The sequence below is a fragment of the Staphylococcus microti genome (assembly GCF_000934465.1).
GTDB lineage: Bacteria > Bacillota > Bacilli > Staphylococcales > Staphylococcaceae > Staphylococcus > Staphylococcus microti.
In genome coordinates this window covers 1-57671 of sequence record NZ_JXWY01000107.1, presented here as the reverse complement: position 1 = coordinate 57671, position 57671 = coordinate 1, and the positions used below count along the sequence as shown (strand labels likewise).

Annotated in this window: 54 protein-coding genes, 2 tRNA genes, 1 pseudogene and 1 riboswitch (1 of these 58 running past the window's edge); of the genes and pseudogenes, 21 read left to right on the top strand and 36 right to left on the bottom strand. The window is 38.6% G+C overall.

What is annotated here, in order from left to right; translation table 11 throughout:
* Positions 1-1518: the 3' portion of a ribonuclease J1 gene (gene rnjA / locus TP70_RS09990; protein WP_044361379.1), read on the top strand. Its footprint begins 165 nt before the window's first position; 1518 of the gene's 1683 nt are visible here — the last part of the coding sequence; the start codon falls outside the window, past its left edge; it ends in the stop codon at positions 1516-1518.
* A gap of 180 nt (positions 1519-1698) precedes the next feature.
* On the opposite strand, the gene TP70_RS09985 is transcribed toward rnjA, so the two are convergent.
* Positions 1699-2358, bottom strand: a complete 660-nt coding sequence (locus TP70_RS09985; protein WP_044361377.1) for a potassium channel family protein — start codon at positions 2356-2358, stop codon at positions 1699-1701.
* Positions 2359-2916: 558 nt separating this feature from the next.
* Here TP70_RS09985 and TP70_RS09980 point away from each other — a divergent pair.
* The gene (locus TP70_RS09980) at positions 2917-3144 is read left to right on the top strand and encodes a glutaredoxin family protein (RefSeq protein WP_044361376.1); all 228 of its coding nucleotides are present in this window, start codon (positions 2917-2919) and stop codon (positions 3142-3144) included.
* 38 nt (positions 3145-3182) lie between these two features.
* Here the strand turns inward: TP70_RS09980 and ptsP are convergent, their stop codons facing one another.
* The 5 genes from ptsP to auxA form a co-directional block, all read right to left on the bottom strand.
* Positions 3183-4907 (bottom strand): phosphoenolpyruvate--protein phosphotransferase, encoded by a 1725-nt coding sequence (gene ptsP, locus TP70_RS09975; RefSeq protein WP_044361374.1) that lies wholly within the window; start codon positions 4905-4907, stop codon positions 3183-3185.
* Positions 4907-5173 carry a phosphocarrier protein HPr gene (locus tag TP70_RS09970; protein WP_044361372.1) on the bottom strand — a complete coding sequence of 89 codons (267 nt, stop codon included), beginning with the start codon at positions 5171-5173 and terminating at the stop codon, positions 4907-4909. The genes ptsP and TP70_RS09970 overlap by 1 nt, the downstream gene beginning before the upstream one ends.
* Positions 5174-5325: 152 nt before the next feature.
* Positions 5326-5856: a hypothetical protein gene (locus tag TP70_RS09965; protein ID WP_044361371.1), complete on the bottom strand. Its 531-nt coding sequence runs from the start codon at positions 5854-5856 to the stop codon at positions 5326-5328.
* Positions 5857-5910: 54 nt separating this feature from the next.
* Positions 5911-7083, bottom strand: coding sequence for a class I SAM-dependent rRNA methyltransferase (locus tag TP70_RS09960; RefSeq protein ID WP_044361369.1), 1173 nt, complete (start codon positions 7081-7083; stop codon positions 5911-5913).
* Between the two features lie 119 nt (positions 7084-7202).
* Positions 7203-8522, bottom strand: a complete 1320-nt coding sequence (gene auxA, locus TP70_RS09955) for a lipoteichoic acid stability factor AuxA (protein ID WP_044361368.1) — start codon at positions 8520-8522, stop codon at positions 7203-7205.
* Positions 8523-8810: 288 nt separating this feature from the next.
* On the opposite strand from auxA, the gene graF reads away from it, so the two are divergent.
* From graF to TP70_RS09940, 4 genes are all read left to right on the top strand, one after another.
* Complete coding sequence (graF, locus tag TP70_RS12605) at positions 8811-8942, top strand: glycopeptide resistance-associated protein GraF (protein WP_206168186.1); 132 nt, start codon at positions 8811-8813, stop codon at positions 8940-8942.
* A gap of 83 nt (positions 8943-9025) precedes the next feature.
* Positions 9026-9125: riboswitch (TPP riboswitch) on the top strand.
* A gap of 137 nt (positions 9126-9262) precedes the next feature.
* Positions 9263-9838 carry an ECF transporter S component gene (locus TP70_RS09950; RefSeq protein ID WP_044361367.1) on the top strand — a complete coding sequence of 192 codons (576 nt, stop codon included), beginning with the start codon at positions 9263-9265 and terminating at the stop codon, positions 9836-9838.
* Between the two features lie 14 nt (positions 9839-9852).
* Complete coding sequence (locus TP70_RS09945; RefSeq protein WP_044361366.1) at positions 9853-11259, top strand: ABC transporter ATP-binding protein; 1407 nt, start codon at positions 9853-9855, stop codon at positions 11257-11259.
* Positions 11252-12043 (top strand): energy-coupling factor transporter transmembrane component T family protein, encoded by a 792-nt coding sequence (locus TP70_RS09940; RefSeq protein ID WP_044361364.1) that lies wholly within the window; start codon positions 11252-11254, stop codon positions 12041-12043. Before TP70_RS09945 ends, TP70_RS09940 begins: the two co-directional genes overlap by 8 nt.
* A gap of 141 nt (positions 12044-12184) precedes the next feature.
* Here the strand turns inward: TP70_RS09940 and purD are convergent, their stop codons facing one another.
* Genes purD through purE form a run of 11 tightly spaced genes read right to left on the bottom strand, consistent with a single transcriptional unit; the run spans position 12185 to position 23359 of the window.
* Positions 12185-13429, bottom strand: coding sequence for a phosphoribosylamine--glycine ligase (gene purD, locus TP70_RS09935; protein WP_044361362.1), 1245 nt, complete (start codon positions 13427-13429; stop codon positions 12185-12187).
* 16 nt (positions 13430-13445) lie between these two features.
* Positions 13446-14924, bottom strand: coding sequence for a bifunctional phosphoribosylaminoimidazolecarboxamide formyltransferase/IMP cyclohydrolase (gene purH / locus TP70_RS09930; protein ID WP_044361361.1), 1479 nt, complete (start codon positions 14922-14924; stop codon positions 13446-13448).
* Between the two features lie 15 nt (positions 14925-14939).
* Positions 14940-15506 (bottom strand): phosphoribosylglycinamide formyltransferase, encoded by a 567-nt coding sequence (purN, locus tag TP70_RS09925; RefSeq protein WP_044361360.1) that lies wholly within the window; start codon positions 15504-15506, stop codon positions 14940-14942.
* A gap of 2 nt (positions 15507-15508) precedes the next feature.
* Positions 15509-16537 (bottom strand): phosphoribosylformylglycinamidine cyclo-ligase, encoded by a 1029-nt coding sequence (gene purM / locus TP70_RS09920; protein WP_044361358.1) that lies wholly within the window; start codon positions 16535-16537, stop codon positions 15509-15511.
* Positions 16538-16540: 3 nt separating this feature from the next.
* On the bottom strand, positions 16541-17962 hold the full coding sequence (gene purF, locus TP70_RS09915) for an amidophosphoribosyltransferase (protein ID WP_044361357.1): 1422 nt from the start codon (positions 17960-17962) through the stop codon (positions 16541-16543).
* Positions 17941-20130, bottom strand: coding sequence for a phosphoribosylformylglycinamidine synthase subunit PurL (purL, locus tag TP70_RS09910; RefSeq protein ID WP_044361356.1), 2190 nt, complete (start codon positions 20128-20130; stop codon positions 17941-17943). Before purL ends, purF begins: the two co-directional genes overlap by 22 nt.
* Positions 20123-20794 carry a phosphoribosylformylglycinamidine synthase subunit PurQ gene (purQ, locus tag TP70_RS09905; protein WP_044361355.1) on the bottom strand — a complete coding sequence of 224 codons (672 nt, stop codon included), beginning with the start codon at positions 20792-20794 and terminating at the stop codon, positions 20123-20125. The genes purL and purQ overlap by 8 nt, the downstream gene beginning before the upstream one ends.
* A gap of 1 nt (position 20795) precedes the next feature.
* Positions 20796-21056 carry a phosphoribosylformylglycinamidine synthase subunit PurS gene (gene purS, locus TP70_RS09900; RefSeq protein WP_044361354.1) on the bottom strand — a complete coding sequence of 87 codons (261 nt, stop codon included), beginning with the start codon at positions 21054-21056 and terminating at the stop codon, positions 20796-20798.
* 3 nt (positions 21057-21059) lie between these two features.
* A complete protein-coding gene (purC, locus tag TP70_RS09895) occupies positions 21060-21761 on the bottom strand; it encodes a phosphoribosylaminoimidazolesuccinocarboxamide synthase (RefSeq protein ID WP_044361353.1) in 702 nt (233 codons plus the stop codon).
* A gap of 1 nt (position 21762) precedes the next feature.
* Positions 21763-22890: a 5-(carboxyamino)imidazole ribonucleotide synthase gene (gene purK / locus TP70_RS09890; protein ID WP_044361352.1), complete on the bottom strand. Its 1128-nt coding sequence runs from the start codon at positions 22888-22890 to the stop codon at positions 21763-21765.
* The gene (purE, locus tag TP70_RS09885) at positions 22877-23359 is read right to left on the bottom strand and encodes a 5-(carboxyamino)imidazole ribonucleotide mutase (RefSeq protein ID WP_044361351.1); all 483 of its coding nucleotides are present in this window, start codon (positions 23357-23359) and stop codon (positions 22877-22879) included. The genes purK and purE overlap by 14 nt, the downstream gene beginning before the upstream one ends.
* A 210-nt stretch (positions 23360-23569) precedes the next feature.
* Here purE and folD point away from each other — a divergent pair, with 210 nt between their 5' ends.
* Both folD and TP70_RS09870 read left to right on the top strand, forming a co-directional pair.
* Positions 23570-24427, top strand: a complete 858-nt coding sequence (gene folD, locus TP70_RS09880) for a bifunctional methylenetetrahydrofolate dehydrogenase/methenyltetrahydrofolate cyclohydrolase FolD (protein WP_044361350.1) — start codon at positions 23570-23572, stop codon at positions 24425-24427.
* Between the two features lie 550 nt (positions 24428-24977).
* Positions 24978-25457 (top strand): hypothetical protein, encoded by a 480-nt coding sequence (locus tag TP70_RS09870; RefSeq protein ID WP_044361348.1) that lies wholly within the window; start codon positions 24978-24980, stop codon positions 25455-25457.
* 130 nt (positions 25458-25587) lie between these two features.
* Here TP70_RS09870 and qoxD read toward each other — a convergent pair whose 3' ends face one another.
* From qoxD to TP70_RS09845, 5 genes are all read right to left on the bottom strand, one after another.
* Positions 25588-25878, bottom strand: a complete 291-nt coding sequence (gene qoxD, locus TP70_RS09865) for a cytochrome aa3 quinol oxidase subunit IV (protein ID WP_044361347.1) — start codon at positions 25876-25878, stop codon at positions 25588-25590.
* Positions 25875-26483, bottom strand: coding sequence for a cytochrome aa3 quinol oxidase subunit III (qoxC, locus tag TP70_RS09860; RefSeq protein WP_044361346.1), 609 nt, complete (start codon positions 26481-26483; stop codon positions 25875-25877). The genes qoxD and qoxC overlap by 4 nt, the downstream gene beginning before the upstream one ends.
* Positions 26476-28461: a cytochrome aa3 quinol oxidase subunit I gene (gene qoxB, locus TP70_RS09855; RefSeq protein ID WP_044361413.1), complete on the bottom strand. Its 1986-nt coding sequence runs from the start codon at positions 28459-28461 to the stop codon at positions 26476-26478. The genes qoxC and qoxB overlap by 8 nt, the downstream gene beginning before the upstream one ends.
* A gap of 2 nt (positions 28462-28463) precedes the next feature.
* On the bottom strand, positions 28464-29567 hold the full coding sequence (gene qoxA / locus TP70_RS09850; protein ID WP_044361345.1) for a cytochrome aa3 quinol oxidase subunit II: 1104 nt from the start codon (positions 29565-29567) through the stop codon (positions 28464-28466).
* Between the two features lie 437 nt (positions 29568-30004).
* Complete coding sequence (locus TP70_RS09845; protein ID WP_044361344.1) at positions 30005-30334, bottom strand: immunoglobulin-like domain-containing protein; 330 nt, start codon at positions 30332-30334, stop codon at positions 30005-30007.
* 204 nt (positions 30335-30538) lie between these two features.
* Here TP70_RS09845 and TP70_RS09840 point away from each other — a divergent pair, with 204 nt between their 5' ends.
* Positions 30539-31684, top strand: a complete 1146-nt coding sequence (locus tag TP70_RS09840) for a globin domain-containing protein (protein WP_044361343.1) — start codon at positions 30539-30541, stop codon at positions 31682-31684.
* Positions 31685-31790: 106 nt separating this feature from the next.
* On the opposite strand, the gene TP70_RS09835 is transcribed toward TP70_RS09840, so the two are convergent.
* Positions 31791-32426: a PepSY domain-containing protein gene (locus TP70_RS09835; RefSeq protein WP_044361342.1), complete on the bottom strand. Its 636-nt coding sequence runs from the start codon at positions 32424-32426 to the stop codon at positions 31791-31793.
* A 332-nt stretch (positions 32427-32758) separates the two neighbouring features.
* On the opposite strand from TP70_RS09835, the gene TP70_RS09830 reads away from it, so the two are divergent.
* The 4 genes from TP70_RS09830 to TP70_RS09815 all read left to right on the top strand — a co-directional run bounded on the left by TP70_RS09830 (position 32759) and on the right by TP70_RS09815 (position 39066).
* Positions 32759-33937 carry an LCP family protein gene (locus TP70_RS09830; RefSeq protein ID WP_084207697.1) on the top strand — a complete coding sequence of 393 codons (1179 nt, stop codon included), beginning with the start codon at positions 32759-32761 and terminating at the stop codon, positions 33935-33937.
* 24 nt (positions 33938-33961) lie between these two features.
* On the top strand, positions 33962-34432 hold the full coding sequence (locus TP70_RS09825) for a DUF2538 family protein (protein ID WP_044361341.1): 471 nt from the start codon (positions 33962-33964) through the stop codon (positions 34430-34432).
* 152 nt (positions 34433-34584) lie between these two features.
* Positions 34585-35016 carry a GNAT family N-acetyltransferase gene (locus TP70_RS09820; RefSeq protein ID WP_044361340.1) on the top strand — a complete coding sequence of 144 codons (432 nt, stop codon included), beginning with the start codon at positions 34585-34587 and terminating at the stop codon, positions 35014-35016.
* A gap of 204 nt (positions 35017-35220) precedes the next feature.
* Entirely contained in the window at positions 35221-39066 is a 3846-nt protein-coding gene (locus TP70_RS09815; RefSeq protein ID WP_044361339.1) for a GW dipeptide domain-containing protein, read from the top strand.
* A gap of 348 nt (positions 39067-39414) precedes the next feature.
* On the opposite strand, the gene TP70_RS09810 is transcribed toward TP70_RS09815, so the two are convergent.
* Positions 39415-41217, bottom strand: coding sequence for an acyltransferase family protein (locus TP70_RS09810; protein WP_044361338.1), 1803 nt, complete (start codon positions 41215-41217; stop codon positions 39415-39417).
* 222 nt (positions 41218-41439) lie between these two features.
* Here TP70_RS09810 and TP70_RS09805 point away from each other — a divergent pair, with 222 nt between their 5' ends.
* Together TP70_RS09805 and TP70_RS09800 are read left to right on the top strand one after the other, a co-directional pair.
* Positions 41440-42453 carry an acyltransferase family protein gene (locus TP70_RS09805; RefSeq protein ID WP_044361337.1) on the top strand — a complete coding sequence of 338 codons (1014 nt, stop codon included), beginning with the start codon at positions 41440-41442 and terminating at the stop codon, positions 42451-42453.
* Between the two features lie 129 nt (positions 42454-42582).
* The gene (locus TP70_RS09800) at positions 42583-43749 is read left to right on the top strand and encodes an aminotransferase class I/II-fold pyridoxal phosphate-dependent enzyme (protein ID WP_044361410.1); all 1167 of its coding nucleotides are present in this window, start codon (positions 42583-42585) and stop codon (positions 43747-43749) included.
* A 60-nt stretch (positions 43750-43809) separates the two neighbouring features.
* On the opposite strand, the gene menB is transcribed toward TP70_RS09800, so the two are convergent.
* From menB to TP70_RS12795, 6 genes and pseudogenes are all read right to left on the bottom strand, one after another.
* Positions 43810-44625, bottom strand: coding sequence for a 1,4-dihydroxy-2-naphthoyl-CoA synthase (gene menB, locus TP70_RS09795; protein WP_411914117.1), 816 nt, complete (start codon positions 44623-44625; stop codon positions 43810-43812).
* A 19-nt stretch (positions 44626-44644) separates the two neighbouring features.
* Complete coding sequence (gene menH / locus TP70_RS09790) at positions 44645-45436, bottom strand: 2-succinyl-6-hydroxy-2,4-cyclohexadiene-1-carboxylate synthase (RefSeq protein ID WP_044361335.1); 792 nt, start codon at positions 45434-45436, stop codon at positions 44645-44647.
* Positions 45423-47096: a 2-succinyl-5-enolpyruvyl-6-hydroxy-3-cyclohexene-1-carboxylic-acid synthase gene (gene menD / locus TP70_RS09785; protein ID WP_044361334.1), complete on the bottom strand. Its 1674-nt coding sequence runs from the start codon at positions 47094-47096 to the stop codon at positions 45423-45425. Before menD ends, menH begins: the two co-directional genes overlap by 14 nt.
* Positions 47089-48444, bottom strand: a complete 1356-nt coding sequence (locus TP70_RS09780; RefSeq protein ID WP_044361332.1) for an isochorismate synthase — start codon at positions 48442-48444, stop codon at positions 47089-47091. Before TP70_RS09780 ends, menD begins: the two co-directional genes overlap by 8 nt.
* 269 nt (positions 48445-48713) lie before the next feature.
* Complete coding sequence (gene tnpB, locus TP70_RS09775) at positions 48714-49856, bottom strand: IS200/IS605 family element RNA-guided endonuclease TnpB (protein WP_044361330.1); 1143 nt, start codon at positions 49854-49856, stop codon at positions 48714-48716.
* 40 nt (positions 49857-49896) lie between these two features.
* Positions 49897-50059, bottom strand: a pseudogene (locus TP70_RS12795) (transposase); the annotation flags it as partial.
* Positions 50060-50283: 224 nt separating this feature from the next.
* Here TP70_RS12795 and TP70_RS09770 point away from each other — a divergent pair.
* A complete protein-coding gene (locus tag TP70_RS09770; RefSeq protein ID WP_044361329.1) occupies positions 50284-51222 on the top strand; it encodes a 1,4-dihydroxy-2-naphthoate polyprenyltransferase in 939 nt (312 codons plus the stop codon).
* A 50-nt stretch (positions 51223-51272) separates the two neighbouring features.
* On the opposite strand, the gene TP70_RS09765 is transcribed toward TP70_RS09770, so the two are convergent.
* Genes TP70_RS09765 through TP70_RS09755 form a run of 3 tightly spaced genes read right to left on the bottom strand, consistent with a single transcriptional unit; the run spans position 51273 to position 53252 of the window.
* Positions 51273-52037 carry an ABC transporter permease gene (locus tag TP70_RS09765; protein ID WP_084207696.1) on the bottom strand — a complete coding sequence of 255 codons (765 nt, stop codon included), beginning with the start codon at positions 52035-52037 and terminating at the stop codon, positions 51273-51275.
* 2 nt (positions 52038-52039) lie between these two features.
* The gene (locus TP70_RS09760) at positions 52040-52684 is read right to left on the bottom strand and encodes an ABC transporter ATP-binding protein (protein ID WP_044361328.1); all 645 of its coding nucleotides are present in this window, start codon (positions 52682-52684) and stop codon (positions 52040-52042) included.
* Positions 52671-53252 (bottom strand): GNAT family N-acetyltransferase, encoded by a 582-nt coding sequence (locus tag TP70_RS09755; RefSeq protein WP_044361326.1) that lies wholly within the window; start codon positions 53250-53252, stop codon positions 52671-52673. Before TP70_RS09755 ends, TP70_RS09760 begins: the two co-directional genes overlap by 14 nt.
* Before the next feature lie 153 nt (positions 53253-53405).
* On the opposite strand from TP70_RS09755, the gene TP70_RS09750 reads away from it, so the two are divergent.
* Positions 53406-53816: a YolD-like family protein gene (locus tag TP70_RS09750; RefSeq protein ID WP_044361324.1), complete on the top strand. Its 411-nt coding sequence runs from the start codon at positions 53406-53408 to the stop codon at positions 53814-53816.
* Positions 53817-53961: 145 nt separating this feature from the next.
* Here the strand turns inward: TP70_RS09750 and TP70_RS09745 are convergent, their stop codons facing one another.
* Positions 53962-54564, bottom strand: coding sequence for a CPBP family glutamic-type intramembrane protease (locus TP70_RS09745; RefSeq protein WP_044361323.1), 603 nt, complete (start codon positions 54562-54564; stop codon positions 53962-53964).
* 6 nt (positions 54565-54570) lie between these two features.
* A complete protein-coding gene (locus TP70_RS09740) occupies positions 54571-54756 on the bottom strand; it encodes a YkvS family protein (RefSeq protein ID WP_044361322.1) in 186 nt (61 codons plus the stop codon).
* 190 nt (positions 54757-54946) lie between these two features.
* On the opposite strand from TP70_RS09740, the gene TP70_RS09735 reads away from it, so the two are divergent.
* A complete protein-coding gene (locus TP70_RS09735; protein ID WP_044361321.1) occupies positions 54947-55939 on the top strand; it encodes a lipoate--protein ligase in 993 nt (330 codons plus the stop codon).
* 73 nt (positions 55940-56012) lie between these two features.
* On the opposite strand, the gene TP70_RS09730 is transcribed toward TP70_RS09735, so the two are convergent.
* The gene (locus TP70_RS09730) at positions 56013-56231 is read right to left on the bottom strand and encodes an IDEAL domain-containing protein (RefSeq protein ID WP_044361320.1); all 219 of its coding nucleotides are present in this window, start codon (positions 56229-56231) and stop codon (positions 56013-56015) included.
* Between the two features lie 219 nt (positions 56232-56450).
* On the opposite strand from TP70_RS09730, the gene TP70_RS09725 reads away from it, so the two are divergent.
* The 3 genes from TP70_RS09725 to TP70_RS09715 all read left to right on the top strand — a co-directional run bounded on the left by TP70_RS09725 (position 56451) and on the right by TP70_RS09715 (position 57573).
* Positions 56451-57095: a competence protein ComK gene (locus tag TP70_RS09725; RefSeq protein WP_052502913.1), complete on the top strand. Its 645-nt coding sequence runs from the start codon at positions 56451-56453 to the stop codon at positions 57093-57095.
* Between the two features lie 311 nt (positions 57096-57406).
* Positions 57407-57481 (top strand) — tRNA-Asn (locus TP70_RS09720).
* Between the two features lie 3 nt (positions 57482-57484).
* A tRNA-Ser gene (locus TP70_RS09715) sits at positions 57485-57573 on the top strand.
* Positions 57574-57671 lie beyond the last annotated feature (98 nt).

Sequence of the window (57671 nt, the reverse complement as noted above, 5' to 3'; positions counted from 1 at the left end):
GATTATACGTATCTTGAACAAAATCAAGATAAAATTGTGGGACTCGTTATCACGCATGGTCACGAAGACCATATCGGTGGTGTGCCCTACCTGTTAAAAAAGATTAATGTACCAATCTATAGTGGTCCGCTTGCGTTAGGACTCATTCGTAATAAATTAGAAGAACATAAATTATTACGCACTGCATCTTTAAATGAAATTACAGAAGACAGTGTCATAGAATCAAAACATTTCAAAGTGAGTTTCTACTTAACAACACATAGTATTCCAGAAGCATACGGTGTTGTCGTCGATACGCCTGAAGGTAAAATTGTACACACAGGTGACTTTAAATTCGACTTCACACCAGTCGGTGCCCCTGCCAATATGGCGAGAATGGCACAGCTTGGTGATGAAGGTGTCCTTTGCTTGTTATCAGATTCAACTAACGCACTGGTTCCTGACTTTACACTCAGTGAGCGTGAAGTTGGACAGAACGTGGATAAAATTTTCCGCAACTGTACAGGACGTATTATTTTTGCGACTTTCGCATCTAATATTTATCGTGTACAACAAGCGGTTGAAGCTGCAGTGAAATATAACCGAAAAATTGTGACGTTCGGTCGTTCAATGGAGAATAACATCAAAATCGGTACTGAACTTGGTTATATTAAAGCACCACCTGAAACATTTGTAGAGCCTAGCAAAATTAACAGTATTCCAAAACACGAATTGTTGATTTTATGTACCGGCTCGCAAGGTGAACCGATGGCGGCACTTTCACGTATCGCAAACGGTACACACAAACAAATTAAAATTATTCCTGAAGATACGGTTGTATTCAGTTCTTCCCCTATTCCGGGTAACACGAAAAGTATTAACCGTACCATTAACGCATTGTATCAAGCAGGTGCTGAAGTTATTCATAGCAAGATTTCAAACATCCATACATCAGGTCACGGTTCACAAGGCGACCAACAATTGATGTTACGCTTGATTCGACCAAAATTCTTCTTACCGATTCACGGTGAGTACCGTATGCTCGTAGCACATGGTCAAACAGGTGTCGACTGTGGTGTTAAAGAAGAAAATGTCTTTATCCATGACATTGGCGATGTTTTAGCATTAACACGTGATTCTGCACGTACTGCTGGTCGCATCCCTTCTGGTAACGTATTAGTAGACGGTAGCGGTATTGGCGATATTGGTAATGTTGTGATTCGTGATCGTAAATTACTTTCTGAAGAAGGACTTGTTATCGTTGTCGTTAGCATCGACTTCAATACGAACAAGTTATTATCAGGACCAGACATTATTTCACGCGGTTTTGTGTACATGCGTGAATCCGGTCAACTGATTTACGATGCACAGAAGAAGATTAAACAAGAAGTCATTCAGAAGTTGAACAGTCAACCACAAATTCAATGGCATCAAGTGAAGTCTTCAATCATTGAAACATTACAACCTTACTTGTATGAACAAACAGCACGTAAACCAATGATTTTACCAGTCATTATGAAAGTCAATGACGATAAATAATAAAGCGAAAGCGGTCATGTCCTCTCAACTTGGGGCGTGACCGCTTTTTTGGATATTCTCTAGAAGCTCAATTCATAGGGTTGGACAATTTCTCCACCAACACTTCAGCTGATTCAATCATGTCAAAATCACCCTCGAGTCCAAAAAAAGAGACAGCGTATCGCCATCTCATTTTTTTTACTAATGTGCAATTTTCTTTTCGTAACGTGTTAAGTCATTATCATGACCAATCATAATTAAAATATCATCAAATTCCAGCGCCATGTCTGGATCTGGTGACACGATAATTTCTTTACGGCGTTTAATCGCAATAATATTAATACCATATTGAGCACGAATATCTAAATCAATTAATGTTTTACCTGCCATTGCTTCAGTTGCTTTCATTTCAACGATTGAATGCTCATCAGACAACTCCAAGTAGTCTAACACTGTCGCACTCGCTACGTTATGCGCAATACGACGTCCCATGTCACGCTCTGGATGTACAACGGTATCCGCACCAATTTTATTCAATATTTTCGCATGGTAGTCGTTTTGAGCTTTCGCCGTTACTTTTTTTACACCGAGTTCTTTTAAAATCAGCGTTGTTAACGTACTCGCCTGTATGTTTTCACCTATTGAAACGATGACGTGATCAAAGTTACGAATCCCTAAACTTTTCATAACCGCTTCATCTGTCGTATCTGCCACAACCGCATGGGTCGCAATATCGCTATACTCATCTACACGATGTTCATCTTTGTCAATCGCCATGACGTCCATGTCCAATGCGTTCAGTTCGCGTACAATACTGCCACCAAAACGCCCTAAACCGATGACTACATATTCTTTATCCATGATTGAACCTCCACAATAAATTGCGCTTAACAATAAGCGTGTCATTTCTATTGTTCTAGCCTACATCGCGCGCTTTTAGAACATATTTATTTTCCACCCATATATGCTTCTTGTCAAATATAATCACTATTATATATAAAACGCACATTGCGTCATTCTATACAATAAAATAGTTTGGTTGTCTGAATTTATGAACATCAGTTAAGCAGGGATTGAGGAATCAATAGGTTTCTCTAGCAAATCCATATACACCATCTCCAAAACAATATGCTAACACTTACTCTATATGTTAGCATATTGTTTTATTCTGTAAGCAAAACTAATGGTAATATCTAATCCATAACGGAAGATATAATATGAGGTGCTAAAATAAAAAAGCCAATATGACTAATCTTTAGTGTCACTCATCTGAACGATTCCCCTTCCAATACAAAAAAGAGCCTAACTAGACTTCCTGTTAATAACACATACTGAAGTAACATATATTGACGCATTTTTGCATACTATGGTAAGTTAACATCACTGCAAAACATTTTCTATATCAAAATGAGGTGCCTTATGACAAAAGTGATGATTTACACACAAAATGATTGTCCACCTTGTACGTTTGTTAAAAACTACTTAACTGAACAGAACGTGGACTTTGAAGAACGTAATATCGCAAACCCAACATACCGTAATGAAATGATTGACCGTGATGCGTTCTCAACACCGTTTATTTTACTAGATGATGAACCGATGTATCAGGTAGATATGGACAAGTTGAATCAAACGTTAGGAATATAAAAAACCCGAGTCAGTGCGACTCAGGTTTTTTGCTTTATTTATACAGTTTTTGATGTTGCGTCTTTAACAAGTGTTACGACTTCATCTACTGTCGCACAGTTCATCGCACGATCAGCTAACTGTGTCATTTCAGTTGTGCTTAATCCTTTGATTTGACGACGTGCTTTTAAAATAGATGTTGCACTCATTGAGAACTCATCTAAACCTAAACCAAGTAATAATGGGATCGCTGTTTCGTCGCCTGCCATTTCACCACACATACCTGTCCATTTACCTTCTTTGTGAGACGCGTCGATGACTTGTTTCACTAAACGTAAAATAGATGGGTTATATGGTTGGTATAAATATGACACGCGCTCAGACATACGGTCAGCGGCCATTGTGTATTGGATTAAATCATTTGTACCGATACTGAAGAAATCAACTTCTTTTGCGAATACGTCAGCTAATGCAGCTGTTGATGGGATTTCCACCATGATACCTAATTCGATATCATCGCTTACTTCCACGCCTTCGTTTTTCAAGTTTTCTTTTTCTTCAAGTAATAATGCTTTGGCATCACGGAATTCTTGAACTGTCGCAACCATTGGGAACATAATGTTCAACTTACCGTAAACAGATGCACGCAGTAATGCACGCAATTGTGGACGGAAGATTTCAGGTTGATCTAAACATAAACGAATCGCACGGTATCCTAAGAATGGGTTCATTTCTTCCGGCAGATTTAAATATGGTAATTCTTTATCTCCACCAATATCAAGCGTACGAACAACGACACGCTTGCCGTCCATTTCTTCTAATACTTTTTTGTATGCTTCGAATTGTTCATCTTCTGATGGCATGTTATCGCGTCCCATGTACAAGAATTCTGTACGATAGAGACCGATTCCTTCTGCACCATTATTTTTAACACCTTCTAAGTCGTTTGGTGTTCCAATGTTTGCAGCTAATTCAGCATGTTTACCATCAAGCGTTGTTGTAGCTTCGTCGCGCAATTGTTTTAACGCTTCACGATCTTCAAAGAACATATCGCGTTTTTGTTGGTAAGCGCGTACTTCATCTTGTGACGGGTTGATGATTACATCACCTGTCAAACCATCAACGATAATCATGTCACCGTTTTGAACAGAGCCAGTAACAGCTTTCGTACCAACAACTGCAGGGATTTCTAATGAACGACTCATAATCGCAGAATGTGACGTACGTCCTCCGATGTTCGTTACAAATCCTTGTACATATTGTTTGTTCAATTGTGCTGTGTCTGACGGTGTTAAATCGTGTGCCACAATAATAACACTTTCATCAACGATACTTGGGTTTGGTAACTCAACACCTAAAATATGTGCAAGCACACGTTTAGAAACGTCACGAATGTCTGCGGCACGTTCTTTCATGTATTCGTTATCCATTGATTCAAAAATCGTAATGAAGTTTTGTGTCACTTCTGTTAGTGCATGTGGTGCACTTGCGCTATCGTCTTTAATCATGCTTTCAATTGGATTAATCAACTCAGGATCATCCAGCACAAGTAAATGCGCGTCAAAAATTGCTGCTTTGTCAGGACCTAATTGTTCCTCAGCGTTATTTCTGATTTTTGTTAATTCGACCTTCGCATTCGTCAAAGCGTCGTTAAATTTTTTAACTTCGCCTGCTGGGTCTTCTGTTGTTTGTTCACTATAGCTTAAGTCGGGTTCTACGAGCATATACGCTTTGGCAATCGCAACACCATCTGACGCTGCAATACCCTTAATCATCGTTGACATTATTTTGTCAAACCTTCTTTTGATAAGACTTCAGTAATTGCTTGAATTGCTTCTTTCTCATCGCTACCATCAGCATAAATTGTAATTTCAGCGTCTTTACCAACACCTAAGCTCATAACACCCATGATTGATTTTAAGTTAACTTTTTTAGCATTGTATTCTAATTGTACATCTGATTCGAATTTTGAAGCTGTTTGTACTAACATTGTTGCTGGTCTTGCATGAATCCCTGTTTCGTCAATAATTACATATGATTGTTGTTCCATCTTGCATCTTACTCCTTCTACTCTCTAATTTTTAGCATAAGCTAGTTCACTTCGCTACATGCCTTAACATTACCAAAATTATAAGTCAAATTCAATTGTGAAACCATTATCAAAACATGACTTTGCCCTTTTTTTACAAATTATCGAAAAAATTATAGTAGTGACTTGACAACATTCTCACATTTTTGAATATGTTCCTTGCCGACTTTCGTCATAAAATAGTAACTTAGCGATGCTGACACGGCTTGCCCAACGATTGGGAACCAACGTGTTTGTTTCGCTGCTGTTCGTTTTGCAACGTCACGCACGAACACTTTCAATAGACCGCTTGATACTTTTTTACCGATCAATTGTGTCCCTTGGATGCCCGCTGCCATTACAATACGATTTCGCATATCGTCACTCATTTTATTAACTTGCTTATGGTCTAAACCGTATACTTTATTAATATCTTCAATGACGTCTTTCATCAGTTTCATATCGACACCAAAGTCGAAACCTGGTATCGGAACAACTGTTGCCCCCGATGATAATAAAGCTTTCTTCTTCACGATTGTTTCAGCTTGTTTACGACGTGCTGCCACTTCTTCAGTCGTTAATGGTAACGCACTTTTATTTGTCACTTTTTCAATATTCAACACTTTATTGCCTACAAGTTCTGTAATTTTATTTGAAATTTTCATTGTATAGCCACCTTTCACATATAAGACTCTACCTTATACCCTTTTAGCAGATAGTTAATCCATTAATGTTACAAAAACGACTTTTAAATATTTAGATGGCTTGTAATGCGGATGTGTTTTGAAGTCTTTCGGTAAACCCATCACTTCATCAATACGATAAGGTACGCCTAATCCAGACAGCGTTTGCTTAATCATATTTTTAAATGCCTTTAATGGGTACATACTATGATTCGTACTTAATACAAGTGTGCCTTTTTCATTCAATAATGGCAATGCGCCTTTAATCAACTTGTCATAATCCTTCGTTACAGAAAACGTCTTTTTCTTGTTGCGCGCAAAACTAGGTGGGTCAATGACAATCGTGTCATACGTTAAACCGTGACGCTCCGCATATTTGTAGTAATCAAACGTATCCATCACGTATAGTGCTTGCGTTTTCGGGTCAATACCATTCAATCCGAAGTTCTCTTCCGTCATTGGACGTGAACGATTCGCCAAATCAACACTTGTCGTTTGTGTTGCTTGACTCGCAGCAATCACAGAAAAGGCACCTGTGTAACTAAATAAATTTAATACATGACGTTCTGCGCTATAGTAGTCACGAATTTTTTTGCGTACTTCTTTTTGATCTAGAAAAATTCCTGTCATCGGTCCATCGTCTAAATGCACATTATAAAAAGTAAAATTTTCTTCAATTACGATTGGAAACTCAGGTGCTTCTCCAGTTACAAAGCCACCTTGAATATCTGAATCTTTGAAACGTGTTTTTTCATAAATAGATGTGTATGCAAATGTTTGTGTAATCGCTGCAACGATATCATCACGAAACGCATAAATGCCTTGTGAATACCATTGAATTAATAAATGACCGTTATAATGATCAATCGTTAAACCACCGATCCCATCGCCTTCTCCATTAAATAAACGGAATGCATTTGTCCCATCAATGTTGTAATAATATTGACGTTCTTCACGTGCAGCTTCAAACACATCTTCAAAAAATGCTTGATTAATATCTGCTGTTTCATCATATGTCAGCACCCAGCCAATCCCTTTATGTTGATAGCCAACATAACCGGTTGCGATATATTGATCTTGGGCTGTTTTCAAATGGAATACATCGCCACTTTGCAATGCACCTTGTTGATAAATATCCTCTTCTTCAATCAGCGGATAGCCATTCATATATTTCGTTTCTTTACCTTTATTTAAAATTGCTGTTTTCATTGTATCAGCCTTTCCTCTTTTCATTCTTTTCTATCTTAACATGAAAAGCCATGTCCTTTTGCCATTTCTAACAAAACCTAAAAAAGAGCGAGAGATTGTTCTCCCACTCTTCATACCTATTATTCCTTGATTGCTGGCTGACGCAATTGCAAAATAAACGCGATAATCGCTGGTATCAGCATCAATACTAAAATTGGTGTAATAAATATTGATAACAGTAAACCATGGAAAAGAATAACGATATACTCTGTTAGCAATTTAAAGAATAAAATGCTGATCATAAACAATTGCAAGTAATAATGCTTTCCTTTCAGCATAAACGTAATAGACGTAAAAATATATGCAATCGCAATAAAGAGTAATAGTAACAAGCTAATCCATTCGTATACATATTGCGTTTGTGACAACTGCCAATCACCCGATGCAAACAATGCATTTCGGTTATTGAATTCTAACAAAATAAAGAATAACAAGATGACACCACAAGCGATATTGACATAAGAACGCTTAAACCATGTTGGACGGCGACGTAAAAACGACGGAATATCGTCTTCTTCAAGCTTTGCCCAACCGAACCAATGTTCTTTAATATAGTCACGTTTCGCACGTATTTTTTCAATATTAATGCTACGACGCGTACGATGTGTAATATCATGTGTGAATTCTGTTGTACGACTTTGAATATCTTTGAAGTGTACTTTCGATTGATCATCGAACTGATATTTTTTACTGCGCAAGTACTGGTTCGCTTCTTCGTCAACTGTTTCATGAAAGACGGGTAATGAACGACGTAAAAATAAGAAATTCCATATCGCCATCTGACCGATTAACCATAGTACGACAAAGAAAGAGTTAATACTCAATACATCAATCGGCGCAACTTCGCGTCCTTCCAAACGCGCATAAAGTGCCAATTGTGTAAATAAATAACTGATACCATAACCAAAAATCAACCATAGATAATGCTGTTTTCGATGTAATGGATTCAGTTCATCTTTAAACGTAATATAACCGATATGAATCAAAAACGGCACGATGAAAATAAACGCTAAAATGCCGTACACTTGAGACATAAAGATTAATGTTAACACGAAGAAAATAATCCCGATAACTAGGAAGAAAATCGAAATATCATAATCAAATCGTGTTGTATTCGTTAGCACTCTTGCAATGCCGATCATTAGTATCCCAAATGCTAATATAATCAAGCCACTCACTAATGGGAAATCACCGATATACTTACTCATCACACGAATGATTTCATTGAAAAACGCCATAATAAAATCCCAAACGCTATCAATACGTGGCACGTGGTGTTTCCCGTCTTTAAGTTGTTGAATGAGTGGAATGTTAACAAAGATGACGATACTCAGCAGTATAGAAAGCGCACCTATAATATAGGAATAAATCACTTCGGTGTACTTATTAAAAAAGGACATCCTCTCACCTCACAATTATTATATATGAACAATTGTCTGCTGTCTTTATAATTGACTAAATTCAGTCTTTAGTACGATACATTTTATATGTCGCCGATTGTTTAGCAGTATGGATTAGTTGGACATACGATGCTCAGACACAAAAACTTGATGTTCATGTCATACCCTATTCGGTCGACACCTTAACACAAAATTGGACGCAAAATAAATTTTTTTACAAAATGATGTTTAACGACAAATCATATCGGATATAGATGACTAACAAACAACATAAAGGAGTGTTTAAGCATGTCAGAAAAAGATTTAAAACAAGCAGCAGAACAAGCAAAAGAAAAAGAAGAAGCGTTAAAAGATAAAGCGCAAGATGCGAAAGACGGTATCGAAAAAACAAAAGACGATATCCAAAGCACTTTAGATTAAGTGTTAAAGATATGAAGTCAAGGGACATCGGTTCCTTGACTTTTTATTATTTGACGTGTACATTTGAATATGTCAATTAAATACGCACGCACTAGGGGTGTGAGAACTGAGATGAGGAATTTCCTCAAACCCTTTGAACCTGAACTAGATGATGCTAGCGGAGGAAAGTGTACGATGTTATCAATATTTTATGCGGCATGACGTAGCGCGCTTTATTTGCGTTGTCTGTGTTGCAATATTAATAAACCATTATACATATTCACGCACATCTCTATGATTGGGATGTGCGTTTTTTTATACTACTTAGGAGGTCCTTTCTTATGAAAAAAGGGTTAACATTATCAGATATACTCGTAACGGTTCTAGTATCTGTTATTTTTGCAGTAATTTACAATTTATGGTGGGTCGTGACGAAGACGATTGAACCACTCGGTCTACAACTTGATCAATTGATGTATGGTATGTGGTTTGCAGCTGCCGTTGTCGCTTATCTCATTATTCCAAAAATGGGTATTGCATTGCTTGCTGAATTTGCTGCAGGTGCTGGTGAAACAATTATGATGGGCCGCTTTGACATTCCAACAATCATCTATGCATTACTTCAAGGTTTAGCTTGCGAAATTGTCTTTGCACTTTTCCGTTACCGTTCACGTGCTTTTATGGTCGCTGTTTTAGCAGGAACAGCCTCTGCACTTATCAGTTTACCAATTGACTGGCACTACGGTTATTTGAGTGAAGTCGCACAATGGAACTTAATTTTACTCATCGTATTCCGTCTTGTGAGTGGTGCTGTCTTAGCCGGCGTATTTCCATATTATCTCGTTAAAGCACTTGATCAAACAGGTGTAACAAAGTTATTCCGCCCTGCTTCTAAAGATGACTACGATGCACTGTAAGGAGAGAAACTATCGTGCTTAAAGCTAAAAATTTACGCTTAAAATATCCAAGCGCGGCACATAAAATTTTCGATGGCCTTGATATTGAAATTCAAGATAAAGAAAAAGTGCTTCTACTCGGTCCCTCTGGATCTGGTAAAAGTACCTTATTAAACGTATTGAGTGGCATTGTGCCAGATTTAATTGATTTACCAATGAAGTATGATGCACTTGAAGTTGCACACAATGCCGGTGTTATCTTCCAAGATCCAGATTCACAATTCTGTATGCCACAAGTGAATGAAGAGCTGGCATTTATTTTAGAAAATCAGCAAGTGCCACGTGAAGAAATGGACAGTCGGATTGCTGAGGCTTTACAAAAGGTAAATTTAGATGTCCACCCGACGCATGCAATCAACCAATTGAGCGGTGGGATGAAACAAAAACTCGCCATTGCCGGCACATTGTTAATGGAGGCGGATACGCTTTTTCTAGACGAACCGACTGCCATGTTGGATGTAGAAGCAACACAAAATTTATGGGATTTGTTAAAAGACTTATGGGCAGATCAAACGGTGCTTATCGTTGAACATAAAGTCGCACATGTTTGGGACTACGTTGACCGTGTCATTTTAATGGATCATCATGGCCAAATCATTCAGCAAGGAACACCTGAGATGATTTTGGCGAATTATGAAGATGTGTTAACAGAATATGGCGTATGGCATCCAAATGCTTGGACTTCTGCACCGACACCGATGCCCCCTTCCACTACACAACAACAAACTTTCGACTTTGCTTTTCACAATGGTGTTATTCAAAGAGGTCGCAAACAACTGTATCGTGTGTCTGAGTTGAAAATTATGCCGGGTGAATGGCTGACAATCACGGGCAAAAATGGAACGGGTAAAACGACGTTACTTGAATCTATGATGCAATTAATTCCATATCAAGGCGAGATGTACTGGCAAAGTCAAAAGCTTAAAAAAGTACGGGACGCTGCAAATCATATGTATTTAGTGTATCAAAATCCAGAACTACAATTTATTCAAAATAGTGTGCATGATGAAATTTACGTCAATTATGAATATATGGATCCAGAACATGCGACTGAACAAACAAAAGCGATGCTTGAACTGTTAGACTTAGCACATGTTTCTGAACAGCACCCGTTTGAACTATCCATGGGACAAAAAAGACGTTTAAGTGTCGCCACCGCATTAAGCACAAATGCGGACATCATTTTATTGGACGAACCGACATTCGGCTTGGATAGCCACAATACGTTCAAACTAATTCGTCTATTCCAAGAACGTATTGCAAAAGGACAAAGCATTGTGATGATTACACATGATCCACATATTATTGAACGCTATCCGTCTAGACGTTTCGAAGTCGTTGATGGCGTATTACACGAAGTAGAGGTGTTACAACATGATTGAGTCTTGGAAAACACGTCGCACATTTATGGATGACGTCAATATTATTACAAAGCTATTTCTTGGTGTCGCCCTCTTCTTCTTTATTATTTTTATTCATAACTTTGATATGATGTTGTACTTGGCCATCTTGATGCTCGCATTTTTGCTTTGTGTCGCAGGTACGAAATGGCAAGTCGTTGCCACTTTTGTAGCGATGGCAACATTCTTTGCACTCACATCATCGCTCTTTATGATTTTCTATGGCGATGGGCAACATGTCTTACTTGCGTTTGGTTTTGTCAGTATTAGTGTAGAAAGCTTAGTACGCGGTTTGCATTTATCTTTAAGAACCATGGTCGTGAGCTACTTTGGCATTGCGATTGCATTCACGTCTCAAGTGATTATGATTTTTTATAGCTTAATGCAGCATCTTAAAGTGAAACCAAAAATTGCGTATGCGTTCATGGCAGCATTTCGTATGATTCCATTGATGATTGAATCAGTGTTTCAATTGCGCAATGCGCTGAAAATGCGCTATCAAATGATTAGCAATAAAAACTACGGTGGCATCAAACGCTTTAAACATTTGTTAATTCCACTGTTGAGTCAAAATATACGCAAAGCACATCGCTTATCAGTTGCCATGGAGAAAAAAGGATTCCATGATGGTAAAAGAACATACTACTACCACGTCCCTTTTAGTTATCGTGATCCTTTACTCGTTATGATGATGTTGGTCCTTATCGGTGTCGCATTTGCCTTTGCACATTACTTGCCAATTGCCGGCATTTTAGATGCACGTTAAGTACGCGTGTACTATACTTCTCGCTTTTTCATGATCTCGATGATATGAAAAGGCGCTATTAACGGAACATATACCTTTCCTTTTTCGTTCCGAACGTACGGAAAAAGGGTCTGGAACCTTACCACTTCCAGACCCTTTTTATTATGCTTTTAATGCTTTATTTGCAATATCTTTACGATAAAATAAGTTATCACTTTGGATTGCTTCAACACGCTTATATGCTTCACGTTGTGCCGACGCAATATCTTCACCTTCGCCAATCGCTAAAATGACACGGCCCCCTGCGTTCACGTAATGCTCGCCATTATGTTTCAAACCACTCACATAATAATGGTCACGATCTGCTTCAAAGCCTGTCACAACATGATCTTTGTCATAAGCGTTTGGATACCCTTTAGACGCAAGCATCACACCGACAACTGCTTCATCTTTCCAAACAATATCAATCGGTTCACGTGCTTCTAACTGCTGGATATGTGCCATTAAGTCACTTTCCATGCGCGTGAGTAACACTTGTGCTTCTGGATCGCCAAAGCGTGCATTAAATTCAATGACTTTCGGCCCTTCTGATGTCAAAATCGCACCGATATAAAGCAAGCCGAAGAAATCAAAACCTTCTTCCTTCAGTGCACGCGCAATCGGCTGTGCAATGCGTTCATTTGTTGCCTCTAACACATCTTGACCGATATGTGGCACAGGACAATACGCCCCCATGCCACCTGTATTCGGCCCCTCATCATTGTCATACGCACGTTTATGGTCTTGTGCAATCGTATCAAATGGCACTGCATAGTCGTCATTTACAAAGGTCATTAACGAAAACTCTTCCCCTTGTAAAAATTGCTCAAAAACAACTTTACTATTCTCTTCGGGATAAAGTGTCTCAACCGCTTCTTTCGCCGCTTCTCGTGTTTCAGCGATGATCACGCCTTTACCTGCAGCGAGTCCATCTTTTTTCAATACAACGGGCAATTCACATTGCGCAACATAATTTAACGCTTCACTTTTCGAGTCGATTTCTCGATAATCTGCTGTTGGAATATGATATTTTGCCATAAGGCGTTTCGCAAATGACTTAGAACCTTCAATTTGTGCTGCTGCTTTGTTCGGCCCAAATACTTTGACGCCAGCTTCACGTAAGCGATCTGCCAACCCTTCTGTTAATGGCTGTTCGGGCCCGATAATCGTCCATTGCACATCATGCGCTTTCGCAAATGCGATAATTTGCGCATGATCTGATTCTGCGATCTCAGCATGTATCTCTGCAACGTGCGTCATCGCATCATTTCCTGGAATGGCATAGACACGTTCAACAAGTGGTGAATCATTTAACTTTTTCGCAAGGACATGTTCACGGCCACCGCCACCAATGACTAATACGTTCATCGTTTGATTCCTCCTATTAGTGCTTAAAGTGACGCATACCAGTTGTCACCATTGCAATACCATATTTATTTGCCATATCAATTGAATCTTGGTCTTTAATCGAACCACCCGGTTGAATAATCGCTTTAATGCCTGCTTTAGCTGCCGTTTCAACTGTATCGTCCATTGGGAAGAAACCATCTGACGCAAGGACAACATTGTCATTCATTTCAATTGCACGTTCAATCGCAATTTCAGCTGAACCGACACGATTCATTTGCCCTGCACCAATACCGACTGTTTGTTTTTGATTTGCTAACACGATTGCATTACTTTTCACTGCTTTAACTACTTTCCAGCCTAATAAAAGTGCTTCCCACTGTTCATCAGTTGGTGCAACTTCTGTTACGACTTTCATTTCTGATTTTGGCACATCAAACGTATCTTTATCTTGTACGAGATAACCACCTGATACAGATACAAATTCTTGCTCATCCTCATCACGTGACATATCTACTTCTAAAAGACGTACGTTTTTCTTTTGTTGTAACACTTCTAATGCTTCCGCTTCGAACATCGGCGCAATAATCACTTCTAAGAAAATGCTGTGCAAATCTTCCGCCAGTCCTTTTGTAACTGGACGGTTCAATGCGACAATACCACCAAAAATAGATTGACTATCTGCTTCATAAGCATTTAAATAGGCTTCTTGAATCGTATCGCCAGTACCAACACCACACGGATTCATATGTTTGACAGCGACTGCTGCTGGTTCTTCAAATTGCTTCACTAATGCTAATGCTGCATCGGCGTCTTTAATATTGTTGTAGCTCAATTGTTTGCCGTGATGTTGCTTAGCGCCTGCCAACGTGTTTGGCGCTTGTGATGTACGAATAAATGACGCTGTTTGCTGTGGGTTTTCTCCATAGCGTAACGTCTCTTGATTACCACTGAAATAGTTTGTAATCGCTTGATCATATTCAAAGGTATGTTTAAATACTTTCACCATTAATGATTTGCGATATGCTTCATCTAATCGGTCTTGTTTCGCTCTTACAATGACTTCATCGTAGTCAGCTGGATCCACAATTGTTACAACATGCTTAAAGTTTTTCGCTGCTGCACGCAACATCGTTGGCCCACCAATGTCGATATTTTCAATCGCATCCATTTCTGTAACATCTGGTTTCTTAACTGTCTCTTGAAATGGGTATAAGTTCACAACAACCATATCAATCAAGTCAATATTTTGCGCCGCTAATTGTTCAAGATGTTCCGGCTTGTCACGGTCTGCTAAAATACCGCCGTGCACTGCTGGATGTAATGTTTTCACACGACCATCCATAATTTCATCAAACTGTGTTAACTCTGATACGGATGCGACTGGCACACCTGCTGCTTCAATCGCACGGAATGTGCCCCCTGTTGAGTATAATTCATAGCCTGCGTCAACCAAATTTTTGGCAAATGTTTCAATGCCCGTTTTATCAGAAACGCTTAATATCGCTTTTTTCATCCTACTTCAAACTCCTTATCGAATAATCTGTTGTATGACTTCTGGATACAATTCGTATTCCAATGCTTTAATGCGATTTTCCAATGTCGCTTTCGTATCGTCCTTATAAATCGGACAAGTTCGTTGTGCAATAATCTTCCCAGTGTCCATGCCTGCATCAACATAATGTACTGTTGATCCTGTTTCGTTCTCCCCATTATTTAACGCCTGTCCGACTGCATCAATGCCTTTGTACTTCGGCAAAAGTGACGGATGAATATTGAGTATTCTACCCTCATACGCATCAAGTAACGTTTTGCCAATTAAACGCATATAACCTGCAAGGACAATCCATTCGACTTGTTCTGCTTTCAACTTGCTCAACACATCTGCTTCATATGCTTGTTTGTTTTGATACGTTTTAGGTGATAATGTGTGTACGGTTAAGCCGTGTTGTTCACCAAGCTGTACACACGCTGCTGTTGGTTGGTCCGTATACAGTGCTGTCACTTCAATATGAGACAATTCTCCAGCTTTTACACGTCGCATAATATTGTCAAAGTTCGTTCCTGATCCGGATGCAAAAATTGCTACTTTAACCACTTTTACGCCTCCACTAAACGAATTGCAGCTGCTTCTTCTGTAATCGTACCAATTGTATACGCATCTACATTCATTGTTTTTAATATGTCGTGTACACGTGCTTCATCTTCTGCACTCACAACGAGTGTATAACCAATACCCATATTAAAGATATGATACATTTCGTCTAAATCAATCTCACCAGTCTCTTGTAACCAATCGAAAATTTTAGGTGTTGGAAAGGCTTTTGTATTAATCACAGCTGTTTTACCTTCTGGCAATGCACGTGGAATATTTTCATAGAAACCGCCACCTGTAATATGTGTCATTGCTTTAATACGCACTTGTTCTTTAACCGCTAATACAGGTTTTACATATAACGCTGTTGGTGTTAAAAATGTGTCAAGATACGTTTTATCCTCATCAAACTTTGCATGTACATCAATGCCTGATTGTGCAATTAAACGACGCACAAGGCTATAACCATTTGAATGAATACCGTGAGACGCTAAGCCAATAACGACATCGCCTGATTCTACTGTCGACCCATCAATGTAATCCGCTTTTTCAACTGCACCGACTGCAAAACCTGCAACATCATATTCGCCTTCGTGGTACATTTCGCCCATTTCAGCTGTTTCGCCACCGATTAGTGCAGTATTTGTTTCCACACAACCATCACTGATTCCTTTAACAATTTGCGCAATAACTTCAGGCACAACTTTGTTCGTTGCAATGTAATCTAGGAAATAAAGTGGCTCGGCACCTGTCGTTAAAATATCATTCACACACATGGCTACTGCATCAATACCAATTGTGTCATGTTTGTCATGATCGATCGCAAGTTTTAACTTTGTCCCAACGCCATCCGTTCCAGAAACGAGGACAGGCGCTGTCATATTTAATTGTGATAAATCAAATGTTGCACCGAAGCCACCTAGACCTCCTAATACTTCTTTACGCATTGTGCGTTCAACGTGACTTGACATTTGTTTTACCGCTTCATAGCCTGCTTCAATATCGACACCTGCTTGTTTATATGACTCAGCCATTCCTTACACTCCTCTTCTTTTCATTTCTTTAACTTCTGGCAATTGATGATCTACAATTTCAATTGGATATTGTCCTGTAAAGCATGCATTGCACTCACCTTTTGAACCATATTGTTTAAAAACGTCATGCATGCCTTCTACCGATAAATACGTTAATGTGTCCGCACCAATCATCTCTTTAATTGTTTCCACACTATGTTGGGCTGCCATTAATTCTGCATGCGTTGAAACATCAATACCGTAATAGCATGGATTTTTCAATGGTGGCGATGAAATACCCATATGGACTTCACGTGCACCAGCTGATTTCAATGCATTCACAATATATTTACTCGTTGTCCCTCGAACAATCGAGTCGTCAATGACTACGACACTTTTCCCTTCAACGACATCACGTATTGGCGAATGCTTCATACGCACTTGACGTTCACGTACTTGTTGATCCGGTGTAATAAATGTTCGACCGATATAGCGATTTTTTAACAACCCTTGTTCATTCGGAATACCTGTTTGTTCAGAAAAACCTTTTGCCGCTTGTAATGATGAATCTGGGACACCGATGACGATGTCTGCATCTACACCCATTTCTTTTGCCAGCTGGCGACCGAGCGCTTTTCGCACTTGATAAATGGAATGCTTTTGAAATTCAGAATCTGGACGTGCAAAGTAAATGTACTCCATCGCACACATATGTTGATGTACATCAGGTGTATACATATCATAGTCAACGTCATTGTCACCAGAGAACGTAATCAGCTCGCCCGGTTCAATGTCACGAATATATTCCGCACCAATTGCTGTAAAGGCGCACGTCTCACTTGCAACACAATACGCACCATCGACTTTTCCTAACATGAGTGGGCGTACACCACAGTTATCTCTTGTAGCCGTTAATTGTTGCTCATTTAAAATAACGCAACTAAACGCACCTTTTACTTGGTTTAACGCCGCCTTTTGATTCGCTTTAATACTTTTCGCTTTCCCTTTAATCAATAAATGGGCGAGTACTTCTGAATCACTCGTCGTTTGGAAAATACCGCCTTCAGACTCGATTGCACGTCGGATTTGCGTCGCATTCGTTAAGTTACCATTATGTGCTAGACCGAGATCCCCTTTTGAATGTTTAAATAAGAAAGGTTGCACGTTGGAAATTTCACTCGCACCCGTCGTCGCATAACGGACATGTCCAATCGCACTTTGATACCCTTCTAACGACTTCAATTGCTCATCTGAAATGGCTTCAGTTAACAGTCCCATACCGCGTGCACCGAAAAGTTGCTTGCCATTCGAACACACGATACCAGCGCCTTCTTGGCCACGATGTTGTAAGCTATGCAATGCCAAGTAGGTTAAATGAGCGGCATAAGGATGATTCCAAATGCCGAACACGCCGCACTCTTCATTTAATCCACGGATGTCATACATGCTTCAATAGCCCCTTCCCATAATTGTTTCAATTCAGATGATTGACGCTGAATTGTCGTATTTTGGGCTGTCACTTTAAAGTCATTTGTAGCTGTAAACGTACCGATTTCGACTGCATTGTCGATTGCTAATGTTTGTCCTTCTTTTACGACAACAACATAACGGCCTTGTGTTTCACTGAATAATTGTGCATTTGTCACGTCTAATTTCGCATCCAATCCTAAGTGATAAAAAGCGCTCATGCGTGCTAATGTAATTAAAAGGCCACCTTTACCGACCGTTTGTACGTGTGATAACACACCTTGGCGAATTGCTTCACGAATTGCTTCCCCTTTCGCAGCTTCTTGTGAAAGATCAACCGTTTCCGTTTCATGATTCACATCGCCGTACAATAATTTCTCAATTTGGCTACCACCGAAGCTATCAGTTGTTTCGCCAACCACATATAATTTATCGCCAGCTTTCGGTGTAAAGTCACGCAAGTAGTCGATGTCTTCAATCAAGCCGACCATCCCGACAACAGGCGTTGGGAAAATTGATGATGTACGTGTTTCGTTGTAAAGGGATACGTTACCTGATACAACCGGCGTTTCCAGTACGTCACACGCCTCTGCCATGCCACGTGTTGAATCAATCAGCTGTTGGTAAATATGTTTCTTCTCAGGCGAACCGTAGTTCAAGCAGTCTGTCATCGCCAATGGTTTCGCACCGACTGCAATTAAGTTGCGATACGCTTCTGCAACAACCATTTTTCCACCTTCATATGGATTGTTAAAGACATAACGTGCTTCGCCATCAATTGTTGATGCTACCGCTTTATTCGTGCCTTCAACACGTACAACTGATGCTTGTAGCCCCGGTTTCACAATCGTATTTGCACCCACTTGTTGGTCGTATTGACTATATAAATAGCGTTTTGATGCAATCGTTGGATGTGTTAATAAACGCTCAAATACGTCTTCTACATCAATATCATCATATTTATTAGCTGGTTGATCATGTTTTAAAGTCTCACCTTCAAGGACGTAAACAGGTGCTTCATGGTCTAATGGTTTCACTGGAATGTCGGCGAATACTTCTCCTTCATACGTTAAAACGAAACGATCTGTATCTGTTACTTCTCCGATGACCGCACTGTCCAATTCATGTTTATCAAATAAATCTAAAAACTTTTGTTCTGTCCTTTTTTTAACAACAAGTAACATACGCTCTTGCGTTTCAGATAACATCATTTCATACGGTGAAATACCCGCTTCACGCACAGGCACTTTTTCAAGTTGTAAATGAATACCACTACCACCTTTTGCGGCCATTTCTGATGATGAAGATGTTAAACCAGCTGCACCCATGTCTTGGATACCGACAAGTTCATCATACGTAATCGCTTCAAGTGTGGCTTCCATTAATTTTTTACCGACAAATGGATCCCCGATTTGTACAGATGGACGTTTGCTTTCACTTTCTTCCGTTAACTCTTCAGAAGCGAATGTCGCACCGTGAATACCGTCGCGCCCTGTTTTAAGACCAACGTAAATAACAGAGTTGCCAACACCTTGCGCAAGCCCTTTTTGAATCATGTCGTGGTCGATAACACCGACACACATCGCATTTACAAGCGGATTGCCGTCATAACGATCGTCAAACTCAATCTCTCCAGCAGTCGTTGGAATACCGATACAGTTACCATAACCACCAATACCTGCAACGACGCCACGCAATAAGCGGCGATTTGTTTTTTCTGTCAATTCGCCAAAACGTAAGCTGTTCAACAAGTTAATTGGACGCGCACCGATAGATACGATATCACGTATAATCCCACCGACACCAGTTGCAGCCCCTTGATACGGTTCAATCGCAGACGGGTGATTGTGTGACTCAACTTTAAAAACAACCGCTTGGTTATCGCCAATATCTACAACCCCTGCGCCTTCTCCTGGTCCCATTAGGACATGTTCACCAGTCGTTGGGAATTGTTTTAAAAACGGTTTAGAGTGCTTGTATGAACAATGCTCACTCCACATCACTGAGAAAATACCCGTTTCTGTGAAGTTCGGCGCTCTACCTAAAATTTCTTCTACTTTTTCAAATTCTGCATCGCTTAATCCCATATCACGATAAAGTCGTTCAGCTTTCACTTCTTCGGCAGTTGGTTCTAAAAATTTAGGCATGTTGTTCCCTCCAGCTTTTTACCATAGATTCGAATAATTTCACACCACTATCAGTGCCAAGTATGTCATCCAATGCACGTTCTGGGTGTGGCATCATACCACAGACATTCCCTTGTTCGTTGACAATACCTGCAATATCATCATGTGACCCATTCGGATTATCTTGATACTTCAAAATGATTTGGTTGTTTTTCACAAGTTGTTTATAAATCTCATCTGTGCAATAGTAATGTCCTTCGCCATGTGCAACAGGATAAACAACTGTTTCCCCTTGTTCATATAGGCGTGTAAACGGTGTGTCATTATTCACAATCGTCAAAGATTCATTACGACTTACGAACAAATGCGAATCATTGTGTAACAAAGCCCCTGGTAACAAACCAATTTCAGTTAAAATTTGGAATCCGTTACAAACACCTAACACTGGTTTGCCTTCTTCTGCAAGACGTTTCACTTCATTAATGATCGGTGCGACTGCTGCAACAGCACCCGAGCGTAAATAATCTCCAAATGAAAAGCCGCCTGGAATTAGCACACCATCAAATCCTGCTAATGACGTTTCACGATAATCGACATATTCTGCTTGTACACCCGCTTTAATCGCTGCGTTATACATATCTCTATCGCAGTTCGATCCCGGGAATCTTAGGACAGCGAATTTCATATTATGCATTCTCCTTTTCATCCAAAACATGGTAGCTATATTCTTCAATCACTGTGTTTGCGAATAACTTTTCACTCAATGTTGTTACAACGTTGTGTACGGCTTCATCTGTTGCTTCATCCACTGTCATGTATAACACCTTACCGACACGAATATCATTGACTTGCTCGTAACCTAAATCATGTACTGCACGTGTTAATGCTTGTCCTTGTGTATCTAATACTTGTGGTTGCAATGTGATGTGTAATTCGATTGTTTTCATAATTTATAGCGCCTCCAGTTTAGTTAAAAATGCTTGATATGCATCGATTAATGAACCTGTATCTTCACGGTAAACATCTTTGTCAAAGTTTTGTTGTGTTTCTTTATCCCAAATACGACAAGTATCCGGAGAAATTTCATCTGCCAGTAAAATTTGACCAGATGCATCTTTACCAAATTCAATTTTAAAGTCGACGAGTGATAAGCCCATTTGATCCATGAGTTGCACCAATGCTTCATTCACTTGTAATGCTTGTTTTTTCAATTGTTGAATTTCTTCTGCCGTCGCAATGTGGAGTAATTGAATATGATCGTCAGTAATAAGAGGGTCATTTAAGTCGTCATTTTTATAGAAAAACTCGACAAGTGGTTGATCAAAACGATGTCCTTTTTCAAAGCCGAGTCGTTTCGTAATAGAGCCTGCCGCAATATTGCGTACAACGACTTCTAGTGGAATAATATCGACTGTTTTTACAAGTTGTTCCGTTTCTGAGATTTGACGTACAAAGTGACTTTCAACACCTTGCTCGTGCAATATTTCAAAAATGCGCGCGGTGATTTGGTTATTCAAACGACCTTTACCAGCCATTTTATCCTTTTTTGCACCGTTGCCAGCCGTCACTTCATCTTTGTATTCAATTCTTACAATATTTGATTCATCCGTATCATAAATGCGTTTCGCCTTACCTTCGTATAACAGACTCATTTTATACGTTTCTCCCTTCAAATAATGTCAACATCTCTTGTTCTGTTTCATTCACATCTTCTGTTAGTAGTGTCATATGGCCCATCTTACGTGCCGGTTTACGCACTTCTTTGCCATAAATATGAACATGCCATTCAGGATGTGTATCAAATTGCTTTTCCAATAAATCAAGATCTTTACCTAACAGGTTCATCATGACTGCCGGTTTCAACAATGTAATATCTGTCGGCAAATCACGACCAACCACCGCTAAAATATGCGTATCAAATTGAGAATAGTCGCACGCCTCAATAGAGTAATGCCCTGAATTGTGCGGTCTCGGTGCAATTTCATTCACAAACAACTGACCGTCTTGATCGATAAAAAATTCAACAGTAAATGTGCCAATAAAATGAATTGCTTGTGTGATTTTCTCAACTTCTCGACGTGCTTGTACCGTTTGATCGACACGTGCAGGAACGATTGTTTTAAAAAGAATTTGATCTCGGTGTTCGTTTTCTTGTAGTGGGAAATAAACAATCTGTCCGTTTTGTCCTGCTGTAGCTGTCAGCGAAACTTCACGTTCCAGCATTAAAAACTGCTCTGCCACACATTCGTGTTCGGCCACTAATGTAAGTGCCGCTTCTAAGTCTTGCGCTGAGCGTATTAATAATTGCCCTTTACCGTCATAACCACCAAAACGTGTTTTCAACATAAACGGATAACCAAGTGCTTCAACCGCATCATCAAGTGCTTCAGCTGTTGCCACGTGGTGGAACGGTACAACTTGTACACCTGCTTGTTGTAACGTTTCTTTTTCCGTTAAGCGGTCTTGCAACAACGTAATGGCTTGATCGCCTTGTGGTACATTATATGTTGCTGTCAGTCGCTGTAATTGCTCAGCATCGATGTTTTCAAATTCATATGTGATAACATCTGATAGTTGTCCAAGACGTTCCAGTGCAGCCATATCATCATATGCAGCGTGAATGAATTCGTGTGCAACGTACTGACATGGACACGTTGGGTCGGGATCTAGCACAACAACGCGGTAACCCATTTTCTGAGCCGATTGTGCCATCATTTTACCGAGCTGGCCGCCACCAATAATCCCAATCGTCTGACCTAACTTCAACTTATTGTAGGTCATTTTGCATCGCCTCTACTTTCTCAACAAGTGATGCTTCATAAGCTTCCAATTTCTGTTGGACTGCCTCATCCGTCATACCAATCATGCGCGTTGCTAAAATACCCGCATTTTTTGCACCTGCTTTGCCAATCGCTGTTGTTGCTACTGGAATACCACCCGGCATTTGAACGATAGATAACAATGAATCAAGCCCTTTTAAACTTTTAGACTCAATCGGTACGCCAATTACCGGCAATGTCGTCATAGAAGCAACCATTCCAGGTAAATGCGCCGCACCACCTGCACCTGCAATAATTGCGGCATATCCGTTGTCACGTGCATTCGTTGCAAATTCAACCATCATGTGTGGCGTACGATGTGCTGAAACAACCTGTTTATCGTACGGAATCTCAAAAGCGTCTAACATGTCACATGCTTCTTTCATGATGTTCCAATCTGAAGAACTTCCCATTATGACAGCTACTTTCAATATGAACACCCTTTCAAAAATTTGAAATTTGAATACTATTAGTTGTATATTACAGATATAGCATAACAATAGTACATGCTTTTTTCAATGCAAAAATCGAACTTTAACAATAAATTTACGTATATATTTCGTATTTCGTTCGTTTATTCAACGTAAAAACGTTATAATACTAGTGTAAAGTTCGAATTATTTAAGAGGGGGCTTTTTTTCATGAGTGCAAAAATTTTAGATGGAAAGCAAATTGCAAAAGATTATCGTCAAGGTTTACAAGATGAAGTCGAAGCATTAAAACAACAAGGGTTTACACCGAAATTATCCGTGATTTTAGTTGGAAATGACGGTGCAAGTCAAAGCTATGTACGTTCTAAGAAAAAAGCAGCTGAAAAAATTGGTATGATTTCAGAAGTCATCCATTTAGATGAATCCACATCAGAAGAAGACGTATTGAAAGAGTTAGACCGCTTAAATAACGACGAAAGCGTGAGCGGTATTTTAGTGCAAGTACCACTACCAAAACAAGTAGACGAACAAAAAGTATTAGATGCCATCGATCCTGCAAAAGATGTTGATGGGTTCCATCCGATTAATATCGGCCGTTTGTATTTAGATGAAGCAAAACTCATTCCTTGTACACCATTGGGCGTTATGGAATTATTAAAACACGCAGAGATTGATTTAGAAGGAAAAAATGCGGTTGTTATCGGACGTAGTCATATTGTCGGTCAACCTGTTGCAAAATTACTTACACAACAAAATGCGACAGTGACAGTGTTACATTCACGCAGTCAAAACATTCATGATCACCTTATTCATGCAGATGTCATTGTCAGTGCTGTTGGACGTCCAGGAATGGTTACAAAAGACGATGTCAAAGAAGGCGCCGTTGTTATCGACGTTGGGAATACACCAGATGAAAACGGCAAATTAAAAGGCGATGTTGACTATGAAGCGGTCAAAGAAATTGCTGGTGCGATTACACCTGTTCCGGGTGGCGTTGGACCAATGACGATTACAATGGTATTAAACAACACATTAATCGCTGAAAAAATGCGTCGTGGTTTAGAATAAGATTTGTGTTATAAATAAAGCGTGCGATCTTCATTGATTGCACGCTTTTTATGGCTAAAAAAGGTAAGCATTAAGGTTTAGATATGATATAGCAGGACAGGTAGCTCATTTTGTTCAAAACCTCTCGTTATACTGACCGTTCCTAGAGCAAGTTAATATCAAAAGATATATATGCGATTTTTATCTAGGATGAGCACATTATCATCAGTACACTTAATATGAAATAAGCCTTATAAATAGATAAAAAACTCAATCAAAATAAGCACAGGAATACAAACGCCTAACCAAACTTTCTCATTATAAGAACCATATTTTATGACATCATAAATTGCAAAGATTAGGAAGATAGACAAACCAATATGGTAGAGCCATACAGATTGATACATGTAATTAAACAACATAACAATTAAAAATATAAGCACACCAAAAAAACTTATTCTTCTCATTTTCACACTTTTCACACTCCAATGTCTCTCTTATCCATTTTATAACTTATTATATATATATATGCAAATTTGATTTGCATTTTTATCTAAATGGAGTGATTTTTATGAAAAGAATTCGAGCTAAGGTTTCTATTTTATCTATTGTAGCAGTGCTCACATACGGTCTTATTTTACCATTGATTCCTGGTAATACCTTTTCACATCACACACACAGCCAAGCCAAAGCAGCGAGTAGTTGGAAATATCTAACAACTACAAGTGGAAATACAAAAGGACGAAATTTAGCATGGAAAATGTCTACAAATGCATTGATTGCGCTTGTTGCTAAAGGATTAGGTGGTAGTTATCTAGGAACTGCTGCTGTCGGTGGCTTATCGACATTTTCAAATGGTTTTTTAGGTACAGATAAAGTTTTATATTACACTGACACGATATACGAAAGAAGAACACCGGTTGGACCTGAATGGAAACATAGTATTACATTTTATAGTAATAAAGCTAAAACAAAGAAAGTAGGTAGTGGACAAGTCATTCAAAGAACATATTCAAAAGCTTATGATACTAACAAAGAAGAAATTGAATAAGCACTTGAAACAACCTAAAAACTATAAAAAAAGTGAGACGGTATATATACATCCCACCACAAAGGTTGAGAATCTAAAAAAGCACATACGCCGCATTTGGCGTATGTGCTTTTTCTTATTCGGTACCACCTTAGAGGTGATGACCGTGTGCACCTTGCATAACCCAGTATGAACCGATAACTGTAACAAGTGTGATAATAATGGCGAAAGTAACTTTTGCAAGTTGTAATCGACCATCTTTACCTTCAGTTAAGTGCATGAACATAAGGAGTTGTAAAAATGCTTGGATAAATGCAAAACCGAAAATAATCGTAATTTTAGCATTTAACGTTAATGATGTGTAAAGTGTCACGAAAACTGCAAGTAACGTTAATATAATTGAGGCGATAAAGCCTATTGTATGTTTTACTAAAGTACTCATCCGCTATACACCATCCCTATCATATATACGGCAGTGAAGATGAAGATCCATACAACATCTAGGAAGTGCCAGTATAAACTTGAAATAAATAACTTCGGTGCATTGTATTTATTCAATCCACGTTTTGCCACTTGGATCAATAAGCCTGTAATCCATACAATACCTAAAGATACGTGCAGACCGTGTGTTCCAAGTAAGATGAAGAAACTTGACCAGTATGATCCGATTGTTGGGTTTGCACCTTCATGCGCATAGTGTGCGAACTCGAAAATCTCAAATCCAACGAATCCGATACCTAACAATACTGTGATTGCCATCCAGATCATAAGTAACTGTTTCTTTTCTTGACGCATGTAGTAAATCGCAATACCACAAGTATAAGAACTTGCTAAAAGTAAGAATGTCATAATTAATACAAGCGGAAGTTCGAACAATTCTGTTGTCATCATACCGCCGTAGCTTCCACCGTGTTGCAAGATTAACAGTGTTGCGAAAAGCGTACCGAAAAGAGCAAATTCAGCTGTAAGGAAGATCCAGAAACCTAGCTTGTTTAAATTTCCTTCATGCGTACGTGAATCAATTGTAGTGATTGAATTATTACTCATGACTCATAGCCTCCCTTTCTTCCTGACGTGCTTTTCTTAAGCGTGCTTCGTTTTCAGCAATTTCGCTAGCAGGAATGTGGTAACCATAATCTTCTTGGAAACTTCTCCAGATCATTAATCCACAGATACCTACCAATGAAAGAATCGCTGGAAGGATTGTTTCAAATACTAAGAAGAATCCTCCAATGAAGAAGAAGATACCCATCCAGAAACCGATGTGTGTATTATTCGGCATATGAATGTCACTGTAATTGTGATTGTCTAAATAATGTCTACCATGTTGTTTCATTTCAACAAATGTGTCGATATCATCCCAATCAGGTGTAACCGCAAAGTTGTATTTAGGTGGGATTGCAGATGCCGTAGACCATTCTAAGCCACGACCTAAACCGCCCCAGTTGTCACCAGTTGCTTCACGTGGTGCTTTAATATGGCTGTATACAATGTTTCCTACGAAGATAAGGAAAGCAATTGACATCATAGCCGCACCGACTGTTGAGATAACGTTCAATAAGTACCAACCGTCTTCTGGCATGTAAGTGTATAAACGACGTGGCATACCATCAAGACCAAGAACGAATTGTGGTAAGAACGTTACGTTGAAACCAATCATAAAGATCCAGAAGAACCATTTGTTCGGTTTCTCAAATAATTTGTATCCCATTGCTTTTGGATACCAGAAAATCATTGCAGCGAAACATGCGAATACAACACCGGCTACGATTGTGTAGTGGAAGTGTGCCACTAGGAAATATGAGTTGTGGTATTGATAGTCCGCAGACGCCATTGATAACATAACCCCTGTTACCCCACCGATTACGAAGTTCGGAATGAACGCAAGTGAGAATAACATTGGTGATTCGAATGTAATACGACCTTTGTGTAATGTGAATAACCAGTTAAAGATTTTCACACCTGTTGGTACAGAGATTAACGCTGTACTAATTGAGAAGAATGAGTTAACTAATGCACCATTACCCATAGTGAAGAAATGGTGAACCCATACTAAGAAACTTAAGAATGCGATACCGCCAGTCGCCCATACCATGCTTTGGTGACCGAATAGACGTTTACGCGCAAACGTTGGAATAATTTCTGAGTAGATACCGAATGCTGGCAATACAAGAATGTAAACCTCAGGGTGCCCCCATACCCAGAAGAAGTTTGCCCAAAGCATTGGCATACCACCGTTAGCTACTGTAAAGAATGCAGTGTCGAAAATTCTATCAGTAGTCATTAATGCAAGTGCTACCGTAAGTGGTGGGAATGCTAATAAGATAATTAACATTGTAATGAATGTTGTTACAACAAACATTGGCATTTGCATAAATTTCATACTTGGTGTTTTCAATCTCATGATTGTAACAAAGAAGTTGATACCAGACGCTAGTGTACCAAGACCTGCAATTTGGATTGCGATAAGGTAGTAGTTTACACCAGGTCCCGGACTAAACTCGCCAGCTAATGGTGCGTAGTTTGTCCAACCTGCAGCAGGAGATCCACCAATGATAAATGAAAGGTTGAATAATAACATACCTGCTACGAATAACCAGAAACTAATGTTGTTTAGTACTGGGAAAGCAACGTCACGTGCACCAATTTGTAATGGAATAAGAATGTTCATTAAACCAATCACAAGTGGCATCGCCATGAAGATGATCATGATTACACCGTGCGTTGTGAAAATTTCGTTATAGTGATTTGATTCTAAGAATGGGTTGTCCGGTACTGTTAACTGGATACGTAATAGAATTGCATCAATACCACCACGTACGAACATTAACACGGCACAGATTAGGTACATTAAACCAATCTTCTTGTGGTCGACTGACATGAACCATTCCTTGTATAAGTATCCCCAAAGCTTGAAGTACGTAATTGCTGCAATGACACCAATTACTAAGAACGGTGCAGCGATTTGAGCAGCGGTAATCATCCAGTTACCTTGTACTAGAAGCTCATCCCATGGAAAGTTCATCATTAATGTCCACCTCCACTTTTGTGATCTTTATGTGCCTCAGCATTTTTGGCACCTTTTTGCATTGATTCCATTTCGTCCATTGTATGTTTCTCTTCCTTCTTGAACTCATTGTTATATGGTTCATCATTTCTCAGGATAGCAGGTTTCATACCATGACGTGGATAGTTTTCATTCGTAACCGTCACTTTACGTGCTGGTTTATTTGGTTCGCTTAAAACGCCCTCTGCTGGATCTTTATGGAAATTCATATCCTTTTGAACAAAGTTGAAACGTTTATATGCATGGAAAATGTATTCCGGATCAGCTGCCGGGTCAACAAATGCCATGTGCGTACCACTGAATGTTAACTCTTCGTTTTGTGTGATAGGTAAAAGTTGTTTATCGAAAGTATCTTGATCAAGTACTTTCTCAGATTGCGCTTTTTTCACCCATGCATCGTACTCTTGTTGACTTACAGCATGTACTTGGAAAGTATGACGTGAGAATCCTTCACCATTGAAGTTTGAGTTACGTCCACGATATGTGCCTTCCTTGTCTGCTTGTAAAGTCCACTCCATTGTCATTGCAGTCATCGCATATTTTTGACCATGAAGTTGTGGAATCCAGAAACTTGTCATTGCGTCCATTGCTTGAAGCTTGAACGTAATTGGACGATTTGTAGGAATTGTTAAATGGTTCACTGTTTCAATTTTTTCATCTGGATATGCGAAGAACCATTTGTAACCACCACTTACTGCATAAATAACGATTGGATCGTCTTCAGCTTTCGGCGGCTCCTCAAAATCGTAAAGTGTTTTAACAGTTGGAATCATTAATGCAATTAAAATAAGTACAGGAACGATAAACCATACTGTTTCAATTATTGCGTTGTGGTGCATCTTACCTGATTCTGTTGTTTTCGTATAACGGTACTTCCAAGTGAAAACAGCAAAAAGGATCGACACAACCGCAACAATGCCAACCATGAAGATAATTGAGTAAATGATTAAAAATCTCAATTCACTTGCTTGTGGCCCTTTTGGGTTTAAGACTTCCATATTAGAACAGCCTGTTAAGAAAAACAGTGTTCCAAACGTTAGAAGCAAAGACTTTAATTTTGACACTTTTTTAACCTCCTAATACTAGTAATGTAGGGCTTACATCAATTTTAAAATAATATGTAATATTTACAAGAGGGTTTTTGTGATTTTACTAAATAAAAATTGAAAGAGATGTTGAGACTCTAGGCGTGGCTTGGGATGAAGGCACCTCGGAAAATATGTGTACATTTTGTGAAGTAGTTCAAAAAGATTCATTTCTCTAAAATTTGGCGGAAATCAAGCGGCAGTAAGCATTGGAAACGCTTTCTAAAATGCGCTAATTGAAAATGCTTATCAATAAATCAAGGGGATTTTAATTGCAGATATAGGGAATTTACTAGTAGTGCCATACTTTTTTGATTTGTACAATTAATACTAGATTACAAAACAAAATAAAAAAGACTGAACAATGTAAGCGGTTAACCAATCAGTCCGCTACTTGTCAGCCTTTTGAACTTGCGTTATCTCGGTGCGTCAACCACTTTGATGACACGTGAAGATGTTTCAATGGCACCATCTGAGTCCATGACTTGATATTCTAGTTGATATGTACCTTTTGTAGACGTATCAAAATGACCATTGACCTTTATTTTGTCAGTCAAATCGCCGTCTTCTTTGTCAAATGCAGTAACACCAGCTAATGGGTTGTATGTTTTGCCCACTTCAACGATAGTATCTTCTATTCCTTTAATAGATGGTACTGTATTGGATGTTGCTTCCACACTGAGGTTTGGCGTAACGAGCGTTGCTGAAACACCAATAGCTGATAACGATTGAAGTAATTTGTTCATTATGTGTGGTCCTCCATTCTGTATGTACTGTCACAACCTATTATACATTTTTTTGCGCAAGATGGAATCCTACTATGGACTTATAATTTTTAAAATTTTTGTAAACGCTTGTTATCTCACTAACTACCTAAATGTTCATTTTATTTCCTATATAAGGTAGTTTCGTGAATAATATAAAGTAAATACCTTTAAGGAGTGATTGTTGTGTTAACACAAGAAGAGAAAGGGATTATTTTAGAAACAGTTCCCGTATTAAAAGAAAAAGGTACGGAAATCACATCACGATTTTACAATAGAATGTTCAGTCAACACCCTGAATTACGTAATATGTTTAACCAAACAAACCAAAAGAAAGGTTTTCAATCAACTGCATTAGCGCAATCAGTATTAGCAGCAGCAATGAACATTGAAGACTTTACGCCAATCGTACCAATCGTCAAAGAAATTGGTTATAAACACTGTGCATTAGATGTACGTGAAGAACACTACCCTATCGTTGGTGAAAACTTATTAGCAGCGATTCAAGAAGTGGTTGGCGTTGATGAAAATCATCCGATTATCAAAACTTGGGCGAAAGCTTACGGCGTTATTGCAGATGCATTTATCTCTATTGAAAAAGATATTTATGCTGGCATGGCTTGGGAAGGTTTTAAACCATTCAAAATTGATAAAATTGAAGATGTGACACACAACATCAAAGCATTCACTGTTGTATCAGATGAACAAGATTTAAGCCAATTCGTCCCTGGTCAATATATTACAGTAGACGTATCAAGCGAAAAATTACCTTACCGTGCAAAACGTCACTACTCAATCGTTGATGGCGGCAAAGATTTCATCACATTCGGTGTGCGTCGTGAAGTCAGCGAAGGTCACGAAGGTGAAGTTTCAACAATTTTACACGATGAATTCAAAGCAGGCGACATGATTAACTTATCAGCGCCAGTAGGTGGTTTCCAAGTACACAATCCAGAAAAACCACAATTATTCCTAGGTTCAGGCGTAGGTGTGACACCTTTAGTATCTATGTACCGTCATGCAGCACAAGCAGGTTCAAACGTTAAATTTATCAACGTTGCGGCATCAGAGAAAGATATTGCTTTCAAAGCTGAACTTGATAAAATCACTGCTGAAGCAAAAGACGCAACATTACACACACATTTACGTGACCAAGAAGGTTACTTAAAAGCCGCAGAACTAAAAGACTACTTAGCAGACGATACAGAAGTATACATCTGTGGTGGTACGCCATTCTTACAATCAATGATTCAAGAATTAGCGCAATTAGGCGTTGATGAAAACCGTATCCACTTTGAAACATTCGTGCCACGTTTAAGCGTTGCCGTTTAATAGACACACTAAAAGGACTGTCAGCCAACTCGGGTGCAGTCCTTTTTCTATACGCATTAAAAAAGTGGAACAGCATGTCGCCACCCCACTTTTTACATTATCTTACTTAGTGATCCATGCCTTTCACTTTACCTGTTTTAGCATCGATAATCACTTCTGATTCTTTATTTTGATCTACCAATTCAACTTCATATACAAGCTTGCCATTGTCGTGGTTAAGTTTCCACTGTTTAAGATCGCCTTTCATTTCTTTTTGTGCTGTTTTGATCGCATCTTTATATGAAACGACGCTATCTAAATCTACTACTTTTTGCTCTTGCATATCATCTTCAGTTTCTTGTTCAGATGTTAAGACTTTGTTATCTTTGTCTGAAACTTTAACTTCCGCTTCATTTTGACCATTTACAAGATCAATTTTGTAAACCCATTCGCCATTATCTTGTTTATACTCAATGTTTTTAACTTGACCATCAAATTCTTTTTGTGCAGTTTCAATCGCTTTTTCAGGTTCAGTTTGGATGTCTTTCACATCCGTTGTCATATTATTCATTTGGCTAGACTGCTGATCATTAGATTGTGTATCGTTTTGATTATCTTTGTCCATATCATCATTTTTATCTGTTGATGTTTGAGATGTTTGTTGCTTGTCCATTTGTTTTTCTTGTTTGTCGTCATCATCATTACCACACGCTGCTAGAACGAGACCTGCCGATAATAATAAACCTAAAATTTTAAATTTCATATTTGAGTTCCTCCAAAGTTTTTTATCTTTCTGGTTAGTTTATACCCCCTCTTCAAAATTTAACACCTCATTATTGAAATATCAGTCCGAAGTATGAGCGTTAATGGCGGTTCTTTACCATAGTTCATAACTTTTATGACATGAATCTGATAGACGGTCAAAAATATCTGTATTGTGTTTATCAAGCAACTTTTTCATAATTTCTGTCTAAACATTTTTATACGCTCTATAATAACTTGTACAATCGGTTGTAAATCATTGAAAGTCATCTATAAAATGCTATACAATGAAATATGATTTAACTTTAAACTCTATATTAGGAGCAATGTTCGATGAATCGATTACTCAAGTATTCTTTAATTTTATTAGCATCAATGCTTGTAATTGTTCCTACAATTTTTGGTTTTATGTTATTAAATTCGTCAAAACATGCTTTTGATGATTCCTTTTCTGAAAATGACACACATCAATCTAAATTAAGAACGTCAACAGTCGATGCATCATCTGATCCTGTCTCAATTTTATTTTTAGGCATTGATGACAGCAGCACGCGTCGTGAAAATGGTCAAAGTGCCGAGCAATCACGTACCGATGCGATGATACTATCGACACTTAATCCTGACTCTAAACAAATACGGTTATTAAGTATTCCGAGAGATACGCTAAGCTACATTCCGCAAGTTGGCTATTACGATAAAATGACACATGCACATGCGTATGGCGGACCTGAAGCAACAATGGATACAGTTGAAGCCAATTTAAATGTCCCTGTTGACTATTACATCCGTATTAATATGGAAGCATTTGTCAAAACGGTTGATGAATTAGGCGGTATTGAATACGATGTTCCGTATGACATAGATGAACCGAATACTACCGATCAAGGTCGTATTAAACTCAAAAAAGGAAAACAGTTATTAAACGGTGATCAAGCTTTAGCGATTACACGTACGAGAAAGCAAGATTCTGATTTAAAACGTGGTGAACGCCAAATGGAAGTTTTAAAAATTCTATTCCAAAAGGCGCAAAATACGAAATCACTCAGTAAACTGGATGACATTATTGAGATTGTAGGTAAAAATTCTAAGCATAACTTATCGTATGAAGAAATCCGTGCTCTTGCAGCCACATATTTAACTGGCGACGCAGACATTAAATCTCAACAATTACAAGGTGAGAATGAATTATTAAATGGTATTTATTATATCAATCCAGATGAAGATGAACTGATTAAAACAGGTAATAAACTAAGAAAAGATTTAGGACTTGAACAATTACAAGATGATGACTTTTTAATACATCGTGTTATCTATCAATATGGTGCCATTCCACCTCTCGCGGAAATTGACGCATTTTTACTAGATGATGCATTCCGTTTGGATGATGATGAAAATGACACTGAAGACACAACCGATGATAGTTATCAATCATCTGACACGAATGAGCAGGATCCTTATGCAGCGCCTGACACACAAGAAGACTATCAATATGCGCCAAACACTTATTATTAATGATTACCACTAGGAGGTCCTTACATGACACGCCATACACAAGAAAAGATTCAACAAATTAATGGCATGTTTAACATGTTAGAACAGCAAATTATTCACAGTAAAGATATGGCTCATTTTCGTAATGAATTGTTTTTTGTCAATCATGCCCATCGTGAAAACTACGAAGCACTGTTACTTTATTATAGTGACAGTGAAACGAACCCTATTATTGATGGTGCATGCTACATTGTGGCATTACCAGAGATTTTTGATGCGATTGACGTATTCAATGCCCCACTGCCGTTTTCGTGGGTATACAACGAAGAAGGTTTAACACCTGAAATGACAAATTTGAGCGTCCCAATACAATATCTCGTTGCAGCAGCACTTGAAGTAACCGATGTGTACGTTTTTAAACCATCTGGGTACACAATGGGACTGAACAACTGGAATTTAGTACAAATGCGTATTTTTTGGCAGTATACAGCACTTGTAAGACGAAACGCATCGTAAAATAAAATATGTTATTTAAAGCGAGAAATATAATCCTTCTATCGTTAAGTTGTGATTTATATCTCGCTTTTTTTGTTTTTCTTTGTATTCATTGCATCCTAAATAAAAGTTCTATAATATAAACACATTCCATTTATAAAGGACGTGTTAAAATGTTTAAACAAGTAACGACTGAAAAAGAATATCAAGATGTCCTAGCGATACGAGAAGCTGTCTTTATTGAAGAACAAGGCGTATCGCGTGAAGAAGAAATAGATCAATACGAAACAACTGCACATTACATTATTGGATATGATACACAAGGGCAACCGATGGCAACTGCGCGTTATCGCGGCGTCGACACAACAGCTAAAATTGAACGCGTTGCTGTTATGAAAGGTTTTCGTGGTAAGGGCATCGGCAAACAACTAATCCTAGCACTCGAACAAATTGCATCAGACAATGGCTATCAACATTTTAAGCTAGGTGCACAAACACATGCGATCCCTTTTTATGAATCATTAGGCTATGAAGCATACGGTGATATTTTTATGGATGCGGGTATCCCCCATCGCTATATGGAAAAATATATTACAACGACATAACAAACTGAAAACAAATACGCAATCAACAAGTCATATTTAGAAGTTATGAGATTCCAACTATCATTATTACGATTTATTTTGTAAATGCTGACAATATTAAAGTTAAATTACAATCTAATTAAAAAACCCAAATTATGTGCACAAAGTCATATAATAATGGTAATCATCTTAATTACAGATTTACGATATTAAAGGAGAAATGAAATGGTTAAAAAATTTGGGTATAAGACACCAACTATGGTCGCATTAACAATCGCCGGAACAGCTATGACTGCACACAACGTTGATGCTGCCGAAAACGCAACTGCACAAAAAGCACCAGTAAACGTATTGAACGACCAAGTTGCAAAACAGCAAGGGGAAGCTGCAAAGCAACAAACAACAGAAAATACGACGCAAATTGCTGGAACACAAAAGTATCAAGACCCTTCACAAGTTCAACTTGATACAGCGAAAACGACTGAAACAGCGACGAATGACAGCACAGTTAACAATACAGAACAAGCAACAGCTGACAATGCAAGCGTAACTGAAGCTGACGCAACAACTGAAGAAGCAGAAACAGCATTAACACCTGAAGAAGCGCCGATTAATGAAGCTGACATTCAATTGCATACGGAAGCTGAAATTGATCAAGCCGCAACACAACCAGTCGCGACTGAAACACCTGTGAATGACACAGCAGTCACTACAAATGAACAAACTACACAAGATGTTGCACCTACAACACAAGAAACGACACCTCAAGTGGATAACGTTGCACTTTACAACAACACAGTAGATGCTGAAGAAGATGTTAATCCTAACGGTCCAACACCGCCTCGTATCGGTGGTAAAGGTGGCCCTGCAACAGGAACAGCTTTCCGTGCAATGACAACACCACGTCAGACATTAACACCAACATACAAACCAAAAGTAAACTCATCAATTAATACGTATATTCGTAATAAAAACTACACAGTGCCTCGATATGAAGAAAATTATTCTAGCTATATTCCTCGCTATGGCTATCGTGGTGGTGTAGGTAAGCCTGAAGGTATCGTCATTCATGATACAGCAAACGATTCATCAACAATCGATGGCGAAATTGCATACATGAAACGTAACTACAATAGCGCTTTCGTTCACGGCTTCATCGATGGTAATCGCATCGTTGAAACACAACCAACAGATTACCTTGCATGGGGTGCTGGTTATCAAGCGAACCAACGTTTCATTCATATGGAGCTAGTACACGTTCATGACTATGATTCATTCGCGCGTCAAATGAATAACATGGCGGATTACGTTGCAACAAACTTACAATATTACGGATTACAACCAGATAGTGCTGAATACGATGGTCGTGGTACAGTTTGGACACACCTTGCTGTTTCAAGACATTTAGGTGGGACTGACCACGTCGACCCACACGGTTATTTACAAGCACACGGTTATAGTTACGCTGAATTATATGACTTAATCCAAGAAAAATATCAAACAAAAATGGGTATCACAAGACCTGCTGGCTCAGCACCGGCTGTGACACCAAGCAAACCAAAACCTGTTACACCATCAAAACCTGCTACATCACCAACTGTGTCGAAAAATAATTTAACAGTTGCGCAAGATTTAGGTTATGGTCGTATCAATGCAAGTAACAGTGGTCTTTATTCAACAGTTTATGATCAAAAAGGTAAAACAACAAACCGTACGAACCAAACATTGAAAGTAACAAAAACTGCTAACTTGAACGGCAACCAATTCTATTTAGTGACAGATGCAAAATCTAATTCATTAATTGGTTGGGTGAAGAAAGGCGACGTACAATATCAACACGCACAAGCTGAGCAAGCTTTACGCAAACAATATACAGTGAAACCAGGTACGGTTGTATACAGTGTGCCTTGGGGTACGAACGCACAAGTGATTGGTTCAACGTCAAAAACAGCAAAACAATCATTTGCATCTCAAAAACAACAAAAAATCGGTAATACGCAATGGCTTTTCGGTACAGTGAACAAAATGACTGGTTGGATTAATTCAAACAGCATCGTTGTGGCACCAGCACCGAAACCAACACCAAAGCCGACACCAAATCCAGCTACGAAACCAGCTGTTGTCTCACCATTAAAAGTTGTAAATGATACTGGTATGGGTCGTATCAATGCTACAAACAACGGTTTACGCGTATCTGTATACGACAAGTACGGTAAACAAACGACAGCAACAGATCGTACAATGCGTGTTTCTAAAAAAGCTTCACTGAACGGTCAAGATTACTATTTAGTGACAGACTACTTATCAGGCACACATATTGGTTGGGTGAAAAAACAAGACGTCAACTACCGTCAAAGTGAATATGCGCAAGTTATTAACCAACAGTACACAATTAATCCAGGTAACAAATTGTTCGCAGCACCATGGGGTTCTAGCAAACAAGTGACTAGTACTGTTACAGGTCATGGCGCACAATTGTTCAAAGCTGTAAGACAACAAAAAGTTGCAAACAGTATTTATCTTTACGGTACAGTGAATAACATTGCAGGCTGGGTTGACAAAAATGCGCTAGCCCTTCCGAAAACAGCGGCTAACGTTACAGCTAATGTTTCAAAAATCGGTCGTCTTAAAACGAACAATACAGGTTTAAGAGTGACAGTTTATGATAAAACAGGTAAAAATGCAGCATCATATGCAGACAAAACATACAAAATCACAAAAACAGCATCAGTTAATAACCAAAACTTTGTATTACTTCAAAATACAAATGGTAAAACACCTCTTGGTTGGGTAAAAGCTGATGAAGTGTTCAGTCAATCGCTTGGTGCAACAAAAGCTGTTAAAGCATCATATACAGTAAACAACAAAACAAACGGTCTTTATTCAATGCCTTGGGGTACTGCTAAGCAACGTATCGACACATTGAAACAACTTGCAAATCGTACATTTAACGCAACGAAATCAGTTGTTGTTGGTAAAGACACATTCTTATATGGTAATGTGAACCGCAAGACTGGTTGGATTAACAGAAATGATTTAACACCATTAAAAGTCACACCTGTTAAAACAACGGTTACGAAGCCTGTTACAAAACCAGTAGCAAAACCTGTTTCAACACAAACATTGAACAACTCAAATCATTATTTTGTGTTCAATAATAAAGGTTACTACTATGCACATGCTGGAGATACAAAAGCAGCTGGTTCATTAAGCAAGTACAACGAAGCGTTATTTAAAGTGAATAAATCTTCAATTGTTAATGGTATCACTTGGTACTACGGTGCATTCCAAGATGGCACAACTGGTTGGGTAAAAGCAGCTGACTTACGTTCACAATTGATTAAATACTACAAGTCAACATACACACTTGATCAAGCCGTGAACAAGCAACAAGCGTTAACACATAAGCCACAAATCCAACATATTGCGGGTAGATGGCAAAATGCAACACGTGAAGAAACACGTCGTGCTATGGATACGACACGTATTGCGAAAGATCCAACAGAAAAATATCAATTCTTGAAGCTGAACCAATATCAAGGTTTAGAAGCAAGTGATTTAGATAAGCTGTTAAAAGGTAAAGGTATTTTGAACGGTCAAGGTCAAGCCTTTAAAGAAGCGGCTATTACGCATAACATTAATGAAATTTACTTAATCTCACATGCCCTATTAGAAACAGGTAATGGCACATCACAACTTGCTAATGGTGGCTATGTGAATGGTCAAAATCAAATTGTTAATAATCCTAGCAAAAAATATTACAATATGTTTGGTATTGGCGCATTCGACCACGATGCTGTGCGCAGTGGTTTCAAAACAGCACAAGCAAATGGTTGGGACACAGTAAGAAAATCAATCGTTGGTGGCGCGAAGTTTATTAAAGAGAAGTATATTGGCACAGGTCAAAATACACTTTATCGCATGCGCTGGAATCCACATAACCCAGCCGTACATCAATATGCGACTGATATTACTTGGGCAAGCCATAACGCTAAACGTATGAAAAACTTCTACGATCAAATCGGTGAAGTTGGTAAATACTTTGATGTAGACACTTACAAAACAAAATAAAGCTAAATTAAGGGCGTTGCATTTTTCCGTGCAACGCCCCTTTTTTAGGTGTCTGTCTTTGATGCTGGATAGATAATTATAGGTAGAAACAGCTGGACTTATCTAAGCGTACGATTTTGATGGATTGTGCGCTTTTTCAGTACCATCATTTCTTTATTGCTCGCTTCGGCTTATGCTGCAAGGCGTCTCGCAATTGGAACGATCGTTTTATGATGCTAAATACATACGTCACCCCAATAAGTTGTCCCAGCTATTATACAACGAAGCGTTCATATCCTTTAACTACGTGCCTTTTGAATATCAAAAAAAGTGAGACAGCGTATGCCATCTCACCCATATATCTCTAAGCTATTTTTTGGTTTGATTTGCTTTAATTTCTTTATCTAATTCTTCTACAAGTCGTTGAATCCCTGGATGTTCTAAATGAATGCCATCGTAAGCGAAGTATTCTGTATGTCCGACGCCTGCTGCATACCAATCAACTAATGTCACATGTTTATGTTTTTTCGCTGTTTTTGCTAACAAGTCATTAACATGATCACGATAGTCTCTCGGTACGGTCGTATTGATCAAATAAACATCTGCTTTATCAAAAAACTTCACGAGTGACTCAATTTGATTTTTGTCAAAGTCCCCGTTCGTCCCAATTTGAATAACAACAACTTGCCCTGCTTTGTTATATGCTTCATAGTTAGGCGCTATATCCAACGCTTCACCCATCGAACGCCCTACTTGTGCATCGATTGTTGGCGTCGTGTAGTGTTCATCTAAGTAGTAGCCCATTCCGACTGTTAACGAATCACCAATAAACAATGGCGATAGTTTTTTCGCATCAAATGCTTCGGTCGTTGTTTTCGGCGATTCTTTCGGTGTCTCTGGTTTTGGACTATCCGCTTTTTTCTCCGTTTTGTAAGCTTGCATTTTTTGTTCTTGTTTTGCCAAGCTATCAAATTGACCGGCGAATACCAACCCCACCATAACGACTGCTACTAAAATTAATGGCGTACGAATCATAGATGTGATGCGCGCTTCTTTCAAATAAAATGCACGCAGTCCATGTCTTCTGAATGGCGTTTCGACAAAGCGATATGAGACTTCCGCCATTAAGAACGTCAATGCCACGTCTAACAGATACATATAAAATGGATATTGCCCTGCTACAAAATGTTTATGAAGAAACGTAATAATAACAAAATGCCATAAATACAAACTATATGAACGTTTCCCAATATAGACGAATAGAGGGTTTCCCATTACTTTAGCAAGTTGCCCTTTCGGTTGAACGACACTTGCAATAATCAATAATGTTAAAAGTGAAATGACGTAGAAGCCCCCACTGTATAACCAAAATTGTTGCTCGTTTACAATCAAAAATAATGTCAGCAATCCAAGTAATGCAACGCTACCTAATATATCAACAGTTAGACGGCTTGTTTTAGCTGGCTCTGCTTTTAATTTGAATGCTGGCCAGATGAAGGCGAACATCACACCGAGTAACAAAGTTTGTAGACGTGTATCTGTTCCAAAATATGTACGTGCATTATTCGCATCAGGTACTGATAAATGAAACATCCAAAATGCGGAAAGCAATGACACAACGAAAAATGCGACAACGACCCATTTTTTACGCTTGAATATTTTAAGAAAAGCTAGTAATACTAACGGATAGAAAATATAAAATTGTTCTTCAACAGCTAATGACCAAAGGTGCTTCAATGGCATTGGCTTAAATTGATCAAAATAATCAATATCTTGGAAAATGTACCACCAGTTTGAAACATAAATCAATGCTGCGACTGCATCGCCTTTGATTGCTTTTAATATTTCCGGCTCAAATATCACGACGTAAATGACTGAAAATAATACAACAAACAACATCGCTGGAATGAGACGTTTAAAACGTTTGAGCCAAAAAGTGATTAAATCAATGCGACCATAATTCTCATATTCAAATAATAAGAGTGATGTAATCAAATATCCTGAAATAACAAAAAAAGTATCCACACCTAGAAAGCCACCTGATAACCATTGGGCATTGAGATGATAAATGATAATGCCAATTACAGAAATAGCACGCAAACCATCTAATCCCGGCAGATACCTCGGTGGGTGTTGTAGGCGTTTCAACTCTGAGAAATTCTTATCAGCCATAGTGATGTATCTCCTACTTTAGTTTTTATTTTATCGTCAAAACAATCGTACATTTTTTAATTTACCATATCTCTTTATTGTTGAGAACTATAGGTGTTATATTGCATCGTATGTACGATTATGTTACGTCCTTTTACCATATCATATTCATTTTTTAATTGCATTCTTTATCAGATTTATACTACATTATGTATGATGCTTAACTAAAGGAGCGCATACATTATGACGAAATTGCAACAAAGAGATGCATTTTTTGATAATGCACGTGCCGGACTTATTTTTCTAGTTGTGTTCGGCCATTTAATACAACCTTATATGTCAGGCAGATCACTCATTACATCACTGTATTTATTGATGTATAGTTTCCATATGCCTACCTTTTTATTTATTTCTGGCTACTTTGCTAAAAATGTAGGTCAAGCAGGCTATATTGAAAAGGTTGGTAAAAAGTTATTAGGCCCTTATTTAATCTTTTATGCCTTTTTCTCAATCTATTATTTTATGACCGGGAAAAACAGCTCCGTTGATTTAGACTTATTTGATCCAGTGTTTGCACTATGGTTTTTGCTTACACTCTTTTTCTTCAACGTAGCACTCGTTGTGGTGCACCAATTTAAACCTGTCTATGTGTTACCGGCAGCTATTTTAGTAGCGATACTTTCCGGCTTCTCACCGAATATTGACGGCTATTTAAGCTGGTCGCGTACACTTGTGTTCTTTCCAGTGTTTTATATCGGGTATTTACTTAATGGCAACTTTAATCGTATGATTCGTCAAAAGAAATTTGTACCTATATCAATTGGCGTGATGATTGTTTTTTTCATCATCTATTACATTCATCCTATCGACTCAAGCTGGTTACTCGCAAGTTCACCGTATAAAAGTATTGAAGGGATGGATGTCATCTTCAGTCCGTTAAAACGCCTTTTATTTTATGTTGTTATTTTTACAACGATGCTAGCGTTTCTGAACTTAACACCTGAGCGCCATTATTGGTTTACGTATATTGGCTCACGTACGATGTTCATCTACTTACTTCACGGCATTTTTATCGGATTAATTCGGGGGCAAGAAATCTATCCATTTATCGATGCCCATCCAATGATCGGTTTGCTTTATAACTTTGTACTGGCATGCTTTATCGTTTGGATATGGTCTACAGATGTTGTCGCAAAATGGACAAGTCCGTTCGTTCAATTGAAGTCGCCTTCATCTTTTAAAGCTTACAAACGCTAAATATCAGGTGTAAGATCGAGCCGCTCCACTGCGTCCGTATCTTGCACCTTTTTTATGTTTAGTAGTCGGTACATGGCAGCACAATATGGTATCATTAAACACAACTTCTTTTTACAGGACGTGATATTTATGAAACTTGAACTTAATGCGTTCAGTCAATATTTAAAAGCACCAAGTATTCGTCAATTTTCTAGTAAAATAAGTCAAATGACGGATGTGGTGAACTTAACAGTCGGACAACCGGACTTTCCGATGCCGTCTAGCGTCAAAACAGCTTACCAACAAGCAATTGCTGATAACCAAACAACCTACTCCCACAATAAAGGGTTGCTTGAAACACGAGAAGCGGTCTCACGCTATTATAAAACGCGTTTCAATATTGATTATGATCCAGAGTCGATTATTATTACGAATGGCGCTTCTGAAGCGTTAGACACGTCGTTACGTTGCATTATTAATCCGGGTGATGAAATCTTACTGCCAGGCCCAGTGTATGCCGGCTATATTCCACTCATTCAATCACTAGGTGGCGTTCCTGTTTTTATTGACACACGTGACACTGGCTTGAAAATTACACCTGAGTTAATCAAGCAACATGTATCTGGACGTACACGTGCGATTATTTTAAATTATCCATCTAACCCGACTGGTATGACATTATCAGAAGCGGAAGTCGCTGCACTTGTAGACTTATTAAAAACATTGCCGATTTTCGTTATTAGTGATGAAATTTATGCTGAAAATACATTTAATGGCACACATACATCATTTGCACGTTTTCCTGAAATTCATGATCAACTATTGCTTATTAATGGCTTGAGTAAATCTCATTCTGCGACAGGCGTCCGTATTGGTTTTCTTTCGGGACCACAGTACTTGATTGATAAGTTAACGTATATGCATGCGTACAATTGTATTTGTGCAAACGTGCCATCACAAGTTGCGACGATTACAGCACTTACTGAAGCGATAGATGCACCGAAAGCGATGAATGAGGCTTATGTGGAACGTCGTGATTATTTAGTATCCGAATTAACTGACATGGGCTTTTCGTTAACAGCTGTACCACAAGGGGCGTTCTATATTTTCCCCAATATTCAAAAGTTCACGGATGACGATATGCAGTTTTGTGTGGATTTGTTAGAACAAGCACATGTTGCAACAGTGCCAGGTTCGGCATTTACTGATTGTGGACGCGGTCATATTCGCATCTCATATGCGTATGATATGACACAATTACAAGAAGGTATGCGTCGCTTGCGTGCCTTCTTAGAAACAAACTACCCAACGCAATAATTACAAGAAAAGACGGTAGCCATTGTGTTTGTACACATTGCTTACCGTCTTTTTTAGGGCTTATGGGAATTTCGGGAATTGATCGAAGTCTGGATCGCGTTTTTCTTTAAATGCGTCACGGCCTTCTTTCGCTTCATCTGTTGTATAGTAAAGTAACGTTGCATCTCCAGCAAATTGTTGTAAACCAGCTAAACCATCTGTATCTGCGTTCATTGCTGCTTTTAGGAAACGCAATGCTGTTGGTGAATGACGTAAAATATCTTTACACCATTGCACTGTTTCATCTTCCACTTTATCGAGTGGCACGACTGTATTTGCCATGCCCATTTCTAATGCTTCTTGTGCGTTGTATTGACGGCATAAGTACCAGATTTCACGCGCTTTTTTATGACCGACGATACGTGCTAAGTAACCTGAACCATAACCTGCATCAAATGAACCTACTTTAGGGCCTGTTTGACCGAATTTGGCATTGTCTGCTGCAATCGTTAAGTCACATACGACTTGTAAAACGTTACCGCCACCGATTGCATAACCTTTAACCATCGCAATAACCGGTTTTGGAATCACACGTATTAAACGTTGTAAGTCTAATACGTTCAAACGTGGAATTTGGTCGTCACCTACGTAACCACCATGGCCACGTACTTTTTGGTCGCCACCTGAACAGAATGCTTGGTCTCCCTCACCTGTTAAGATGATTACGCCTACACGCTCATCGTCACGTGCACGTGTAAATGCGTCAATCATTTCTTGTACCGTATTCGGCGTAAACGCATTGTGTACATGCGGACGATTAATCGTTACCTTTGCAATACCTTCAAAAAATTCATATTTAATCTCTTTATATTCCTTTAGTGTTTCCCATTGTCTCAACTGGGTCAACCTCCTCTAGTTACGCTAAAATAAAAGCTAGTAATATTGTATCAAATTTATCACAATCTTCCACGTGAACTGTATGTCCAACTTCAGGTACCACGTGAATGTGCGCCTGTGTCAGATGTGTCATCATGCGCTGTGCGATTTCAACAAACTTTTCATCCCATTCGCCTACAATCAGTTGCACGGGACACGTGACATTGGCTAATTCACACCATAAATTCGACATGTTGCCTGTGCCATAATCCATAAGTGCTTTTGCAAGTCGCTCAGGCTTTTGTGACAAGCGCATCTGTCTAATCCGCTGTTGCTCCGCTGACGTTAAAAATCGTTGTGATTGGAACAGTGGCAAACGTTCCCAATCATTTACAAAAACGTCGATATTCGCCAGTTGTAAAACACGTGCACGTGCTTGGTCCACTTGCTGACGTTCTCTTCTCGCTACGTCATCTTGAATCCCTGCAGTGCCACTTTCTAAAATTAATCCTGATAACGTGTCGCCATGAGCCACGGCATACGCCAGTGCCACACGCGCGCCCATTGAATAACCGTGCAAATACAGTTCATTATCTGCATACTGCGTCAATAAATCATGTAATTGCCCAACAATCCAGTCAAAGTGCCATTGAATCGTCAGCGGTGACGCATCTTGTCCATGTCCTGGCAAATCGACTAACAATAAATTCACTTTCTCTGTCAATGGCTTGATATGTGCGTCAAAAGTCGTTTGATCACTAATAAAACCGTGCAACATAACCAATGTTCGTTCTGTTTGTTGCTGTGCGGGATACCATTTATGATGTAACATTTGCCACCTCACGCAAACGCTGATACAGCTGTTGATGTGCCTCGTAGTTTTCCGCTCTATCCGTTACAATTTCAATTAAATGCGACGACATCGTAGGAAGGTCTGTATACGTCAATGCCTCTAAGTCCGTCATTTGTCGATAACCAAAACCGTACAGTATAGCTACCTGTTCAAAGTCTAAGCCAGTCGGTGTGCCAAACAAGCGTTCAAAATGTTGAGGTGCTTGTTTTTTCTGTGGGAGATACGAGAAGATGCCTCCACCATTGTTGTTCAATAATACGATATTCATATGAATGTCATTTAACTTCGACATTAATAAGCCGTTCATATCGTGATACAATGCCAAATCGCCAATTAATAGTGTCACTGAGCGATGTACCGCCATACCAAGTGCTGTTGAAACGATACCGTCAATACCATTTGCTCCTCTATTGGCATAAATGCGTGCTGGATGATCAAAATATAAATTATCAATATCTCGAATTGGCATGCTGTTGCTTACAAACAAGCAGTCATCTGCACCTAATTTTTCTAATAATCGGCTGACATACGCCGCTTCCCCTGTCGCATGTTTCTGATAGGCTTTTACTTCAGCACGTGCTTGTTGCTCTAACTGTTGCCAATCTGTCAGCCATTTTTTACGGTAAGCGGTTGGCGCTGTTTCCAACGATCTGAAAAAGTCATTCGCCGACATCTCAAAGAAATAATCTGGCTTTTTCGGAAACGCATCTCGATCCGCACTGTTTTGAACGAGTATTTGCTCCGCTGATGTTTGCTTAAGCCATTGATTGAGTTTTTTAGAAATAACCGGTTTACCAACGCGAATCACAAAGTCAACATCTAATGCGAGCCCCGATCTTAGCAACAAGTCATACGTTGCAATGACATTCGGATGCTGTGTACTGCGAATACCATTTAGTGGATCCGCAAAAATCGGTAAGTCATACACTGTTGAAAATGTTAAAATTTGCGAAATGTCTTGATGTTGCATATCGCCAACAATAATAATGCCTTTTGGTTGTCGCAACGTTTTCTCAAGCACTGCTGGGTCTATCGTTTTTTGATAATGTGTTTGTGCGTACGTATGCGTCGTTAACAAATCTTCGCGTGATAAGTCAGGTGTTAACGGCTCACGAAACGACAAATTAAAATGGACAGGGCCTTGCTGCGGTCCATAAAAATACTGACTTGCACGTTCCAACTGATACTGATTCGTCTCAAGTGTATTAATCGTACCGTCTGCAAGTGGTAAATCAAACTGATAGCGCACGTAATTTTCAAACATATTTACTTGATTAATCGCTTGTGGTGCCCCAATACCACGCAATTCATGTGGACGATCGCTCGTTAACACAACGAGTGGCAAACGACTAATATCGCTTTCTGCCACTGCTGGCACGTAATTCGCACTTGCCGTTCCCGATGTACAAAGCAATGCAACAGGTCGTTCACTGCCTTTAATTAAACCAAGCGCAAAAAAAGCCGCACTGCGTTCATCCGGATGAATCCACGTCTTAATTTCCGGATGACATTCAAAGGCTAACGCTAATGGCGTTGAACGTGAACCAGGACTAATCACGACTTCTCTCACACCGTGTGCATATAGTTCAGAAGCAAAATGAAAAACTTGTTCTGTTAAATGTTGCTGATGTTTAGTCACGTGCTGTCACTCCTAATGCGTCCATCATCGGACTAAATTTCAAGGCTGTTTCCGCAACCTCTGAAGCAGGATCTGAATCTTTGACAATCCCTGCACCTGCATAAAGCATCGCTTCATTCCCATTTACTAACATGGAACGAATCGCTACGATAAATTCACAATCATTATAAATATCAATCATGCCGACCGGTGCACCATATAGACCACGTGCCGCAAATTCGTGTTCATCAATATATGCCATCGCCATCGCCTTTGGATAACCACCTAAAGCAGGCGTTGGATGTAACGCATCAATGACATCGATATAAGTCGCACCGTCTAGTTCACCACTTATTTCAGTATAAAGATGATACAAATGGTCATTTTTTAATATTTTAGGCGTTGTGTCATACGTCACGTTTTTAACAAACGGTTGTATATCTTCAAGAATACTATCAACGACAATTTGATGTTCGCCTAAATTTTTCTTATCTTGTAAAAAAGCTGTTAAGCGCTCCGCATCTTGTGCTTCATCGTTTGTACGGTGAATCGTACCAGCAACTGCTTTCGTATACAGTCTCCCATCAGTCACTTTGAACAGCTGTTCAGGCGTTTGTGAAATAAAAGTATGTGTGTCTGATTCTAAAACATACAAATAACTATTTTTTTCATGACGCAATGCTTTTTGCAAAATCGCACCGATATGTATTTCTGAGTCGAAGTGAACTTTGCGTTGTCGTGATAACACAATTTTTTCATGACGGGCTAGACGTGCTACCGTTTGTGCTACTAATGACTGCCATGCATCTTGTTTAATATTTTCAATATGATCTACTTGTGGCATTTCAATGGTGTCACTTACAGGCGCTACCATTTCAAAATAACTGATATGTTCTTGTAAAGTCGCCATTGAAAAAGCGTCTCTTTCAACGGTATATGTTAAATACGTCACACCTTCTACTTGCGAAATCAGCACTTCCGGTAAGATAAAGTGGTTATGTCCAAATGTTTCCCATTCCTTGCCCGTGCGCTGCATTGAAAATTGGAAGCCACCGCAAAGTCGCAAATGATGACGTTTATCATCGGGGTGCACGCATAGTATATCTTGTTTGAGTGATTGCCACGCTTCAAATAGCGCGCGCTTATTTGCGTTGTCATTTTTAATGTATGTTGCAACACGATAACCGAAATAAGAGGTTTTATTATCATTTAAACGAAAATAAAAACGATTACCTGCCGCTTCATTCGTTACATGAAACAAAGTAACCGGATCGAGTGAACGTGATAACTTCACTTCTATTGATACCCATCGTTGATCCGCTTGTTTAACTGCTTCATTGATTGCCTGTTCACGTGCGTCAACAGTCATCTGTTTCTCACTTCTTTCATCATAATCATCTAATTTTTTCCATTATTTTATTTTAACATTTTTATGACGTGTTGTGTGGGTAAGAAACTATAACGTAGAAGTTTGCCGTTGATGTGAACTACTCACCACTTAGCTAAACATAAAGTTTTTAACGCTTGAAGTGGAAGTTTCTTGGGAATAGAGCGTACTTGATAGTTTATTTCTTTACTAACAGCGGTGTCTCTTATTTACCAAGCTATCCCCGTAGTTCCTACGGTTCTTGATGCTACTTAAGCTAATGCCATTATTCTTAGACCTTCTGTCAATATATTTCTACTGGCATTGATATCTCGATCATGATGTGTACGACAAACAGGACAAGTCCATTCTCGGATTTCAAGAGACTTCTTGCCGTCTTTATGACCACATTTTGAACAGATTTGACTGGATGGAAACCATTTATCTACCTTAATGATTTTCCGTCCGTACCAATCAGCCTTATATTGTAATTGCGTCACAAAACGAGACCAAGAGACATCAGAAATACTTTTTGCCAATTTATGATTACGTAACATACCTTTTGTGTTTAAGTCTTCAATACAGATGATATCGTGGTTTTTGATAATTTCTGTACTTAACCTATTCAAGAAATCAGTACGTTGGTTCATTACTTTCTCATGTAATCGCGCTACTTTTCTCTTTTGTTTTTGATAGTTCTTTGCTTCAAAGAGAAGGACACCTTTCTTTTTGGCTAACAAAGCACGCTTTGACAACTTACGTTGCGCACGTCTGAGTTTCTTTTCCATTTTAGCCGTGAATTTATGATTATCAATTTTTTGACCATCAGAAAGGATCGCAAAATTCGTAATACCCAAGTCAATACCAATTGCAGAATTAGATTTAGGCAATTCATTTATCGCTTCTTTACATAACAAAGAAATATAGTATTTACCGCTAGCCTGACGTGATATTGTTGCTGACTTAATAATCCCTTTTGGTTGTCTGTGAAGTTTAATTCTGATTAAGGATTTTAATTTAGGAACTTTGACAAACTTATCATCAATCAAAGCAACTGTCCCATTTTGATTATTCGTTGTATAACTTTGAACAGGATTTTTCTTACTTTTGAACCGAGGAAATCCAATAGATTTATTATGAAAAAAGTTCTTGTAGGCTTTATCTAAATTAAGTTGTGCATTAGCTAAAGCAAGACTATCGACTTCTTTCAAGAATGGGAATGCTTTTTTATATTTTGCAGGTGTTGGAAAATGCATTTTCTTAGAGGAATCTTTCTTTTTTTCTTCGTAAGCTTTTATCCGGTCATGAAGCATTAGATTATAGACCTTACGAACACAACCAAAAGACTTCGTAAAGAATATCTCTTGTTCTTCTGTTGGATATAATCTAAATTTGTACGCTTTTAATCGTTCCATTAGATACACCACCTATCTATTTATGATTATTCGCTTGATTGGGGGAAACTTTGAACATAATGTGTATAGGGTCTTTATCATAATGCCACGCAACTAAAGTAATCAAATATTTCATTATCAATTACTTGTCTACGCTATTTCGTTGCCAAAATAAGAGGATAGTGAAGAAGGGATTCTAAATGACTATTTGTATCTAATGCCATTGTTTTATTAACGCTTTTTATGTAGAATGAAAATAACACAAGTAAAACAAAAAGGCAATTCGCCATGTATATCAATTTTCAAGTTACCAAAGCTAGCCTTTATACTGGACGGCACTCATCACCCACCTAGAGGATGGGCGACTTCTGCCTAAACTAAGTTAAAAGGCAATCTTTTCTATACTTATGCTGTATTCTAAATATTAATAATCGAGGTTTTAATCTATATGGGAACGCAATTTCAGCAACATTCATCATTACGTAAATATTGGTTACTGATGCGCCCACACACACTAACCGCTTCCGTTGTCCCTGTTCTAGTCGGAACAGTCACAGCAAAGCTTTATATGTTAGGCAGTGAGGACCATCTGTTTCTCGGACGATTTATTGCTATGTTATTAGCTTGTTTACTCATTCAAGCAGCGACGAACATGTTCAATGAGTATTATGATTATAAAAAAGGCTTAGATGATCACGAATCTGTTGGTATTGGCGGCGCTATTGTACGCCATGGTATGACACCACAGTCTGTTTTTAACTTAGCGATTGCCTTTTACGTTATCGCAGCATTACTTGGACTATTCCTTGCTGCAGTGTCATCATTCTGGCTCATTCCTGTTGGTATCCTTTGCATGGCTGTTGGCTACCTATATACAGGCGGTCCATTTCCAATTTCATGGACACCTTTAGGCGAATTATTTTCAGGCCTTTTCATGGGCATGTTTATTGTTGTCATCGCCTTTTTCATTCAAACTGGTAATGTCCAAGGTTATGCAATTTGGATTAGTATTCCAATTGTCATTACGATTGGTTTAATCAATATGGCCAATAATATTCGCGATAGAGTGAAAGACCAACAAAGTGGTAGACGTACATTACCTATTTTGCTAGGTAAGCAAGGATCACTTTATTTCTTGGCAGCATGTTATATTTTTGCATATGTGTTTGTGATTTACACAGCATTTTTCAAAGATGGTGGCTCAATTTTCTATTTACTCGTCCTTTTAAGCTTTCCAATGCCTGTGAAAGTGTATAGACGTTTCAAAAAGAATGATACACCACAAACAATGATGCCGGCCATGGCAGCTGCAGGTAAAACAAATACAATGTTTGGCTTATTATATGCCCTCGGTATTTACATCAGCGCCTTACTTGGCGGTATTTAACCAATATAAAAAAGCTAGTATCCATAGCGGGTGCTAGCTTTTTTGCGTTGTTATACTTGTTTCATTTGAATTAACTGATGACGATGGTTAAAAAATTGGCGATAACTGAGATATGTACTGACAAAAGCTGAAATAATCGTTGCAGATGTATGAATAAAAACAACCATCAATTGGAATTTAATCGCTTCTAACGGTGGGACACCTGCAATAATCAAACCTGTCATCATGCCCGGTATAGATACAAGGCCATACGTTTTCACAGAGTCAATCGTCGGCACAATCGCAACTTTAATACTTTCACGAATCGCATCTTTTGCCGCAAGTCCGGGCGGTGCACCTAGCGATAATTTCGCCTCAATCGCAGCAATTTCTTTCGTAAAAATGCGATCCAAGTTTTGATAGCTAAGATTAATCGCAATCATGCCATTACTTCCGACCATACCGGCAACTGGAATAAGCTCGTTCGGTTTCATACTGATGGCACCCGTTAATAGCACGCCACCTAATGAGATAACTGCCCCTGCCATAATGGAAGCGAATGACACCCAAAACACATGTCGCATAATAGATGATGCCCGTTTGCGTGTATTAGCTGCTGCATTTACCATAATAACGACAATTAAAGTCAGCACAATCCACGTTTCCTCTAGTTGGAAAACGAACTCAAGTATGTAGCCAATAATGACAAGTTGAATGACTGCACGTATGGCAGCAACAAATAAATCTTTCGCAATAAACAAGCGCTCTTTATATGAAATCGCCATTGGAATAAGCAATAGAAGTGCCGTCAATATTAAAGAAGTTGTACTCATCATATTTAGTCACACTCCTTACATAGCGCACCATTTTGAATAACGATACGTCGATCAAAATGGCGATGACTTTGCGCATCATCATGTGTAATCCATAGTACAGCCGTCCCTTGTGCAACAATATCAAAAATCAGCTGTTCAACATGTTCACTGTTCTCATGATCTAACGCACTCGTCGCTTCATCTAACAGTAAGACGTCCGGACGATACATAAGCTGTCTTGCAATCGTCACACGTTGTTTTTCACCGCCTGACATACGCTGGACAGAATCTGATAACTTATAATGTTGCAAACCAACAGCTGCCATCAATGTTTTCGCACGTGCTTCATCAAACGTATCCTTTCTGACGAGTGCTGGAAACGCTAAATTATCAGCAATCGTTGTACCGAATAACTCAACGCTTTGCGATAAATAACTTACACGTAATCGCAATGTTTCTGGCGTATACGATTCATAAGGCTGTCCTTCAAAATAAATCGTCCCTTCTGTTGGACTAATTAAATCCCCTATCATGCGTAATAACGTACTTTTACCGCTACCAGACGGTCCTATCACAGCGACAGCCTCGCCACGATTGATCGACAATGAAATATCCTGCAATATACGTCGATCATCCATACAATAACCTACATTTTTAAGTTCTAGCATTCACATTCCCCACACTTTGATATGTCATATAGTAATAGTCATGACCATAAAGCTTTTTCTCTTTTTTAACGTCAAAACCCATTTTTTGATACAACTTAAACGCACCATAGTTGTCATGGTCACAATTTAAACTCCAAGTCGTGTCCGGTTCACTTGTCAGCAAATATTTAAGCAGTTGGCTCGCAATACCTCTGCCTCGATACGCTGGAAATGTCGCAACCGCTTCAATATACATATCTGTCGTATCCGCCTCCATCACTGGTAATGGCGTACCTGTCGATAACGGAAGTTTCTCTGCAACCGCTAACGATGACCACGCTGATTCATATGTCTGTTCATGCCAACCCGGGTAAGCCACAATCATCCCTGCCACATGACCGTCCACCTCATACACATGAACATGGCTCAAATGATTTCGATAGTGAACTTCTGTCGTACTCGCTTCAATTGCTGCAATAACTTGCGCTTTCGGATAACGTGTCACAATTTCTAATTCCATATCTTGCCAAATGATATACGTCAATGATGCAATTGCATGCACATCTTTTTCTACCGCTTGCCTAATCATCATCTCATACTCCTTTTTAAACAAATATCTGTGTCTATTGTAGTCTATAAACACACATTTAAAAAGCAAAATAGCAAAAATAATAGAATATTCGTTCTTACCACTTCACAAAAAGAGAACATGCGTTCTATAATTAGTGTGAGGTGATTTCTTATGACAGCGTCAAGTTTACCAATCGACTACCAACATGAAACCAACTATCGAAAAATTCCTAGAGCGTATTTGGATGCCAATATTCCATTAGGCCGTGGCATTATTAAATGGGCCCCTTTTGCAACATTAACCGAGCAATTTACAAGATTGAAACAACTCGAACACGATCAATACAAACGCAGTTGTCCTATTTTAAGCGATGATCAACTGAGTGAGTTAAACTACATGTTACATTTAAAGCTATCGAGCAATGAGATCGCAAGCTTTCACTACTGGCATAACGGTCTTATGACATCAATACGTGGCTATATCGTAAAAATCCATACACAACATCAAACACTTATTGTTCGCAATAAGCACCATACACACGAAACTGTCGTCCCATTGCATACACTCTATGCCATTGAGTGAACAACAAAAAAGAGCACGGTCGCTTGAACGCATCTTTTGCGCCAAGTTTCCGTACTCTTTCTATTGAGATAAAGTACACCATTGAAAGAAGCATTTAATACTGAAAATAACGGATTATCACACTTTCAGCCCCAACTTCTCAAAATTAGCCATGAAATATTAATAAAATAACGACCGCTACAATTTGGGCAACAGTTGTCGTTGCAATACGTCGTGTGTAGGCATAGCTGACACCTAATACAAGCTGACATACAAAGATAAATGCAACAATCCACCATCGATCTAAGTAAATAAAGAATGTACTTGAAACAATCGCACAAATAACAATGCTTTGCCATGCGTGTTTAAGTCTCATGTCCAACTCTTTATGCAAAATAGAACGTAGATATAACTCGTGACACGGCATCACGAAAAGTAATGTCACAAGCATTTGCCATTTAAAATAAACGCCCGTACGTGACAATTGTTTGATCAAGTGTAAATAGGTTAAATCTTTCGTCATCAAAGAAAATATCACTTGAATCAGTACTAGTACCACGCCGGTAATTAATCCGATGCCCACTGATGTCAACAATCTTTTGGACGTAATATCACGCTGATAAAAAACATAACTAATCGCTGCAATGAGCATAATACCAGTATAAAGTTGCCAGTATACGTTATGTTTACCCCACATGATCATTAAGATGATGTGGAATACAATAAAACTTGAAATAAACCATAGTAGCGGCTTGCTGATGTTTTTCATAATACCTTATCCTTTTTGATCTACAATTTTATAACGTTTGTGATTAATGACTGTCTTTTCAGGTAAGTCAAGTGTCGCAAAGTTTTCCATGATTGTTAAATCAACAATAACTGAATTATCATTAATTTTTTCAACTTTTCCTAATAAACCATCGCGGAATTCTACAATATCGCCTACTTCTGCTATTGTCATCACATTCGCCCCCTTAGAAATTAACTAGCCTATATTGTACTAAAGTTTACATATTAAATAAACTATTTCCATCATATTTTGGTATTTAGTCATATTATTTCGTCGCATGCAATTCAAATATTGGAAAAAAGTCCTAAAATGGTGCATAACTATATCTAAGGGCATATTTGGGTACAAAGGAGAGAAAAAGATGAAATTTATTAGTAACAACAATAATACGGACCCAACACTCAACTTAGCTATGGAAGAATACGTACTTAAAACCGTCCCAATGGATGAAGATGAAAGTTACTTCCTATTTTATATTAACAGACCTTCTATCATTGTCGGGAAAAACCAAAATACGATTGAGGAAGTACATCAAGCTTATATCGATGAACACGGCATTGATGTTGTGCGTCGTATATCAGGTGGCGGTGCTGTCTATCATGACTTCGGCAACTTAAACTTTAGTTTTATTACGAAAGATGACGGACAAAGCTTCCACAACTTTAAAAAGTTCACACAGCCAATCGTTGATGCACTAAATAAAATGGGTGTGCAAGCTGAAATGACTGGACGCAATGACATTCAAGTCGGACAAGCAAAAATTTCAGGTAACGCCATGGTCAAAGTGAAAGACCGTATGTTTAGCCACGGTACACTGATGTTAAACAGTGAATTAGATGAAGTACAAAATGCGTTAAAAGTAAATCCAGCTAAAATCCAATCAAAAGGTGTGAAGTCCGTTCGTAAACGTGTCGCAAATATTGTGGAATTTTTAGATGAACCGATTGACATCGATACATTTAAAGAGATTATTTTAAAACAATTGTTCGGTGATGAAGCGGTTGAAACCTACCATTTAACAGACGAAGATTGGCGCAATATTGAACAACTTGCGAATGAAAAATATCGTACATGGGATTGGAACTACGGTAAAAACCCAAAATATAACTTTGAACGTGAACATAAATTTGAAAAAGGCTTTGTTCAAATTAAATTAGACGTTAAAAAAGGACAAATTGAACATGCGAAAATCTTTGGTGACTTTTTCGGTGAAGGTAATATCGAAGAATTAGAACGTGCTTTAGAAGGTGTCACACATCAAAAAGCCGCGATTCACGAAGCACTCAAAGACTACGATATGCATCATTACTTTGGTGCAATTCCAAAAGATGAATTAATCGACTTAATGGTATAAAAAAATAACAAGGACTATTCATTAATCATTTGCGAATAGTCCTTGTTATTTTTTAATGGAATGACACGAGGAATTAGACAATGTTTTGCGCCTCCAACTCATTATATTCTTCAGTGTAAGTCATAAATGCTTCCTTGTTGTTGTTCATTAATGCTTTGTCAATCAACTGTTCTAACTCTAACTTTCTGTGGCGTTTAAGCGCTGCCTCAATCACTAATTCTGCGCCTAATCTGTTTACTGCCTGCATAGGGTTGACGGGTACGTGCTGTTTTACATCAATTTTATGTTTCATGATGTTTCCTCCTCTTGATTGGTGATTACTTTTGATATTACACAGTATACCGAATCAAAAAATAAATTGCAATAAGTTTTCTGAATTTTTTCAAGTTTTGAAACAATGGAAATAACACATTTTTGTACATAATTTTCAGAATTCATCATTGACAGCATTTAATTATCTTTTATAATTAAGTTTATATAGAAAGATAAAATTCATGAAAGGATGTTGCTTATGAGCCAACAAAATGAAAAGCAGTATGCTATTGATGCCGATGTCATAGCGATCAAACCTATCAGTGGTCCAGGAGGTGCCTACTCCCGAACCGAACTCCTCTACAACAATGGCAAAAGAAAAGTTAGAAACATGCGCCCTTTACGTTTTATCGAATGTGCATGTCGCCACCGCCACAATACGTATCCACACATTAAAGCAGAAGTCAAAGCTTTAACAGGTATCTCCAGCAAACCACCCTTCTTTATTCCAGAATCTCAATCCATTACCTTTTTCTCAACACACTCAGACCGCGTTCCAGAAAACTGCTGGATTAATGTGAATTATCTTGAAAAAATCGAACCTTACAAAACAGGCAAATCAAAAGTGTATTTATTGGGTGGTCATTCATTCGTCGTTAATGTATCTGAATACACGTTACTTCATCAATATCAAAACGGTATTCATCTCGCCTATACACTGCTCCGCCAAGAAATTAACGCTGGTACCCTTGTAAAAAGATATGATCAAACTCAACATGACGAACTCGTCAGCCTTATTAGAGATTTTGTTGCTATCTTTAAAGAAATTCGCCTCGCACTCATTTATGAAAAACGACAATATCGCCCCAAAATTGCAGAAGATCCTCCATTTAAAAATTACTAGTTACTCAAAATCATCGCATTAAAAGCTCTCATTAATCAAAAGCTATAAGTTATATCACAAAAACACACCCAACTGAATATTTATGACTTTTATACTGATTTATTATGACGTAAGAATAATGCGCGTAAAAATTTCCGTGTATTTCAAAAAGCTGTTTGCATCTCCGAACAAAAAATAAAGTGCACAACAGTAATGTTAACAGAACATCTACTTAGATAGTGTAAATGTTCTGTTAACTTTTTTTGATAATCGCTTGATTTCTCCTCTGATATTGTTATAATAATATTTGTGTTAAGAAAACACATCATTATTCCACAGTAGCTCAGTGGTAGAGCTATCGGCTGTTAACCGATCGGTCGTAGGTTCGAGTCCTACCTGTGGAGCCATATGGAAACGTACTCAAGTTGGCTGAAGAGGCGCCCCTGCTAAGGGTGTAGGTCGCGAAAGCGGCGCGAGGGTTCAAATCCCTCCGTTTCCGTTAATTGCTTATATTTCGTTAATACCCCGTTATATCTCGTGAACACAAACACTGATATAACGGGGTTTTGTTGTATTTCGCTAAAAATCGTTGAATAT

Excerpts from the sequence above, each read along its gene's own strand:
- TP70_RS09985 (WP_044361377.1), bottom strand. The coding sequence starts at position 2,358 with ATGGATAAAGAATATGTAGTCATCGGTTTAGGGCGTTTTGGTGGCAGT.
- TP70_RS09980 (WP_044361376.1), top strand. The coding sequence starts at position 2,917 with ATGACAAAAGTGATGATTTACACACAAAATGATTGTCCACCTTGTACG.
- ptsP (WP_044361374.1), bottom strand. The coding sequence starts at position 4,907 with ATGTCAACGATGATTAAGGGTATTGCAGCGTCAGATGGTGTTGCGATT.
- TP70_RS09970 (WP_044361372.1), bottom strand. The coding sequence starts at position 5,173 with ATGGAACAACAATCATATGTAATTATTGACGAAACAGGGATTCATGCA.
- TP70_RS09965 (WP_044361371.1), bottom strand. The coding sequence starts at position 5,856 with ATGAAAATTTCAAATAAAATTACAGAACTTGTAGGCAATAAAGTGTTG.
- TP70_RS09960 (WP_044361369.1), bottom strand. The coding sequence starts at position 7,083 with ATGAAAACAGCAATTTTAAATAAAGGTAAAGAAACGAAATATATGAAT.
- auxA (WP_044361368.1), bottom strand. The coding sequence starts at position 8,522 with ATGTCCTTTTTTAATAAGTACACCGAAGTGATTTATTCCTATATTATA.
- graF (WP_206168186.1), top strand. The coding sequence starts at position 8,811 with ATGTCAGAAAAAGATTTAAAACAAGCAGCAGAACAAGCAAAAGAAAAA.
- TP70_RS09950 (WP_044361367.1), top strand. The coding sequence starts at position 9,263 with ATGAAAAAAGGGTTAACATTATCAGATATACTCGTAACGGTTCTAGTA.
- TP70_RS09940 (WP_044361364.1), top strand. The coding sequence starts at position 11,252 with ATGATTGAGTCTTGGAAAACACGTCGCACATTTATGGATGACGTCAAT.
- purD (WP_044361362.1), bottom strand. The coding sequence starts at position 13,429 with ATGAACGTATTAGTCATTGGTGGCGGTGGCCGTGAACATGTCCTTGCG.
- purH (WP_044361361.1), bottom strand. The coding sequence starts at position 14,924 with ATGAAAAAAGCGATATTAAGCGTTTCTGATAAAACGGGCATTGAAACA.
- purM (WP_044361358.1), bottom strand. The coding sequence starts at position 16,537 with ATGGCTGAGTCATATAAACAAGCAGGTGTCGATATTGAAGCAGGCTAT.
- purF (WP_044361357.1), bottom strand. The coding sequence starts at position 17,962 with ATGTATGACATCCGTGGATTAAATGAAGAGTGCGGCGTGTTCGGCATT.
- purL (WP_044361356.1), bottom strand. The coding sequence starts at position 20,130 with ATGCCTAAATTTTTAGAACCAACTGCCGAAGAAGTGAAAGCTGAACGA.
- purQ (WP_044361355.1), bottom strand. The coding sequence starts at position 20,794 with ATGAAATTCGCTGTCCTAAGATTCCCGGGATCGAACTGCGATAGAGAT.
- purS (WP_044361354.1), bottom strand. The coding sequence starts at position 21,056 with ATGAAAACAATCGAATTACACATCACATTGCAACCACAAGTATTAGAT.
- purC (WP_044361353.1), bottom strand. The coding sequence starts at position 21,761 with ATGAGTCTGTTATACGAAGGTAAGGCGAAACGCATTTATGATACGGAT.
- purK (WP_044361352.1), bottom strand. The coding sequence starts at position 22,890 with ATGACCTACAATAAGTTGAAGTTAGGTCAGACGATTGGGATTATTGGT.
- folD (WP_044361350.1), top strand. The coding sequence starts at position 23,570 with ATGAGTGCAAAAATTTTAGATGGAAAGCAAATTGCAAAAGATTATCGT.
- TP70_RS09870 (WP_044361348.1), top strand. The coding sequence starts at position 24,978 with ATGAAAAGAATTCGAGCTAAGGTTTCTATTTTATCTATTGTAGCAGTG.
- qoxD (WP_044361347.1), bottom strand. The coding sequence starts at position 25,878 with ATGAGTACTTTAGTAAAACATACAATAGGCTTTATCGCCTCAATTATA.
- qoxC (WP_044361346.1), bottom strand. The coding sequence starts at position 26,483 with ATGAGTAATAATTCAATCACTACAATTGATTCACGTACGCATGAAGGA.
- qoxB (WP_044361413.1), bottom strand. The coding sequence starts at position 28,461 with ATGAACTTTCCATGGGATGAGCTTCTAGTACAAGGTAACTGGATGATT.
- TP70_RS09845 (WP_044361344.1), bottom strand. The coding sequence starts at position 30,334 with ATGAACAAATTACTTCAATCGTTATCAGCTATTGGTGTTTCAGCAACG.
- TP70_RS09835 (WP_044361342.1), bottom strand. The coding sequence starts at position 32,426 with ATGAAATTTAAAATTTTAGGTTTATTATTATCGGCAGGTCTCGTTCTA.
- TP70_RS09830 (WP_084207697.1), top strand. The coding sequence starts at position 32,759 with ATGAATCGATTACTCAAGTATTCTTTAATTTTATTAGCATCAATGCTT.
- TP70_RS09825 (WP_044361341.1), top strand. The coding sequence starts at position 33,962 with ATGACACGCCATACACAAGAAAAGATTCAACAAATTAATGGCATGTTT.
- TP70_RS09820 (WP_044361340.1), top strand. The coding sequence starts at position 34,585 with ATGTTTAAACAAGTAACGACTGAAAAAGAATATCAAGATGTCCTAGCG.
- TP70_RS09815 (WP_044361339.1), top strand. The coding sequence starts at position 35,221 with ATGGTTAAAAAATTTGGGTATAAGACACCAACTATGGTCGCATTAACA.
- TP70_RS09810 (WP_044361338.1), bottom strand. The coding sequence starts at position 41,217 with ATGGCTGATAAGAATTTCTCAGAGTTGAAACGCCTACAACACCCACCG.
- TP70_RS09805 (WP_044361337.1), top strand. The coding sequence starts at position 41,440 with ATGACGAAATTGCAACAAAGAGATGCATTTTTTGATAATGCACGTGCC.
- TP70_RS09800 (WP_044361410.1), top strand. The coding sequence starts at position 42,583 with ATGAAACTTGAACTTAATGCGTTCAGTCAATATTTAAAAGCACCAAGT.
- menH (WP_044361335.1), bottom strand. The coding sequence starts at position 45,436 with ATGTTACATCATAAATGGTATCCCGCACAGCAACAAACAGAACGAACA.
- TP70_RS09780 (WP_044361332.1), bottom strand. The coding sequence starts at position 48,444 with ATGACTGTTGACGCACGTGAACAGGCAATCAATGAAGCAGTTAAACAA.
- tnpB (WP_044361330.1), bottom strand. The coding sequence starts at position 49,856 with ATGGAACGATTAAAAGCGTACAAATTTAGATTATATCCAACAGAAGAA.
- TP70_RS09770 (WP_044361329.1), top strand. The coding sequence starts at position 50,284 with ATGGGAACGCAATTTCAGCAACATTCATCATTACGTAAATATTGGTTA.
- TP70_RS09765 (WP_084207696.1), bottom strand. The coding sequence starts at position 52,037 with ATGATGAGTACAACTTCTTTAATATTGACGGCACTTCTATTGCTTATT.
- TP70_RS09760 (WP_044361328.1), bottom strand. The coding sequence starts at position 52,684 with ATGCTAGAACTTAAAAATGTAGGTTATTGTATGGATGATCGACGTATA.
- TP70_RS09755 (WP_044361326.1), bottom strand. The coding sequence starts at position 53,252 with ATGATTAGGCAAGCGGTAGAAAAAGATGTGCATGCAATTGCATCATTG.
- TP70_RS09750 (WP_044361324.1), top strand. The coding sequence starts at position 53,406 with ATGACAGCGTCAAGTTTACCAATCGACTACCAACATGAAACCAACTAT.
- TP70_RS09745 (WP_044361323.1), bottom strand. The coding sequence starts at position 54,564 with ATGAAAAACATCAGCAAGCCGCTACTATGGTTTATTTCAAGTTTTATT.
- TP70_RS09740 (WP_044361322.1), bottom strand. The coding sequence starts at position 54,756 with ATGACAATAGCAGAAGTAGGCGATATTGTAGAATTCCGCGATGGTTTA.
- TP70_RS09735 (WP_044361321.1), top strand. The coding sequence starts at position 54,947 with ATGAAATTTATTAGTAACAACAATAATACGGACCCAACACTCAACTTA.
- TP70_RS09730 (WP_044361320.1), bottom strand. The coding sequence starts at position 56,231 with ATGAAACATAAAATTGATGTAAAACAGCACGTACCCGTCAACCCTATG.
- TP70_RS09725 (WP_052502913.1), top strand. The coding sequence starts at position 56,451 with ATGAGCCAACAAAATGAAAAGCAGTATGCTATTGATGCCGATGTCATA.